54 protein-coding genes (2 of these 54 cut by a window edge) are annotated in these 57,671 nt (G+C 62.4%); 25 read left to right on the plus strand and 29 right to left on the minus strand.

Annotated elements, in window-relative coordinates; genetic code table 11:
• The 7 genes from ileS to mutL form a co-directional block, all read left to right on the plus strand.
• Positions 1-2,283, plus strand: the 3' portion of a protein-coding gene (gene ileS / locus B2M20_RS13630) for an isoleucine--tRNA ligase (protein WP_079447567.1). The gene continues 729 nt to the left of window position 1, outside the view; 2,283 of the gene's 3,012 nt are visible here — the last part of the coding sequence; its start codon lies off the left edge, out of view; the stop codon is at positions 2,281-2,283.
• Positions 2,280-2,777, plus strand: a complete 498-nt coding sequence (gene lspA, locus B2M20_RS13635) for a signal peptidase II (protein ID WP_079447568.1) — start codon at positions 2,280-2,282, stop codon at positions 2,775-2,777. Before ileS ends, lspA begins: the two co-directional genes overlap by 4 nt.
• Positions 2,778-2,854: 77 nt before the next feature.
• Positions 2,855-3,589, plus strand: coding sequence for a hypothetical protein (locus B2M20_RS13640; RefSeq protein ID WP_079447692.1), 735 nt, complete (start codon positions 2,855-2,857; stop codon positions 3,587-3,589).
• A 461-nt stretch (positions 3,590-4,050) separates the two neighbouring features.
• On the plus strand, positions 4,051-5,445 hold the full coding sequence (locus tag B2M20_RS13645; protein WP_079447569.1) for a M16 family metallopeptidase: 1,395 nt from the start codon (positions 4,051-4,053) through the stop codon (positions 5,443-5,445).
• On the plus strand, positions 5,442-6,836 hold the full coding sequence (locus B2M20_RS13650) for a M16 family metallopeptidase (RefSeq protein WP_079447570.1): 1,395 nt from the start codon (positions 5,442-5,444) through the stop codon (positions 6,834-6,836). Before B2M20_RS13645 ends, B2M20_RS13650 begins: the two co-directional genes overlap by 4 nt.
• A gap of 79 nt (positions 6,837-6,915) precedes the next feature.
• A complete protein-coding gene (gene arfB, locus B2M20_RS13655) occupies positions 6,916-7,335 on the plus strand; it encodes an alternative ribosome rescue aminoacyl-tRNA hydrolase ArfB (protein WP_079447571.1) in 420 nt (139 codons plus the stop codon).
• A 175-nt stretch (positions 7,336-7,510) separates the two neighbouring features.
• The gene (mutL, locus tag B2M20_RS13660) at positions 7,511-9,322 is read left to right on the plus strand and encodes a DNA mismatch repair endonuclease MutL (RefSeq protein ID WP_079447572.1); all 1,812 of its coding nucleotides are present in this window, start codon (positions 7,511-7,513) and stop codon (positions 9,320-9,322) included.
• Between the two features lie 60 nt (positions 9,323-9,382).
• Here mutL and rsmD read toward each other — a convergent pair whose 3' ends face one another.
• Together rsmD and B2M20_RS13670 are read right to left on the minus strand one after the other, a co-directional pair.
• Complete coding sequence (rsmD, locus tag B2M20_RS13665) at positions 9,383-9,937, minus strand: 16S rRNA (guanine(966)-N(2))-methyltransferase RsmD (protein ID WP_079447573.1); 555 nt, start codon at positions 9,935-9,937, stop codon at positions 9,383-9,385.
• A gap of 3 nt (positions 9,938-9,940) precedes the next feature.
• Entirely contained in the window at positions 9,941-12,064 is a 2,124-nt protein-coding gene (locus tag B2M20_RS13670) for a pseudouridine synthase (protein ID WP_079447574.1), read from the minus strand.
• A 76-nt stretch (positions 12,065-12,140) separates the two neighbouring features.
• Here B2M20_RS13670 and B2M20_RS13675 point away from each other — a divergent pair, with 76 nt between their 5' ends.
• Entirely contained in the window at positions 12,141-12,587 is a 447-nt protein-coding gene (locus B2M20_RS13675) for a nucleoside deaminase (RefSeq protein WP_079447575.1), read from the plus strand.
• Positions 12,588-12,600: 13 nt separating this feature from the next.
• Here B2M20_RS13675 and purD read toward each other — a convergent pair whose 3' ends face one another.
• A complete protein-coding gene (gene purD, locus B2M20_RS13680; protein WP_079447576.1) occupies positions 12,601-13,878 on the minus strand; it encodes a phosphoribosylamine--glycine ligase in 1,278 nt (425 codons plus the stop codon).
• Between the two features lie 81 nt (positions 13,879-13,959).
• Between purD and xseA the strand changes: the two genes are divergently transcribed.
• Complete coding sequence (gene xseA / locus B2M20_RS13685; protein WP_079447693.1) at positions 13,960-15,582, plus strand: exodeoxyribonuclease VII large subunit; 1,623 nt, start codon at positions 13,960-13,962, stop codon at positions 15,580-15,582.
• 141 nt (positions 15,583-15,723) lie between these two features.
• Entirely contained in the window at positions 15,724-15,951 is a 228-nt protein-coding gene (locus B2M20_RS13690) for a DUF2093 domain-containing protein (protein ID WP_079447577.1), read from the plus strand.
• A gap of 100 nt (positions 15,952-16,051) precedes the next feature.
• Here the strand turns inward: B2M20_RS13690 and lpxK are convergent, their stop codons facing one another.
• From lpxK to B2M20_RS13720, 6 genes are all read right to left on the minus strand, one after another.
• On the minus strand, positions 16,052-17,059 hold the full coding sequence (gene lpxK / locus B2M20_RS13695) for a tetraacyldisaccharide 4'-kinase (RefSeq protein WP_079447578.1): 1,008 nt from the start codon (positions 17,057-17,059) through the stop codon (positions 16,052-16,054).
• Positions 17,052-18,377: a 3-deoxy-D-manno-octulosonic acid transferase gene (locus B2M20_RS13700; RefSeq protein WP_079447579.1), complete on the minus strand. Its 1,326-nt coding sequence runs from the start codon at positions 18,375-18,377 to the stop codon at positions 17,052-17,054. The genes lpxK and B2M20_RS13700 overlap by 8 nt, the downstream gene beginning before the upstream one ends.
• Before the next feature lie 232 nt (positions 18,378-18,609).
• Positions 18,610-19,344: a lysophospholipid acyltransferase family protein gene (locus B2M20_RS13705; protein WP_079447580.1), complete on the minus strand. Its 735-nt coding sequence runs from the start codon at positions 19,342-19,344 to the stop codon at positions 18,610-18,612.
• Positions 19,341-19,592: a DUF4170 domain-containing protein gene (locus B2M20_RS13710; RefSeq protein ID WP_079447581.1), complete on the minus strand. Its 252-nt coding sequence runs from the start codon at positions 19,590-19,592 to the stop codon at positions 19,341-19,343. Before B2M20_RS13710 ends, B2M20_RS13705 begins: the two co-directional genes overlap by 4 nt.
• A 61-nt stretch (positions 19,593-19,653) precedes the next feature.
• On the minus strand, positions 19,654-20,484 hold the full coding sequence (locus B2M20_RS13715; RefSeq protein WP_244553518.1) for a 3'(2'),5'-bisphosphate nucleotidase CysQ: 831 nt from the start codon (positions 20,482-20,484) through the stop codon (positions 19,654-19,656).
• Positions 20,485-20,619: 135 nt separating this feature from the next.
• Positions 20,620-22,008, minus strand: a complete 1,389-nt coding sequence (locus B2M20_RS13720) for a TldD/PmbA family protein (protein WP_079447582.1) — start codon at positions 22,006-22,008, stop codon at positions 20,620-20,622.
• A 284-nt stretch (positions 22,009-22,292) separates the two neighbouring features.
• Here B2M20_RS13720 and B2M20_RS13725 point away from each other — a divergent pair, with 284 nt between their 5' ends.
• The gene (locus B2M20_RS13725; protein ID WP_079447583.1) at positions 22,293-22,814 is read left to right on the plus strand and encodes a DUF6101 family protein; all 522 of its coding nucleotides are present in this window, start codon (positions 22,293-22,295) and stop codon (positions 22,812-22,814) included.
• 80 nt (positions 22,815-22,894) lie between these two features.
• Here B2M20_RS13725 and ubiA read toward each other — a convergent pair whose 3' ends face one another.
• From ubiA to B2M20_RS19585, 3 genes are all read right to left on the minus strand, one after another.
• Positions 22,895-23,818 (minus strand): 4-hydroxybenzoate octaprenyltransferase, encoded by a 924-nt coding sequence (ubiA, locus tag B2M20_RS13730; protein ID WP_079447584.1) that lies wholly within the window; start codon positions 23,816-23,818, stop codon positions 22,895-22,897.
• A 10-nt stretch (positions 23,819-23,828) separates the two neighbouring features.
• The gene (locus tag B2M20_RS13735) at positions 23,829-24,542 is read right to left on the minus strand and encodes a hypothetical protein (protein WP_079447695.1); all 714 of its coding nucleotides are present in this window, start codon (positions 24,540-24,542) and stop codon (positions 23,829-23,831) included.
• 144 nt (positions 24,543-24,686) lie between these two features.
• Positions 24,687-24,842 (minus strand): hypothetical protein, encoded by a 156-nt coding sequence (locus tag B2M20_RS19585; RefSeq protein ID WP_158081542.1) that lies wholly within the window; start codon positions 24,840-24,842, stop codon positions 24,687-24,689.
• Here B2M20_RS19585 and B2M20_RS13740 point away from each other — a divergent pair.
• From B2M20_RS13740 to B2M20_RS13770, 7 genes are all read left to right on the plus strand, one after another.
• Complete coding sequence (locus B2M20_RS13740) at positions 24,841-25,590, plus strand: 16S rRNA (uracil(1498)-N(3))-methyltransferase (RefSeq protein WP_079447696.1); 750 nt, start codon at positions 24,841-24,843, stop codon at positions 25,588-25,590. The genes B2M20_RS19585 and B2M20_RS13740 overlap by 2 nt on opposite strands.
• Before the next feature lie 254 nt (positions 25,591-25,844).
• Positions 25,845-28,001 (plus strand): TonB-dependent receptor, encoded by a 2,157-nt coding sequence (locus B2M20_RS13745; RefSeq protein WP_079447585.1) that lies wholly within the window; start codon positions 25,845-25,847, stop codon positions 27,999-28,001.
• Positions 28,002-28,210: 209 nt separating this feature from the next.
• The gene (locus tag B2M20_RS13750) at positions 28,211-29,386 is read left to right on the plus strand and encodes an ATP phosphoribosyltransferase regulatory subunit (RefSeq protein WP_079447697.1); all 1,176 of its coding nucleotides are present in this window, start codon (positions 28,211-28,213) and stop codon (positions 29,384-29,386) included.
• Entirely contained in the window at positions 29,383-30,360 is a 978-nt protein-coding gene (gene hisG, locus B2M20_RS13755; protein WP_079447586.1) for an ATP phosphoribosyltransferase, read from the plus strand. Before B2M20_RS13750 ends, hisG begins: the two co-directional genes overlap by 4 nt.
• Positions 30,361-30,444: 84 nt before the next feature.
• Positions 30,445-31,491, plus strand: a complete 1,047-nt coding sequence (locus tag B2M20_RS13760) for a glycosyltransferase family 2 protein (protein WP_079447587.1) — start codon at positions 30,445-30,447, stop codon at positions 31,489-31,491.
• Positions 31,488-32,333, plus strand: coding sequence for a ChbG/HpnK family deacetylase (locus B2M20_RS13765; RefSeq protein ID WP_079447588.1), 846 nt, complete (start codon positions 31,488-31,490; stop codon positions 32,331-32,333). The genes B2M20_RS13760 and B2M20_RS13765 overlap by 4 nt, the downstream gene beginning before the upstream one ends.
• An 89-nt stretch (positions 32,334-32,422) precedes the next feature.
• Positions 32,423-33,208, plus strand: coding sequence for a DUF2076 domain-containing protein (locus B2M20_RS13770; protein WP_079447589.1), 786 nt, complete (start codon positions 32,423-32,425; stop codon positions 33,206-33,208).
• 163 nt (positions 33,209-33,371) lie between these two features.
• Here B2M20_RS13770 and B2M20_RS13775 read toward each other — a convergent pair whose 3' ends face one another.
• Entirely contained in the window at positions 33,372-34,151 is a 780-nt protein-coding gene (locus tag B2M20_RS13775; protein ID WP_079447590.1) for a L,D-transpeptidase, read from the minus strand.
• A gap of 296 nt (positions 34,152-34,447) precedes the next feature.
• Here B2M20_RS13775 and B2M20_RS13780 point away from each other — a divergent pair, with 296 nt between their 5' ends.
• Complete coding sequence (locus B2M20_RS13780) at positions 34,448-35,233, plus strand: protein phosphatase CheZ (protein ID WP_079447698.1); 786 nt, start codon at positions 34,448-34,450, stop codon at positions 35,231-35,233.
• 83 nt (positions 35,234-35,316) lie between these two features.
• Here the strand turns inward: B2M20_RS13780 and B2M20_RS13785 are convergent, their stop codons facing one another.
• A complete protein-coding gene (locus tag B2M20_RS13785; protein WP_079447591.1) occupies positions 35,317-35,868 on the minus strand; it encodes a hypothetical protein in 552 nt (183 codons plus the stop codon).
• Positions 35,869-36,174: 306 nt separating this feature from the next.
• On the opposite strand from B2M20_RS13785, the gene groES reads away from it, so the two are divergent.
• The 3 genes from groES (at position 36,175) to B2M20_RS13800 (ending at position 39,598) form a co-directional block, all read left to right on the plus strand.
• The gene (gene groES / locus B2M20_RS13790) at positions 36,175-36,471 is read left to right on the plus strand and encodes a co-chaperone GroES (protein ID WP_079447592.1); all 297 of its coding nucleotides are present in this window, start codon (positions 36,175-36,177) and stop codon (positions 36,469-36,471) included.
• Positions 36,472-36,648: 177 nt separating this feature from the next.
• Entirely contained in the window at positions 36,649-38,295 is a 1,647-nt protein-coding gene (gene groL, locus B2M20_RS13795; protein WP_079447593.1) for a chaperonin GroEL, read from the plus strand.
• A 106-nt stretch (positions 38,296-38,401) separates the two neighbouring features.
• Positions 38,402-39,598: a hypothetical protein gene (locus B2M20_RS13800; RefSeq protein ID WP_079447594.1), complete on the plus strand. Its 1,197-nt coding sequence runs from the start codon at positions 38,402-38,404 to the stop codon at positions 39,596-39,598.
• A gap of 158 nt (positions 39,599-39,756) precedes the next feature.
• On the opposite strand, the gene B2M20_RS13805 is transcribed toward B2M20_RS13800, so the two are convergent.
• From B2M20_RS13805 to B2M20_RS13825, 5 genes are all read right to left on the minus strand, one after another.
• Positions 39,757-40,164 (minus strand): META domain-containing protein, encoded by a 408-nt coding sequence (locus B2M20_RS13805; RefSeq protein WP_079447595.1) that lies wholly within the window; start codon positions 40,162-40,164, stop codon positions 39,757-39,759.
• 403 nt (positions 40,165-40,567) lie between these two features.
• Positions 40,568-41,002, minus strand: coding sequence for a hypothetical protein (locus B2M20_RS13810; protein WP_079447699.1), 435 nt, complete (start codon positions 41,000-41,002; stop codon positions 40,568-40,570).
• Positions 41,003-41,025: 23 nt separating this feature from the next.
• Entirely contained in the window at positions 41,026-42,339 is a 1,314-nt protein-coding gene (gene glcF / locus B2M20_RS13815) for a glycolate oxidase subunit GlcF (RefSeq protein ID WP_079447596.1), read from the minus strand.
• A complete protein-coding gene (locus B2M20_RS13820) occupies positions 42,339-43,577 on the minus strand; it encodes an FAD-binding protein (protein ID WP_079447597.1) in 1,239 nt (412 codons plus the stop codon). The genes glcF and B2M20_RS13820 overlap by 1 nt, the downstream gene beginning before the upstream one ends.
• A 178-nt stretch (positions 43,578-43,755) precedes the next feature.
• Positions 43,756-45,249 (minus strand): FAD-linked oxidase C-terminal domain-containing protein, encoded by a 1,494-nt coding sequence (locus B2M20_RS13825; protein ID WP_079447700.1) that lies wholly within the window; start codon positions 45,247-45,249, stop codon positions 43,756-43,758.
• 342 nt (positions 45,250-45,591) lie between these two features.
• Here B2M20_RS13825 and cycA point away from each other — a divergent pair, with 342 nt between their 5' ends.
• Positions 45,592-45,993 carry a cytochrome c-550 CycA gene (cycA, locus tag B2M20_RS13830; RefSeq protein WP_079447598.1) on the plus strand — a complete coding sequence of 134 codons (402 nt, stop codon included), beginning with the start codon at positions 45,592-45,594 and terminating at the stop codon, positions 45,991-45,993.
• Positions 45,994-46,011: 18 nt separating this feature from the next.
• Here cycA and B2M20_RS13835 read toward each other — a convergent pair whose 3' ends face one another.
• Positions 46,012-46,686 carry a TetR/AcrR family transcriptional regulator gene (locus B2M20_RS13835; protein WP_079447599.1) on the minus strand — a complete coding sequence of 225 codons (675 nt, stop codon included), beginning with the start codon at positions 46,684-46,686 and terminating at the stop codon, positions 46,012-46,014.
• Between the two features lie 343 nt (positions 46,687-47,029).
• Complete coding sequence (locus tag B2M20_RS13840) at positions 47,030-47,185, minus strand: DUF3096 domain-containing protein (protein ID WP_079447701.1); 156 nt, start codon at positions 47,183-47,185, stop codon at positions 47,030-47,032.
• Positions 47,186-47,422: 237 nt separating this feature from the next.
• On the opposite strand from B2M20_RS13840, the gene B2M20_RS13845 reads away from it, so the two are divergent.
• Positions 47,423-47,800 (plus strand): DUF1236 domain-containing protein, encoded by a 378-nt coding sequence (locus B2M20_RS13845; RefSeq protein ID WP_079447702.1) that lies wholly within the window; start codon positions 47,423-47,425, stop codon positions 47,798-47,800.
• 140 nt (positions 47,801-47,940) lie between these two features.
• Here B2M20_RS13845 and glyS read toward each other — a convergent pair whose 3' ends face one another.
• The 6 genes from glyS to B2M20_RS13875 form a co-directional block, all read right to left on the minus strand.
• Positions 47,941-50,169 (minus strand): glycine--tRNA ligase subunit beta, encoded by a 2,229-nt coding sequence (glyS, locus tag B2M20_RS13850; protein ID WP_079447600.1) that lies wholly within the window; start codon positions 50,167-50,169, stop codon positions 47,941-47,943.
• A 3-nt stretch (positions 50,170-50,172) separates the two neighbouring features.
• Positions 50,173-51,117, minus strand: a complete 945-nt coding sequence (locus B2M20_RS13855; RefSeq protein WP_079447601.1) for a glycine--tRNA ligase subunit alpha — start codon at positions 51,115-51,117, stop codon at positions 50,173-50,175.
• Positions 51,118-51,274: 157 nt separating this feature from the next.
• Positions 51,275-51,460 carry a hypothetical protein gene (locus tag B2M20_RS13860; protein ID WP_079447703.1) on the minus strand — a complete coding sequence of 62 codons (186 nt, stop codon included), beginning with the start codon at positions 51,458-51,460 and terminating at the stop codon, positions 51,275-51,277.
• Between the two features lie 121 nt (positions 51,461-51,581).
• The gene (locus B2M20_RS13865; protein ID WP_079447602.1) at positions 51,582-52,460 is read right to left on the minus strand and encodes a S49 family peptidase; all 879 of its coding nucleotides are present in this window, start codon (positions 52,458-52,460) and stop codon (positions 51,582-51,584) included.
• Positions 52,461-52,641: 181 nt separating this feature from the next.
• A complete protein-coding gene (locus B2M20_RS13870) occupies positions 52,642-53,412 on the minus strand; it encodes a tRNA1(Val) (adenine(37)-N6)-methyltransferase (protein WP_079447603.1) in 771 nt (256 codons plus the stop codon).
• Positions 53,393-53,632 carry a putative signal transducing protein gene (locus B2M20_RS13875; protein WP_079447704.1) on the minus strand — a complete coding sequence of 80 codons (240 nt, stop codon included), beginning with the start codon at positions 53,630-53,632 and terminating at the stop codon, positions 53,393-53,395. The genes B2M20_RS13870 and B2M20_RS13875 overlap by 20 nt, the downstream gene beginning before the upstream one ends.
• A 151-nt stretch (positions 53,633-53,783) precedes the next feature.
• On the opposite strand from B2M20_RS13875, the gene B2M20_RS13880 reads away from it, so the two are divergent.
• The gene (locus tag B2M20_RS13880; protein WP_079447604.1) at positions 53,784-54,794 is read left to right on the plus strand and encodes a polyprenyl synthetase family protein; all 1,011 of its coding nucleotides are present in this window, start codon (positions 53,784-53,786) and stop codon (positions 54,792-54,794) included.
• A gap of 55 nt (positions 54,795-54,849) precedes the next feature.
• On the opposite strand, the gene B2M20_RS13885 is transcribed toward B2M20_RS13880, so the two are convergent.
• Both B2M20_RS13885 and B2M20_RS13890 read right to left on the minus strand, forming a co-directional pair.
• Complete coding sequence (locus tag B2M20_RS13885; protein WP_079447705.1) at positions 54,850-55,776, minus strand: 4-(cytidine 5'-diphospho)-2-C-methyl-D-erythritol kinase; 927 nt, start codon at positions 55,774-55,776, stop codon at positions 54,850-54,852.
• Between the two features lie 130 nt (positions 55,777-55,906).
• Positions 55,907-57,671, minus strand: the 3' portion of a protein-coding gene (locus B2M20_RS13890; RefSeq protein WP_079447706.1) for a tetratricopeptide repeat protein. The gene runs 17 nt beyond the window's last position; 1,765 of the gene's 1,782 nt are visible here — the last part of the coding sequence; its start codon lies off the right edge, out of view — the gene reads right to left on this strand; it ends in the stop codon at positions 55,907-55,909.

Here is a 57,671-nt window from a genome sequence, read left to right on the forward strand (position 1 = left end):
GCGCTGGCGCAGGCGAGCGTGGTGATCTGGACCACGACGCCGTGGACGCTACCGGGCAACCGCGCCATCAGCTTCTCGAACAAGATCGCCTATGGTCTTTACAAGGTCACCGATGCACCTGCCGACAACTGGGCGAAGGCCGGTGATCTTCTAATCCTCGCGGATAAACTTGCCGAGGACGTGTTCAAACAGGCGCGCGTTACCGCCTTCGAGAAGATTCGCGACATTCCCGCCGACACGTTAGATGCGGTGGAGTGCGCGCATCCGCTGAAAAGCTTTTCCGGCGGCTACGAATTCATCGTGCCGCTGCTGGAAGGCGATCACGTCACCGACGACACCGGCACCGGCTTCGTCCACACCGCGCCTAGCCACGGTCGTGAGGATTTCGACATCTGGACTCACAACGCGCGCGAGCTTGAGGCGCGCGGAATCATTTCGACAATTCCTTATACCGTCGACGAGAACGGCGCGCTGACCGCGCAGGCCCCGGGCTTCGAAGGTAAACGCGTCATCGACGACAAGGGCAACAAGGGCGACGCCAACGAAGCGGTCATCAAGGCGCTGGTCGAACGCGGCATGCTGCTCGCCCGTGGCCGTTTGAAACATCAATATCCGCATTCGTGGCGCTCGAAGAAGCCGGTGATCTTCCGCAACACGCCGCAGTGGTTCATCGCAATGGATCGGGACATCGCTGATGACGGCAAGGCGAAGCCCGGCGACACGTTGCGCGCCCGCGCATTGCAAGCAATCAGCGTCACCCAATGGGTACCGCCAGCCGGGCAGAACCGCATCACCGGCATGATCGCCAACCGCCCAGATTGGGTGATCTCGCGCCAGCGCGCCTGGGGCGTGCCGATCGCGGTGTTCGTGCGCGAGACGGGCGATGGCTCCGCCGAAATCCTGATCGACGACGCCGTCAACCAGCGCATCACCGACGCCTTCGAAACGGAAGGCGCGGATGCCTGGTACGCCGATGGCGCGCGAGAGCGTTTTCTGGGATCGCGCTCCAACGAGGACTGGCGCAAGGTCGACGACATTCTCGACGTCTGGTTCGACTCCGGCTCGACGCACGCTTTCGTGCTGGAAGACCCCCTGCACTTCCCCGGCCTCAAAGACATCAAACGCAAGGCCGACGGCGGCCAGGATACCGTGATGTATCTGGAAGGCAGCGACCAGCATCGCGGCTGGTTTCACTCATCGCTCTTGGAAAGCTGCGGCACCCGCGGCCGCGCGCCTTACGATGTGGTGCTAACCCACGGCTTCACGCTCGACGAGAACGGCCGGAAGATGTCGAAGTCTCTCGGCAACACCGTCGATCCTCAGAAAGTCATCAAGGACTCGGGCGCCGACATCCTGCGGCTGTGGGTCTGCGCAACGGATTATGCCGACGATCAGCGCATCGGTCCGGAAATTCTCAAGAACACCATTGAGACCTATCGCAAGCTGCGCAACACCATTCGCTGGATGCTCGGCACGCTGCATCATTTCAATCGCGGCGAGGCCGTTGCGATCTCCGACATGCCCGAACTCGAGCGCTTGATGCTGCACCAACTTGCAGAACAGAGCGCGGTGGTGCGCAAGGCCTATGCGGAATTCGACTACAAGACGGTGGTCGCAAGTCTCGCGGCTTTCATGAACACCGAACTGTCGGCGTTCTATTTCGATATCCGAAAGGATACGCTTTACTGCGAACCGCCGTCGTCGACGGCGCGCAAGGCCGCGCTGACCGTGATCGACAAACTTTGCGATTCAATCCTGAAATGGCTGGCCCCGGTGCTCTCGTTCACGACCGAAGAGGCGTGGCGGCTCTATCGGCCGGATGCAGAACCGTCGGTGCATCTGACGCTGTTCCCGGAGAGCTTCGACAACTTTCGCGACGACGCCCTGGCTGTGAAATGGGAGACCATCCGCGCGGTGCGCAGCGTCGTCACCGGCGCGCTGGAGCTTGAGCGTGCCGCCAAGCGGATCGGCTCCTCGCTCGAAGCCTCGCCGATTGTCTATGTCGCCGACCGCGCGATGCTTGGCGTGTTGTTCGACGTCGATCTTGCAGAGGTCTGCATCACTTCAAATTTTGAAGTGCGCGAGGGTAACGCCCCGGCCGACGCGTTCCGTTTGCCGAGCGTCCCTGGCGTGGCCGTGGTGATCGAGAAAGCTGCCGGGGCCAAGTGCGCCCGATCGTGGAAGATCCTGCCGACCGTCGGCAGCGACAGGGAGTATCCCGACGTATCGCCACGCGACGCGCAGGCGCTGCGGGAATGGAAGGCGCTGGGAGTAACTGTGTGACGCCGGCAGTTCGCTCCGGCATCATTGCGGCCATCGCGGCGCTGATTGCGGATCAGGCGTCCAAGCTCTGGCTTCTGTTTGCGTTTGATATCGGCCGCCGTGGCGCCGTCAGCGTCACGCCGTTCTTCGACCTCGTGCTGGCCTGGAACACCGGCATCAGCTATGGCTGGTTCCAAACTGAAAGTCCGACGGCTGCCGCTATTCTGCTCGCGATCAAGGCTGTCGCAGTAGTCCTGCTGGCGGTCTGGATGGCGCGGTCGCATACCCGCACGGCGACAATTGGCCTCGGCCTTATTATCGGCGGAGCTATCGGCAACGCCATCGACCGGTTCGCCTATGGCGCGGTGGTGGATTTCGCCCTGTTTCACGTCCAGATCGCAGGTAAAACCTATAACTGGTACGTATTCAACCTTGCTGATGTGGCGATCGTTGTCGGGGTGATAGCCCTGTTGTATGATTCTTTCCTCGGGACTTCCGCCGCAAAAGCGCCCTGATCACGGACGATAGGGCTTACTCGGGGTGATAGCGGCTTTTGCTGCGATCCGCTGAAAAGCTGAACAGGATGAACGTGATGCGCAACACCGAACGAAACGGTTGGGACGTGCTCGGGGCCACGGCAACACTGCTGCGCGGCGTTCGTCTGGCCGCGGTCGCCACGGGCGTTGCCGTCGTGCTGTCGGCGGGCATGGCCCGTGCCCAGGACGATGAAAACGCCAGCTTCGAAGACAAAATCATCACGAAAATCATGCACGGCCTCGGCGCCACCAATATGGAAAACTCAAGCATCGAGTATCGTGAGCGGTCGCCGCTGGTGATTCCACCCAGCACCGAATTGCCGCAGCCCGGCTCGGGCGTGGCTGAAGCCAGGGACCCGAACTGGCCCAAGGACCCCGACGTTGAGCGTCGCAAGGAGGCGGCCGCCGCCAAGAAAGACCGCAAGCCATCGCCTTGGCAAGGCGGACAATCGGAAGGCGGACATTCGATTCTGCCGAGCAAGCTCGCGACGAATGGTTCGGCGGTCACCGCCACACAACAGGCTGAGACGCGTCACTTGGGCACGGCGGATAATGTGAATCCATCACTCAGCCCCACGCAACTTGGCTTCGCGAGCAAGTTCAGCAATCTATTCGGCGGCAACAAAACGGAGACTGCCCCGTTCACGGGCGAGCCTGATCGTGAAAAACTGACGCAACCGCCGGCGGGCTATCAGACTCCATCGCCGAACTTCGCTTACGGCACCGGACCCAAGGAAGCTCTCGGCAACACCTATATCGACGTCAACAGCGGCAAAGAACGGACTTACTAACCGACCGCGGCGGGAAGCGGATCACGCGACCAGACGGCCCACGTCTTCCTGCCGGATCGCAGAACATGATGCAGGCAGTCTTCGGCGTTAGGCAGGAGCGGACGACACTCCACCGGAATAACCACATTCGCTGCCGTAGTCCGATCCCGACATCGTCCGATCCTGACATTGCATTTCGTTTAAGCGAGCCTTGCCTTCTTACGAATGTCAGAATCGAAGGACCGCTAGTAATGCACGTCGCCCGTGGAGTTTGAATCGATATCGCGTCCAAGACGCGCGGCTCGCGGGGCGCGAATGTCAATTTCCCTCCCACCAAAGCGTCCCTTTTGATGGGATCTGAAGCGATATCCCCGTTTTCGATTTGACGTGTTTCCCCATGCCAACCATATGCACTTCGTAAAACGCTCCAGCAAAGGATTGACGATAACGTGATCTCTCAGACAAATCGCCGGAGATGCGCCATGATGGCAGCGCGACGAGCGGCCATCCCCGCTTTCGCGGCACTGGCGGTGTGCCTTGCGGTCCTTCTGGCCGTGCCAGCAGCAATGGCGCAGACCGTCACCTCCCAACCTCCCATCACGTTTACCCTGGCCAACGGGCTCGCGGTCGTCATCATTCCCGATCACCGGACGCCGGTGGTCACTCAGATGATCTGGTACAAGGTCGGGTCGGCGGACGAAACGCCCGGTAAATCCGGACTCGCACATTTCCTCGAGCATCTGATGTTCAAGGGCACCGCCAAATATCCGGCCGGCGAGTTTTCCCAGACCGTGCTGCGCGTTGGCGGCGAGGAGAATGCTTTCACCAACTTCGATTACACCGGCTACTATCAGCGCGTAACCCGCGATCAACTCGCGACCATGATGGCGTTCGAGGCCGACCGCATGACCGGCCTGGTGCTGAAGGATGAAAACGTGCTGCCTGAGCGCGACGTCGTGCTCGAGGAATACAACATGCGCGTCGCTAACAATCCGGACGCGCGGCTCACCGAACAGATCATGGCCGCGCTGTATCTCAACCATCCGTATGGCCGCCCCGTGATCGGCTGGCGTCATGAAATCGAGAAGCTCACCCGCGAGGATGCGCTTGCCTTTTACAAACGATTTTATGCCCCGAACAATGCAACGCTGGTGATCGCGGGCGACGTGGACGCGCAGAAGATTCGTCCTGAAATCGAAAAGACGTTTGGCCATGTGCCGCCGCAGCCCGCTATTCCGAGCGCTCGTATCCGCCCGCAGGAGCCGCTGCCGGTCGCGCCGCGGACGGTCACGCTTGCGGACACTCGCGTCGAGCAGCCGATGCTGCGGCGGTATTACCTCGTGCCCTCCGTGACCACCGCTGCGGCGGGAGAAAGTCCCGCGCTGGATGTGCTTGCGCAATTGATCGGCGACGGTAGCAACGCCTATCTCTACCGCGCGCTCGTTGTCGACAAACAGCTGGCCGTCGCCACCAACGCGACCTACCAGGGCACCGCGCTCGATCCGGGTCAGTTCTCGATCGCGGTGGCGCCGAAACCGGGCACCGGTTTTGCTGAGGTCGAGCAGGCCATCGATGCCGTGATCGCAAATCTCATCAAAAACCCGATCCCCGCGGAGGACCTCGAGCGCGTCAAGACTCAGTTGATCGCGCAGGCCGTCTACGCTCAGGACAGTCAAACGACACTGGCACGCTGGTACGGCACGGGCATAACCATCGGATTGAGCGTCGACGAGATCAGGAACTGGCCGGACCGCATCCGTGCGGTGACCGCCGCGCAGGTTCGGGACGTCGCGCAGAAGTGGCTGGTAAAAACGCGCTCGGTCACCGGTTACCTCATCAAGGACTCGACGCCGGCGCACGAGGAGAAACGATCGTGAGACGCCCCCGGACAAGAGCGGGGCGCAGCCTGCTCGTCACCGTATGTTTCGCATTGATCTGCTTTGCTGCTGGTCCCTCGTTCGCCGGGACGAAAATCCAGCATCTGGTGACGCCGGGAGGTATCGAGGCCTGGTTCGTTCAGGACGCCACCGTACCTCTGGTGGCAATGGAATATGCGTTCTCTGGCGGCTCGGCGCAGGACCCGCCCGACAAGCCGGGCGTCGGCCACATGGTTGCCAGCCTGCTCGACGAGGGCGCCGGGGATCTCCCCTCCAAGACCTTTCGTGAACAGCTCGATCGCCGCGCCATCGAGCTCAGCTTTACGATCCAGCGCGACGAGCTCCGCGGCTCATTGCGAATGCTCAAGGAACACAGTGGCGAAGCATTTGGCCTGCTGCGGCTCGCTTTAACCTCGCCGCGCTTTGACGCTGATGACGTCGAGCGCATCGGTGCGCAGGTTCTGTCCCACCTGCGCCACAACTCAACCAATCCGAATGCACTTGCCGGCCTCAACTTTTCCAAGCTCGCATTCGGCGGTCATCCCTACGGTCATCCCTCGCACGGTACGCTCGAAAGCATTCCAACGATCAAGACCGACGATCTCAGAAATTACGTGCGGCGGGTGCTGGCGAGAGACAAGCTGAAGATCGCGGTGGTGGGCGACATCGAGCCGGCGACTCTTGCAAAGATGCTGGATCAAACTTTCGGAGGTCTACCGGCGAAGGGCGATCTCACACCCGTTCCTGACATCCTCGCCGCAAAGCCGCCGCAAAGTGCATTCGTTCCGCTCGACGTACCGCAAACCGTGGTCATGTTCGGAGGCCCCGGCGTCAAGCGTGACGACCCCGATTTCATGGCAGCCTACATTGATAACCACATTCTCGGCGGCGGCTCGCTGTCGTCGCGGCTGTATCGCGAGGTGCGCGAAAAGCGCGGCCTCGCCTATTCCATCTCGGAATCTCTTTTGTGGATGGACCATTCAGCGCTGTTCGCGGGCACCACCGGGACCCGCGCGGACCGCGCCGGCGAGAGCATCGAGGCCGTTAATAAGGAAATCCAGCGCTTTGCCGACAACGGACCGACGCCGAAGGAGCTCGACGAAGCCAAATCCTATCTGAAAGGATCGCAGATGCTGGAGCTCGATACCTCTTCGAAGCTCGCTACGGGTCTGTTGCAATATCAGACGGATAATCTGCCGATCGACTACATTGAGAAGCGCAATTCCATCGTCGATGCCGTCACCCTCGACCAGGCGAGAGCAGTCGCGAAGAGGCTGTGGGGACAGGGGCTTCTCACCGTGATCGTGGGACGCTCACCTCAGACGGAAGCGCAACCCGCAGCGGCGCAGCCGACTGCAGCTCAGCCCGCGCCTCAACCTGCCGCGCATTGACGGCGCAGGCAGGCAACAAACGAGGTATGGTGCCGCTGCCTGATTCCTGCCGTCGGACAGGCGAATCCAGGTGAGTGCCATGCTGCGGATCACCCGCAATATCGCCATCGACGAAAACGACGTTGAGATCAGCTTCATTCGCGCTTCTGGCCCTGGCGGCCAAAACGTCAACAAGCTCTCGACTGCGGCGCAGTTGCGCTACGACACTCGCCGCTTGGCGCTCGACCCAGACATCGCCGCGCGGCTCGTCCGGCTCGCCGGGCAGCGTCTGACCAAGGATGGCGTGATCGTGATCCATGCCCAACGCTTTCGGACCCAGGAACGAAACCGCGCGGACGCCACCGACCGCCTGATCGAATTGCTGCGCGAGGCTGCGATTCGGCCGACCCCGCGCCGCGCTACCAAGCCGACTCTCGGCTCGAAGCAACGCCGGCTTGAGAGCAAGAAGCGCCGCGGCGATGTGAAGGCGAGACGTGGACGGACGTCTTCCGAGGACTAATCTCGCGCAGACGTGCCGCCGATCCCATGGGGCGAGAAGCGAAGCATCGCGCGTTGCACGCGACCGCCGCGCTCCGAACGCAGACCCTAAATCAACCCGGGACATCCGGATTTGCCCCCATGCAATCGGCGCGGCGAACGCCTAAACTCGCCCGCAGCCAGAACCGAGCCGCACCATGCCCGTCCGCCAGCTTCCCGAGACTGTCGTCAACCGCATCGCCGCAGGCGAAGTGGTCGAGCGTCCGGCTAGCGTCGTCAAGGAGCTGGTTGAGAACGCGATTGACGCCGGCGCGGCCCGCATCGACGTCTTCACCGACGGCGGCGGGAAGCGACGGATCGGCGTCACCGACGACGGCGCTGGCATGGCGAAGGGCGACCTCGCGCTGGCGGTCAATCGCCATGCCACCTCGAAACTGGAAGACGAGGATTTGCTGCGCATCCATACGCTGGGCTTTCGTGGCGAGGCGCTGCCGTCAATCGGAGCGGTAGCCAGGCTCTGCATCACCACACGCGACGCCCGCGAGCCGCATGCGTGGTCGCTCACCGTCGAAGGTGGACGAAAATCCGCGATCACGCCGGCCGCACTGACGCAAGGCACGCGCGTTGAAGTCGCCGATCTCTTTTATGCCACACCCGCGCGGCTTAAATTCCTCAAGACCGATCGGACGGAAGCCGAGGCGATCCGCGAGGTGGTGCGGCGGCTGGCAATGGCGCGGCCTGATATCGGTTTTACCCTCGCAGGCGAAGGGCGTGCGCCAGCGACCTGGACGGCGGCGCTGCCGGGAGCGGCGGGACGGTTGACGCGACTAGGCGACATTCTCGGCGGAGACTTCCGTTCCGCTGCCATCGCGGTGCGCGCCGAACGCGAGCGCGTAATCGTCGAGGGGTTCGCTGCCGCGCCGTCGCTGACCCGCGCGAATGCGCTCGGCCAGTATCTGTTCGTCAACGGCCGTCCGGTGCGTGACAAGCTGATTCTGGGCGCGGTGCGCGCGGCCTATTCCGATTACCTGCCGCGCGACCGTCATCCGGTGGTGGCGTTGTTTGTCACAACGGACCCGCAAGAGGTCGACGCCAATGTCCATCCCGCGAAGACGGAAGTGCGATTCCGAAATGCCGGACTGGTGCGCGCGCTGATCGTGCATGCGCTGAAGGAAGGTCTGGCGCGCGAAGGACGGCGCACGGCCGCGAACAGCGACGGCGCGGTACTCACGGCTTTTCGTCCCGCGACGTCCCCGCGCCCTGCCGATTGGGATTGGCGGCGATCGCCTGCCTCGCCTGCCGGAGCGCGGCCATGGATGGGCGGACCGCCTGCGACCGCCTTCGCCGAGGCTGGCCAAACCGCGTTTGATGTGGGCGCGCCCAGCGCGGACGTGCGCTTTGACGCTCATCTTCCGATGGATCTGATCGATCGGCCGCTCGGCGCGGCGCGCACCCAGATTCACGAAACTTATATCGTGTCGCAAACCCGCGACGGCCTGATCGTCGTGGACCAGCATGCCGCGCACGAACGCATCGTTTACGAGCGGCTGAAGGCAGCGCTGGAGCGGGACGGCGTGCAGCGACAGATCCTTCTCATTCCCGATATCATCGAACTGGATGAGGCGACCGTCGAAAAGCTTACCGACCGTGCAACTGAGCTGAAAAAATTCGGGCTCGCCATCGAGTCCTTCGGACCCGGCGCGGTTGCCGTGCGCGAGACGCCGTCGCTGCTCGGCAAGACCAATGCGGCCGCGTTGCTGCGCGATCTCGCCGAACACATGGCGGAATGGGATGAGACGCTTCCACTTGAACGGCGGCTGATGCATGTCGCGGCCACGATGGCCTGTCACGGTTCGGTGCGCGCTGGACGAATCCTCAAGCCGGAAGAAATGAACGCGCTGCTGCGCGAGATGGAGGCCACGCCAAATTCAGGTCAGTGCAACCACGGCCGCCCGACCTATGTGGAGCTGAAGCTCGCCGATATCGAGAAGCTTTTCGGGCGGCGATAAGAATATAGCGATGCGGCGGGCGGACTGCACACTCAACCAAGCCTGCGCTTCGGGCAACAGTCATGTGCTCCGCAGGAACACGAACTCGGTGTCGTCATAGGCGCGCCGCTCGAGTTGCTCAAATCCCTCTGGCGCGGCGAAGCCCGCGGCCTTGGCCTCCTCGACAACGAGCAGCGCCTTGTCGGTCAGCCAGCCTCCATCGCGCAACGAGACGAGCGCCTTGTCGGCAAGCTGCATCCTGTACGGGGGATCGAGAAACACCAGCGAGAACGGTGTGAGGGGATGCGCAGGCCCGAGATTGGTCGCATCGCGGCGATAGACCTTCGTCACGCCACCGAGCCCGAGCGCCTCGACGTTGTTGCGGAGCAGCGCGCGCGCCTCGGCGCCGTTATCGACGAACAGCGTGAACTTCGCTCCTCGCGACGCCGCTTCGATGCCGATCGCACCGGTGCCCGCAAACAGATCAAGCACGCGCGCATCCGCGACCGGATCGTCATAGGCATGAACGAGGATGTTGAACAGCGACTCACGCAGCCGATCGGCCGTTGGCCGGATCTGTTGTGTTGATGGCGATGCGAGATTGCGGCCTTTCAGCCGCCCGCCGACGACGCGCATCGATCAGTCCCGCGGCGTCAGATCGCGCTTGCCGTGATAGCCGCGCTTCGGCCGGCGAGGCGGACCGTAGCCATTGGCCTCAGATTCGTTGCGCGCCCGCGCCTCATCGCTGCCGGTCCGCTGCACCACGACGCTGCGGCCCTTGCGATCCGCGATCACCGCGCGCTTGGTTCTTGCCTTGTTGTCTTTCTTGCTGCGCAACGGTGTACCGTCGCGGCCGAGCTTTGGTTCGGTGTCGGCTTCGGCGGCCGCGCCTGCGAAATTCGCGTTGGCGAGCGCGGCAATCTTCTCACCAAGCTGTTCACGCAGCACGCGGGTCTTGACCTCCTCCACCTCACCTTCCGCGATCTCGGCAAGCTGGAACGGCCCGTAGGAGATGCGGATCAGCCGGTTCACTTCAAGCCCGAGATGCGCCATCACATTGCGCACTTCACGATTCTTGCCCTCGCGGATCGCAAAAGTCAGCCACACGTTGGCACCCTGATCGCGTTCCAGCGTGGCGTCGATCGAACCATACTTGACGCCATCGACCTCGACGCCGTTTTTCAACTGATCAAGCTGAGCCTGCGTCACCTCACCATGGGCGCGAACACGATAGCGCCGCAGCCAGCCAGTGTCGGGCAGTTCCAACGCGCGTGCCAGGCCGCCGTCGTTTGTCAGCAGTAGCAGTCCTTCGGTGTTGAAATCGAGCCGGCCAACACTGATCAGACGCGGCAAACCTTCGGGCAGGTTGTCGAATACGGTCGGCCGACCTTCGGGATCGGCGTGGGTCGTCATTAGTCCGCGCGGCTTGTGATACAAGAACAGCCGCGTGCGCTCGCGCTCCGGCAACGGCTGGCCATCAACCGTGATGACGTCGCGCGAGGTCACATCAAGCGCTGGCGAATTGATGACGCGGCCGTTGACGGCGACGCGACCTTGCGTGACCCATTCCTCAGCGTCGCGGCGCGAGGCGAGGCCCGCGCGCGAGATCACTTTGGCGATGCGTTCGCCGGCTTTCTTTGGCTTTGGCTCGGGCCGTGTACCGCGCCGGTCGTCGTCAGGCTTGCGTTCACGATAGGCGCCGCGTCCCCCGAACGCCGGACGTTTTGCGAAAACCTTGCTGTCGTCCTCATTGTCACGACGCGGGCGATCGTCGCGATCACTGCGACGGGGACGATCCTCGCCATCGTCGCGGCGTGGCCGCTCCTGCCAGGCATTGCGGGCACCACGAGGACGGTCGCCGTCGGGACGATCCTGTCGCGGGCGATCGAAGCGCGGACGATCATCGGAGTAGCGATCATAACGCGGACGATCGCCTTGAGGACGGTCAAACTTGCGAGGACCGCGATCGGCACCCGCAGCGCGCTCAGGGCGATCCTCGCGTGGTTTCGAAAATCGTGGACGCCCTGCGCCGCCGCGATCATCGCGCGGGCCGGCGTCGCGCTTCTGCCACGGCTTTTCGTCACCCCTGTCGCGGCCCTCACGGTCACCAAACTCTTTGCGCGGTCCACGCGAGCCGCGGTCGGGTGTCCCGCGTGAAAACTTCTTGTCGCCGAAGGGGCGATCTCCGCGCGGCGTATACGGACGTTTCTCGCCGCCACCCTCGCGCGGCGGACGCGCGCTATAAGGCCGATCACCTTGCGGCCGCGCACGCTGCGGACGGTCGCCGTCTTTCCGAAAACCCTCGCCGCGTGGGGTGTAGGGACGCTTCTCGCCAAATTTCTTATCGGCAAAACGGCCTGCAGGACGTGTGTCGCCACTGTCACGCGCGCGATCGTCACGTTTGAAGGCTGAGCGCTCGCCGCGAGGTGAATCCCCGCGCGGCGTGTAGGAACGCTTCGCGCCGCCGTCGTCGCGATTGAACCGAGGCCGCGCGGTCTCACCATCCTCACGCTTGCCCGCGCCCGCATACGGCTTCCTGGCATAGGACTTCTTGCCAGAAGGCTTCGCGCCATCGGATTTGCCGGCATAGGGCCGCTTGTCACCTTCGCCTCTGTCGGACTTGCCAGCCAAGCCGCGCTTGGCGAGCTTCTTTTCCGGACCGCGCGCCACGCCGGATCGGCTCTTGGGCTTGTCCTTGCCGCCGGAGGGCCGATCACGCCGGCCGCGCGGGCGCGCATTGTCTTTATCGTTATCGCGGGGCATGAATGATCTCGCTACGGGCACAAGGTCCGACTGAGTGAGAGCGCCTCTTAACAGGGTTCGCGGCGGGATACGAGGCATGACCGCACCATCTTTCATGGACATGGCGCTCGGAGCCGCCGAAAAGGCGGGCAAAGCAGGGGAAGTGCCGATCGGCTGCGTGATCGTGCGGGGAAATGAAGTCATTGCATCGGCAGGAAACCGCACCCTGATCGATCGCGACCCCACCGCCCATGCCGAAGTTCTGGCCCTCCGGGCCGCCGCGCGCATTCTCGGCAGCGAACGACTGACGGACTGCGATCTCTATGTGACGCTGGAACCCTGCACGATGTGCGCGGCGGCGATCTCGTTCGCGCGGATTCGGCGACTCTATTACGGCGCAGGAGACCCCAAAGGCGGCGCGGTGGAGTCCGGCGTGCGATTCTTTGCCGCGCCGACCTGCCATCATCGGCCGGAGGTGTATCCGTCCGTCGGCGAAAACCAGGCGGCGGCGCTGCTGCGGGATTTCTTCAAGGCGCGGCGGTAAAGATTCGCATCTATCAGCCCCTCTCCCGCGCCACCGCCCGAAGGCCGATGTCACGGCGGCAGAAACCCTCAGGCCATTTGATGCGATCGACCGCCTCATAAGCGTGGGCTTGCGCCTCCGCGACGGTCTTGCCTGACGCGCAGACGTTCAGGACGCGACCGCCACCCGCGAGAATCTGCCCGTCCTCTTCCCTGGTTCCTGCATGAAAAATCTCCACGCCCTCAACCTTGGCGGCATCGTCGAGTCCCTCAATGCGCGTCCCCTTCGCGTAATTGCCGGGATAACCCTTCGCCGCCATCACCACCGTCAATGCCGGATCGGGAAACCAGCGCAGATCGAAATGCTTCAACTGTCCGTCACAGACCGCGAATAGCGCCGGCACGATGTCCGACATCATCCGCAGCATCAGCACCTGGCATTCCGGATCGCCGAAACGGACGTTGTACTCGATCAGTTTCGGTCCCTGTTCCGTGATCATCAGGCCGGCAAACAGCACGCCCTTGAAAGGCGCGCCTTTTTCCCGCATGGCGCGCAATGTTGGAACGATGATCTCATCCATGGTGCGGCGGCACATCTCGGTGGTCATCACGGGCGCCGGCGAATAAGCGCCCATCCCGCCGGTGTTCGGCCCTTGGTCGCCATCGAACGCACGCTTGTGGTCCTGCGCCGTCGCCAGCGCCAGCGCGTGTTCGCCGTCGCACAGCGCGAAGAACGAAGCCTCCTCGCCACGCAGGAACTCCTCGACCACGATCTGAGCGCCGGCGGCGCCGAAGCCGCCCTCGAACATCATGTCGACCGCCGCCAGCGCCTCGTCCAGCGTCGTCGCGACCACGACACCCTTGCCGGCTGCAAGCCCGTCGGCCTTGATGACGACCGGTGCGCCCTGCGCGTGGATATAGCTCTTCGCCGCCGCGGCATCGTCGAAGCGTCCATAGGCCGCTGTCGGAATGCTGTTGGCGTTGCAGATATCCTTGGTGAAGCCCTTCGAGCTTTCGAGCTGCGCGGCGGCTTTGCAGGGGCCGAACCCCTTGATGCCCGCAGTCGCGAGATCGTCGACAATACCTGCGGCGAGTGGCGCTTCCGGACCGACCACCACCAGATCAACCTTGTTGGTCTTGCAGAACGCGATCACCGCGGCATGGTCCGCGATATCGAGCACCACGCATTCGGCCTCGCGCGCGATCCCGGCATTCCCCGGCGCGCACCAGAGTTTCGTCAGCAGCGGCGAACCGGCGATTTTCCAGGCCAGCGCATGTTCGCGGCCGCCGGAACCAAGCAGAAGAATGTTCATGAACGACCGCCGATCCAGCCTTTCGTGTGGTTTCCAAGCGGTTTAGCATGGTAATGCGGACGAGCAACAGAAGTGAGCCTGATGCCCGCAAACCCAGCACAGCTTTTGGCGAACTCGCCGGAATATACCGTCTCCGAGTTGTCCTCGGCGCTGAAACGCACCGTGGAGGACACTTACGGCCATGTGCGGGTTCGCGGTGAGATATCCGGCTTTCGCGGGCCGCACGCTTCGGGCCATTGCTATTTCGCGCTGAAGGACGAAAGCGCCAAGATCGAGGCGGTGATCTGGAAAGGTGTCCACGGCCGAATGCGGTTCAAGCCGCAGGAGGGTCTAGAAGTCATCGCCACCGGCAAGCTGACCACCTATCCGGGCTCGTCGAAATACCAGATCGTGATCGAGGCGATCGAGCCTGCCGGAATCGGCGCGCTGATGGCGCTGATGGAGGAGCGCAAGAAGAAGCTCGCGGCGGAAGGACTATTCGATGAAGCCCGCAAGCAGTTGCTTCCCTGGCTGCCTGAGGTCATTGGGGTGGTGACCTCCCCGACCGGCGCAGTGATCCGCGACATCCTGCATCGACTGGAGGATCGTTTTCCTCGCCGGGTGCTGGTATGGCCGGTGCGGGTGCAGGGCGAAGGCTCGGCGGAACAGATTGCCGCCGCCATCGACGGATTCAATGCGCTGCCGGACGGCGGACACATTCCGCGCCCCGATCTCCTGATCGTCGCGCGCGGCGGCGGCTCGCTCGAAGACCTCTGGTCGTTCAACGAGGAAATCGTGGTCCGCGCCGCAGCCGGCAGCATGATCCCGCTGATCTCGGCGGTGGGTCACGAGACCGACGTGACGCTGATCGACTTCGCCGCCGATCAGCGGGCGCCAACACCGACTGCGGCCGCCGAAATGGCAGTGCCGGTCCGGTCTGATCTGGTGGTCGAAGTCTCTAGCCTCGCGGCCCGCGCCCTCGTCGCGTGGAAACGAGGTCACGACGACCGGCGGACCGAATTGCGCTCCGCCGCCCGCGCGCTACCAGGGGCGAGCGAGCTGCTCGCCATTCCCCGCCAGAAGGTTGACAGCGCCGCGGCAGCGCTACCGCGCGCCTTGCGCGCAAGCACGAACGTGCATCATCGCCGCTTCACGCGGATTTCCGGCGGACTCACGCTGCGCGTGCTGCGCTCTCAGGTGGCCCACGCAAAACAATCCGTCGCCGCAACCAGCGCGAGGCTCTCACACTGCACGCAGGTCGGGCTGCGTCACCGCCGCGACCGCTTCGCGGGACTGGCCGTCCGGCTCAGGACGTCAAGATTCGCCAACGCCCAAGCGCAGCGCGATCGGATCACGCGCGACGACGAGCGCACCCAGCGGCTTTTCGAGCGCGCGCGACGAGCGCTCGTCACCTTGCTACAGCAGCATGAGACGCGCATGACGCATTCGGCCAAGTTGCTGGCGGCGGTCTCCTATCGGGGCGTGCTCGCGCGGGGCTTCGTGCTGGTTCGCGACGACGCCGGACGCGCCCTGCGGTCCGCAGCGGCGGTCGGTTCCGGCGCACGACTCACGCTGGAATTCGCTGACGGACAGGTGAACGCAACCTCCGACGTCAATCGAACCGCAGCGACATCATCCAGCCCAGGGTCGAGCCCCAAGAGCCAGCCCAGACCGGCATCCAGCAGGCGCGCAACCAAGCCTGCCGATCAAGGAAATCTTTTCTAAAAGGATCATTCGCCAAATTGAAGCGTGAGCGCCGGCAGCAGGCTGGTGTATGTTGCCGCATGGTCCAATATGCTACTGATGGGACCGAACTCCGAAAGGCGGCCGGATAGCAATGAAATATTGTGATCCTGGAGAGAAGCAGTGCTGAATAAATTTGGCCAATCCAGTCAGAGCGAAGCGCGTGTGCAGTATCTCGATGGCGATTTCCGGGTGATTTCGCCGGGAACCTACGTCCGTTGCGCTGTCACCGACGCTCGCATTCCACTCGACGAGCTAAAATACTGGAGTGTCGACCTGCAGGAAGCCTACGCTCTCCCGAGCGCAGTCTTGCAGCGCCATTACCCGGGCGCATTCAAGACGTCCTCATAACCATAGAACCCGCTTCTGATGGAATCAGTAGCGGACTCTATGATTTGCGTTCGACGCGTTTTCTTCACGCGAACCGGTATCCGCTTCGCTCGAAAACGCCCTATCGCCGCGCACGGTTGAGCCTGTCGGTCAGAAACGACCGCAACAACGGTTCATCGTCAAAGGCAAGCCTGACTGCGAAGGGTACGACGGTCTGCGCGAACGCGGCCAGACTTTCACTATTGCGCAGCCGCGCCAGATCTTTTTCCGTCGTCACCAACGTTAAACCATCCTGCTCGCCAGCGGCTTGTAGCTCGGCTACGTCGCGTTGCGAAAACGGATAATGATCCGCGAACGCACGCTCTGTCACCACATCGACGCCGCAGGCCCGCAGACTGCGGAAGAACCGCGAGGGATCGCCGATTCCAGCAAAGGCTAGGACACGTCTGCCGCGAAGGGCCGCAATCGAAGCGTCATCCGGAACAACCCGTGCCCGAAATACAGGTCCTCCCCGCACCTTCACACGTGCTGCAACTTCGTCCGCGGCGGCACCAATGCCGACGATCACCAGCGCATCGGTGCGGGCCAGTTGGGGCGGCAGCGGCGCCCGCAGCGGTCCGGCCGGAAAAACCTGGCCGTTACCGAGGCCGCGATCGCCATCGATCACGATCAGCGAGATATCCTTCGCGAGCGCCGGGTTCTGAAAGCCATCGTCCATCAAGATCACGCTGGCCGCCAACGCGCGGGCCGGCGCGACGCCCGCCCTCCGTTGCCGTGACACGATCACAGGGATCGTCCGTGCCATCATCAACGGCTCATCGCCGACATCGGCAGCCGCATGTCGGTGCGGATCGACGTGCACCGGGCCGTGCAGCCGTCCGCCATAGCCGCGGCTGAGCACCACCGGCGTTTCACCGAGCGAGCGGAGAATGCCAGCCAGCGCCATCACGGTCGGCGTCTTGCCCGCGCCGCCGACATGATAGTTTCCGACACAGATCACCGGCACCCCCGCGCGCAGACCCGTCCGTGTCAGCCGCCCCGCGGCGATCGCGCCGTAAAGCGCGCCAACAGGCATGAGCAACCGCGAAAGCAATGATGATTGCCTGTGCCAAAAGGCCGGCTCACGCATCGGCCGCCCGTCGTTCAAATTGCAACTGCAGAAGATATGGCTCGAGCGCGGTCAGCGTGCGATCCAGCGCCCCGCCGAGCCTTTCCACCACCTGAGTCGCGGCCGCCGCCGCGGCATCGCGGGCCGCGGAATCGTTGAGAAGGTAGCCAAACTGCTTCGTCAGCGCATCGCCGTCGTCAACCCGCCATGCGCCACCCGCGCGGTCGAGCGCGTAATAAACATCTGGGAAGTTGAAGACGTGCGGCCCATGCACAATGGATGCATTGAGCTTGACTGCCTCAATCGGATTCTGCCCGCCATGCGGCACCAGCGACCCCCCCATGAAAACGATTGGCGCCAGCCGGTAGAACAATCCCAGTTCGCCGATGGTATCGGCGATATAGATGTCCGTTCTCGCCGTCGGCAATTGTTCCAGCGAGCGCCGCGTCCCTTGCGCGCCGGACGCCACCACCATCCGGGCGATGGCCTCGCCCCGATCCGGGTGGCGTGGAACGATCACCGTCAGCAGCGATGGAAAATGATTGGCCAACGTTCGATGCGCGGTGAGCAGCATCTCTTCCTCGCCCGGATGGGTCGAGGCCGCCACCACCACCGGACGGCCGCGGGTGACGAACAGCAGTCGTTCCAGCTTGGCGTCGTCGGCCGGAGGCGCCTGTACGTCGAGCTTGAGATTGCCGGTGATGACGACGTTGCGCGCCCCGAGTGTTGTGAAACGCTCCGCGTCGATTTCGGACTGGACCAAGCAGATATCGAACCGGCTCAACAGCGCAGCGATTGTTCGGGACGCCCGCCGCCAGCGCGGGAACGAGCGGCGCGACATCCGCCCGTTGATCAGCACAATCGGTATATGGCGCCTAGCACCAGCCAGAATCAGATTGGGCCACAAGTCTGATTCGATAAAGAGCGCAAGGCCGGGTTGCCAATGATCGAGAAAACGCTCCACGAAGCGGGGCGAGTCGTAGGGGATATACTGGTGAATGATATCCGGCGGGAACCGCTTCGCGGCGACGGCCGCCGACGTGACCGTGCCCGACGTGACCAAAATGCCCATTCCGAGCGCGCGCAGCCGCTCAATCAACGCCGCTGCCGCCAGCACTTCGCCAACGCTGGCCCCGTGGATCCAGACCAGCGGGCCTCCGGGGCGGGGCTGTCGGGCGATGCCACGACGCTCATTGATGCGCGCCGGGTCTTCCTTGCCCTGTTTCAAACGCCGCTTCAGAAGAATGGGCGTCAGCGGCCCGGCAGCGGCGGACAGTCTGCGATAGAAGCGCAGCGTCGCCGGCAGGCTGGTACCCGCTTTCCGAAGTTCGTGAGACATCACAACACCCCCTTAACGAACCTCGGAAAGCAAAGGGTACCAGCAACTTTATGATTCTAGTACCGCTTTCGATTTGAAATTCCCGAAGATGACCCCGCTGCAAGGGGTGCAGGAATTTCAAATCGGCGGTACTAGATTCTGATTCAACTGTGTTGAACCAGAATCTAACCCTACCCCTTTGATTGAGCATGATCTCATCCGAAAACCGGATTCCACTTTTCGGGATCATGCTCTAGGCATGACCCGCCTCGTATTCGGGACCAGCCTCGAGTTCGGGCCGGCCGACTTTCGTGTAAGCGCGTCGCGTCGCATCGTTCAATGTCGCCTCCAGCCGCACCCTCAGCATCTCCATCATCTGCGCATCGGCGTCGGCAGGAACCGCAATCGGCTCCCCGCCAACCAAGGCGCCGCGTCCGAACGGCAGGTTAATCGTCGTGCGATCCCAGTTATTCAGGCGGATGAAGCGGCTCGTCGCCATTGCAAATGGCATGATGGTCCGCCCCGATTCACGCGCCAGCATGATAATGCCCAGACCGGCGATCCGCGAGCGCTTCGGCACATCGGCGGTCAGGGCCATGTTGTAGCCCTCCTCCAGTGCACGGACCATTTCCTTGAAGGCGCCGACGCCACCCTTGCGATTGAATGCGGAGCCGTGGTCGCCGGAGCCGCGAATGGTCTCAATCCCCAGCTTCTCCGCGGCGAGCGCGTTAAACTCGCCGTCGCGGTGACGCGAAATCAGAACTTTGCCGCGATGCTCCGCCCGCTTGATGAACGGCGTCATAAAATGCTGTCCATGCCAGAACGCGAGGATCACCGGCATCTGCGGCTCGACTATGTCGTAAACATCCTCGGGATCATAGCTGAACCTGTTGGTTCGCCAAACCAGCCATAAAAAGCCCGCGGCCAGAAGGCCTGCGAACTGCTGAAACCCGCGGGAGCGCAGCAAATTGCGAAGCAGTTTTCTCAATGGGCGGGCTTCGTATCTTGACCAGGATCGAGCAGCCGATGGAGGTGCACGATGAAATACCGCATGTGGGCGTTATCAACCGTCTGCTGCGCCTTCGCCTTCCAGACGGCATGGGCCGATGCGTAGTTCGGATAAAGGCCGACGATCTCGACCTCGTCGAGGTCCTTGAAGGTCGTATGCGCGAGATCGGTCAGTTCGCCTCCGATCACGAGATGGAGCAACTGCTGGGGCGGACTGTCTGGCTGCATTGCCCGTTGTCCTACTATGTCGCCGGCCGTCAGGCAAATACCATCAAAGTCAGCAGCCAACCTATGCCAGCGGACGATCCCGAACATGCGCGAGAATGCGCGCGTGGCGAGAATGGCCAGCCGCGACCAACACGCCGTGCGTCACCTCGGCACGATTATAGAGGATCGGCTCGCCCCCGAGCGAGGTCATTTTACCATTCGCCTCATTCACGATCAAATCGGCCGCGGCGAGATCCCAATCGTGGCTCTGGCCGCCGGCAAACGCCGCGTCGATTCTGCCGTTCGCCACGCGGCATAGTCGTAACGCCAGCGAACTGACCCTCGGACAAAGGGCGGCATCGTTCGGCCGCAGGTCCAGTTTTTCCAGAAGCGGCTTCGGCCCTGCGATTCTTGAAAAATCCAGATCGTCGCCGTGGGTCGCCCCGACCGGAAGACCGTTGCAGGTCGTGCCCTGCCCGCGCTCAGCAAGAAAAAACTCGTCCGTAGCCGGCGCGAACACAGCCGCGAGCAGCGGCGAGACATTCTCCACCAGAGCGACGCTGACGCACCATTCGTCATGGCCGGCGAGATAGCCGCGCGTGCCGTCGATCGGATCGACGATCCACACCCTCCTCTTGCCGAGCCGCAAGAGATCGTCGGCGCTTTCCTCGGACAACCAGCCGTAATCCGGAAGCGCGCGCAGCTTGCTGGCAATAAGATCATTAACGGCGATGTCCGCTTCCGAAACCGGGGACGACACTCCCTTGGTCCAGGTTCGCAGCTGGGTGCGGCGCATCGCAAGCGCCAGCAATCCCGCCTCGCGCACCGTTTCGATCAGTAAGGCGCGGTCCCGCGCTAAAATGTCGGCGCGGCCGTCGGCGCTAGTGGAGTGGATTTGACACTCGCTACTCACCTGAACCGCAATCTCCCGATACGAATGTCAAATTCAGAACCCTGCTCGAACCTTATAATTTCTAGCGGTTCTCTGACTCCAACATTCGCAAGAACGCTCACTGAAACGCGATGCGAATGTTTAGAATCGGACCCCTTAGAGCCCACCAACAGTCAACCCTTCGATGCGGACGGTCGGTGCGTTGGTGCCGTAGCGAAACGCGAGATCGTTGGCAGGTGTCAGCGATTTGAACATCTCGATCAGATGCCCGGCAATGGTGATCTCACTGACTGGATAGGTGATCTCGCCGTTCTCGATCCAGAATCCGGAAGCGCCGCGACTATAGTCGCCGGTCACGCCGTTGACGCCGGAGCCGATCAGGTCGGTAACGTAGAAACCCTGTTCGACGTCCGCGATCAATTCGCGCGGCGTCAGTTCTCCCGCCTCAAGATGCAGGTTATACGATCCCGGCGATGGCGACGATGAAACGCCACGGTGGGCGTGACCGGTCGTGGTTAGTCCAAGCTCCCGCGCGGTCGCTGAATCCAATAGCCATGACGTCAAAACGCCGTCGTCGATCACCGCGAGCTTCTTGGTCGCGACCCCTTCGGCGTCGAAGGATTGCGAGCGCAAACCACGCATCCGCAATGGATCGTCGACGATCCGGATTCCTTTCGCGAACAACTGCTGGCCAAGCCGATCTTTCAGGAAACTGGTCTTGCGCGCGATCGCCGCACCATTGGCAGCGCTCACGACATGGCCGACCAGCGAGCCCGCGACGCGAGGATCGAACACCACCGGCACCTTGCAGGTCGCAACCTTGCGCGGATTGGCGCGCGCTACCGCGCGTTCGCCCGCGCTGCGGCCGATGCTGGCCGGAGACATGAGATCAGATCCATGAAGTGCGGAACTGAAATCGTAATCGCGTTCCATGCCGGTGCCGTCGCCGACGATCGCCATCATCGAGATGCCCTGGCTCGAACGCAGATAGCTTCCGTGGAAACCGGTGCTCGTCACCAATACCATGCCGCTGATGCCGGTGGACGCCGACGCGCCGCCGGATTTGGTCACGCCCTTGACCGCAAGACCTGCCGCCTCAGCTTCGACCGCTCGGCGTTCGAGTTCCGCCGTCGACGGCATCACACGATCGAGCAGATCGAGATCGGGGAAATTTTGTGCCAGCAATGACGGGTCGGCGAGTCCGACATAGCGATCCTCGGGCGCGACGCGCGCCATCGCGACAGCGCGTTCGGCGAGCTTCGCAACATTATCGCCGCCGACATCGTTGGTCGAGACGGTGGCCTGCCGCCTGCCAACCAGCACACGCAGTCCAACGTCATCACCCTCCGACCGCTCCGATTCCTCGACGCGGCCGTCGCGAACCTCGACACCTTGTGAGACGCCCCGCACGGCAACCGCATCCGCATCATCAGCGCCTGCGCGCTTCGCCGCCTCGACCAGTCGCCCGGCGAGTTCACTGAGGGCGGATTGATCGAACAGCTCGGATACGACGGATTCCGTCGATGAATTTGGTGAAGATATCACGAATAAAATCCCGGGTCTTCGACAAGACCGGCGCGCAAGCGGGTCCGTCATGAGATGTGCTTATTCTACGCGGACTTCAAGCATTCAATGAAGCGGGTATTAAAGATTATCCGCGCCCCGGCAAGAACCCGTCAAGCATGTCGGCCAACGGTCTGTCAATCATGCGCGCGAATGGTAGGCGGGCTATTTTCGATTAACCAGCCTTTTTAAGCAAATCCGGACCGCGCTCTGGCAAGCTCTCGCCCATCGACCGGAAACATAATTCCGGCGGGGAGAGTGAAGCCGTGAGGCGTCAAACAGCAACAGGCGGGATCAATCCCGCTGGGTCGAGCCGTAGCCTGCGGCTCGACCCTCTTTCACTGCCTGTCAGTTTCGCCGCGCGCGACAGCCGAGCCGACGGCGGCATCCGGCAGATCGAACTTCATCGCGAGTGCGTGACGCTGCACCGCGCGGTGCGCGGCATGAAAATGACAATCAGCGTACGCGTCAGCGAATTCATCGGCGTCACCGTGCGCGAGACTGCCGACGGTCGAGCGCTCGTGCTGCTTCACCGCGATCCGTCGCTTGTCATTCCCCTTCTTGTGACCGAGGACGCCGATGAACGTGCCGTAGCGTGGCAAGCCTGGAGCGAGATCCTCGCGCTTCCTCAGCTTGCCGACGACAGGCGCGATCCTGCGCCACGTCGGCGACGGAGCAATACCATCAGCGGGCGACGCCCGACCTTCCTGATGCGGCGGCGCGGCGGTGATCTGCTCAACCCCGCAGCAATCTATCGGGGCGAACGCGAGATCATCGCGCGACACTAAACGTTCGAGAAAGCATCCTCGGCTGTTCGTTCTATTCGTTCACTGCAGGGCGTTAGAACCGCTTCGGGATCATGTCCCGGCTATAGCCACGCGCTGGCCAGCAACCCTGCAAACAACAACAGTCCTGCATCGCGGTTGGACTTGAAAATCCACAGGCAGAGCCGGGAGTCGCCGATCTCGATCCGGGCGATCTGCCAGGCGAGATGCGCGGCAAAGGCCGTAAGGCCGATCCATGCCGGCCACCGCGCGCCCCCGAGATGCACGGCAACGCCGATCAGGACGACGGCCAGCCCGTAGAAGATCGCCAGCGCTAAGCGCGTGCGCTCACCAAACAGCAGTGCGGTGGACTTGATACCTATGAACGCGTCGTCGTCTGCGTCCTGATGTGCATAGATCGTGTCATAGCCGATCACCCATGCGACCGTCCCCGCATACAGCGCCAGCGCGGCCGCATCGATGCGGCCCAGCACAACTGCGAATCCCATCAGTGCGCCCCAGGAGAACGCGAGGCCGAGTACGACCTGCGGCCAATAGGTAATGCGCTTCATGAAAGGATAGGCCGCAACAATGAGGAGCGAGGCAATTCCCGTTGCAATGGCAAAGTGGTTGAACTGCAGCAGCACCACCAGCCCGACCAGCGCCTGCACAACGAGAAACACGAGCGCCTGTGTCACCGTAACCTGTCCCGCCGGAATAGGGCGCGACTGCGTACGCTCCACGCGCGCATCGAGATCGCGGTCAGTAATATCGTTCCAGGTGCAGCCAGCGCCGCGCATCGCAAACGCGCCGATGAGAAACAGCGCGATCGTGAGAGGAAGCTGGCTCACATCACGGGCGAGGTGCGAAGCCAGCGCCGTCGACCATAGGCACGGTATCAACAGCAGCCACGACCCGATCGGACGGTCCAGCCGCGACAGCCTGAGATAGGGGCGCGCCCACAGCGGCGCGCGGCTATCGACCCAATTGCCGACCGAGTCCGCGACGCGCGCAGCCGCATCGCTCATCAAAATCCCGTCATCGTGTGAGAGCGTTGCCGCTCAAGGTATCGAACGTGCTGCCGCCCTTCTTCGGCGTGGTTGCCTCAGGCAATCCGCCGGATGCCGACCCCAGAGCCTCGCTGAGGCTCGGGCCGGCCGGGCCGCGCATCTGCGCCTGCTTCGCCACGTCGCAAACCTTCTGCTCCATCGTCTCGGTCGCCTTGTGGTTGTTGCGCATCTGCGTCCCGACATTATCGGGAATTCCACATCTCCGGGAATTCGTATCGATGAATTTGATCATCTTGGCTTCCGCCTGCGAATACTGCCCGATCAATTTGCAGGCTTCGTCGGGCGGCGCCTTACGGGCGCTGGCGGTCTGGATCAACTTGCCCCGTTTCTCAGCCGCCTCACGCAGCGGCATAAATTCCTTCATGCAATCTTCGCCACCGGGCGGGCCCGCCTGCTGGCGCGCAGGCGCTCCGAAACTACCCACCGGCGCTGCGCCTCCGGACGGAAATGAAGCGGGCGCGCCTGCCGTCGCAGAGGTTCCGTTGACGGGGGGAAACGGCGAGTCCTGAGGCGCAGCAGCGTTCTGCGTGGGCGCCCCGTTAACCGGCGGAAACGCCGGATCGTTGACCGTTCCGGTTGAGCTATTAGGCAATGGCGCCGGAAACGGTGTTTGACCGAGCGCGCCCGTGGTGCCGATAGCGAAAACCGCGAGCGTCAGCGGAACGATCATGCGCAGAATGATCACAGCATTCCTCCGGCAGGGTCAAACGCCCAAGCCAACCTTTACCAACAAACGACCTGCCTTGATGTCCGATTTGTACGATCGCGGCCGATTCCTAACAACCCGACGAATTGGGCGAGAGCGCGACGCTTGGTCGCGCCGCAATCAGCAACGTCCCCAATATCCCACATTTTCCATCGGAATGATGCCGCAGCCCGCATTGTTCAAGGCAAATTGTTCATCGGGTTTGATGGGAACGGAAATCGCTACGCAATTTTCCTCGCCCTGCTCTAGTAAAGTGCTCGCGCAGGATTCATTCATGCCTCATACCGACTTTCGCAGTCCCCGGCTCTATGTCGATGCACCGCTTGCGGCGGGCAACAGAATCCCGCTCAACCGCAATCAGGGTAACTATCTTGGTAACGTCCTGCGCCTTGGGACCGGGACAAACGTTCTGGTCTTCAACGGCCACGACGGCGAGTGGCGCGCAGAAATTTCAGGCCGCAAGCGTCCGGAAAATCTTGAAATCGTCGCCGTGACGAGGAAACAGGACCACCTGCCAGACGTGCGCTACGCGTTCGCGCCGCTGAAACATGCCCGGCTCGACTACATGGTTCAGAAAGCTGTGGAGATGGGGGTCTGCGCACTGCAGCCCCTCCTGACCCGCTTCACGCAGGTCGGGCGCGTCAACGGCGATCGGATGCGCGCCAATGTCATCGAAGCCGCCGAGCAATGCGGCATCCTCAGCCTGGCTGCGGTGGAGGAGCCGGTGTCCCTGGATGGTTGGCTCAGCCGGCGCGCGCCCGAACGCCTGCTGGTATTCTGCGACGAGGCCGCTCTGACGGCAAATCCGGCGCAGACACTGGAGCCGATGCGCGGCGGCGCGCAAGGCATCGACGTTCTGGTCGGTCCCGAAGGCGGCTTCGCTGAAGACGAGCGGGAAAGCCTGCTCAACCAACCCCATACCCTGCGGCTGTCGCTCGGACCGCGCATCCTGCGGGCGGATACCGCCGCGGTTGCCGTCCTCGCCCTTGTCCAGACCGTGCTGGGGGACTGGCAGCCGGAATAAAGGAAAGGGAGCACCGGGTCAGACTCGCGCGACAGATCATCTCAAAAGACAAAGTCAGATTGTTTCGGCCGCCGCCCGTAATGGTCGGCCTATTTCGGCTTTTCCGACTCGACAGTCCCGCCGATGGTCGGAGCAAGCCCCTGCCATGACGTATTCCTGCCTCTCTCGGCTTCCGACCATTTTTTCCACTTGCAAGTGAATTGCATCTGCATCTTATATGCAATTGCAAATTAATCGCAGGAAAAAGTAAAAGTATGCGTGGGGTAGTTTTGGGTGTGGTCGCGGGGATGGTGTGCCTGATCGGCTCCCCAACCATGGAGGCGCGGGCACAAGGGCAGCTGCTGCCCGGAATCACCGTCGACGCGCCGAAGCGCGCCAAACGCCGCGTCCGCGTCGCCGTTCGGCGCGTCACTCGAACGCGGACGCCAGTGCAGGCGCCGACGCCGCTCCCCGCCGTGCCGGAACAACCTCGCGCCGACGTGCCCCTCGCCTCAGCAAGCCTGCTCACGGCGAAGCAGGTGCTGGGGCGCGGCGCCGCTTCGCTCGGCGACACGCTCGGGACCACGCCCGGCGTCTCGGCAACGTCGTTCTCGCCGGTGGCGAGCCGCCCGGTGATCCGAGGCCTCGGCGGTTTCCGGGTGCGAACCCAGGAAAACGGCATCGGCTCCGGCGACATGGCCAATCTCGGGGAAGACCACGCCGTGACGATTGATCCGCTATCGGCACAGAACGTCGAGGTCATTCGCGGTCCCGGCACGTTGCGCTTTGGCTCGCAGGCGACAGGCGGCGTGGTCAGCGCCAGCAACAACCGCATCCCAACGACAATTCCGAAGAACGGCATCGCATTCGAGGCACGCGGCGGCCTCAACAGTGTCAGCACCGGCCGCGACGGCGCGGTACAACTCGATGCCGGCGGCAGCAACGTCGCGATCCATGCCGACGCATACGCCCGGCAGGCCAACGACTATCGTATCCCCGGCGGCATTCAGACCAATTCCAGCTATCGCTCCGATGGCCACGCGGTCGGCGGCTCCTACATTTTCGATCGCGGTTTTGTCGGCATGTCGTTTCAGGATACGGCGATGACCTACTTCATCCCCGGCATCGATTCCGCCAGGGTGAAAAACCACATCGACCTGCGCCAGCAGAAATGGGCGAGTCGCGGCGAGTGGCGCGTGGGAGAAAGCGGCATCGATACGGTGCGCTATTGGCTCGGCTACTCCGACTACAAGCACAACGAGATCAACGGCGTCGGCGCCGCCGCGCTGATCGGTTCGCGATTTAAGAACCAGGAGTTGGAATCCCGCGTCGAGGTCACGCAACTGCCGTTCGCCACCATGCTGGGCGAATTGCGTGGCTCCGGCGGCGTGCAATGGAGCCGGCGCAACTTATCGGTCGCCGGCGCGACCGATCCCCTGCTCGCTCCGGCGCAGAATGCCAATCTCGCCGCCTTCCTGTTCGAGGAATTGCAGGTCACGCGAAGTCTGCGAACGCAGGCAGCGTTGCGCATCGAGCAGACCGAGACCGACGGCACCGGCGCGCGGTTTCCTGCGACATTCCTGCCGCCGCCGAATCAACCCACGGTGTTTCCGGTTGATCGCCGCTTCGTGCCAATGAGCGCCAGCGCGGGGCTGCTCTATGATCTATCGCACGACATCGTCGCGCGCGCCACGTTGCAGCATGTCGAGCGCGCGCCCGATCCCATCGAGCTGTTCTACAAGGGACCGCACGATACGCCGCGCACGTTCGAGATCGGCGATCCGACCATGACGCTGGAAAAGGCGAACACCGTCGAACTCGGTTTCAAGCGCGCACGTGGCGATACCCGTTTCGAACTGTCGATCTATCACACCCGCTATCAGAACTTCATCTTCAAGAACTTCACCGGCGTCCGCTGTAGCGAGAGTTTCGCATCCTGCGGCACGCCGGGCGCGACCTACGACCAGATCATCTATTCGCAGCGCGACGCCCGCTTCACCGGCGGCGAAATCCAGATCGAGCATGACGTGGCGCGGGTGTGGAACGGCGTGTTCGGGGTCGAGGCGCAATACGACATCGTCCACGCGATATTCCTCGACGGCAGTTTCGTGCCGAAGATTCCGCCGCAGCGGCTCGGTGGCGGAGTCTATTATCGCGACGCAAGCTGGACGGCACGCGTCAACTTGCTGCACGCTTTCGCCCAAAAAAACCTCGGCGCGTTTGAAACGCCGACGCCGGGCTATAACCTTCTGAACGCCGAAATCAATCACACGACGACGTTGCCGAACGGCGACTGGCCGGTGACGCTCACCGTCGGCCTAAAGGGCGAGAACCTGCTCAACGACGATATCCGCTTCCACCAGTCCTACAAAAAGGACGAGGTGTTGCAGCCCGGCCGCAACGTACGCCTATTCGCGTCGATGAAATTCTGACGCAAGGCGCCGTCCGTCGCCGTCAACCTTCTCGGCAAATAGCCGGCGGAACGAGGTCGAAACTCACCGCCCGCCGTGCTATGGGCTGCCGCAATGATGTTGACCGGCGGCGCGGCGCCCTTCGCCATGCCATCGATATACGTCGAATTTCAATATGTTAGGCAGGAGGCGCGACACCCGTGGGCGGCGCGCAAGCTTGGACGATGCCGATGACCGACACGCACGCCTTTGGGGCGACCCGAACCGCCTCCCGGGCAGCGGCCCTGCTGTCGTCGTTCATGCAGGCCGGCTATATCAAGGCGGAACCAGCCATCCTTCAACCGGCCGAGCCGTTTTTGGACCTCTCGGGCGAGGATATCCGCAAGAGCCTTTACCTCACGTCCGACTCGGGAGGCGAGGAATTGTGCCTGCGTCCCGACCTCACCATCCCGGTCGCGCGCGACTATCTCGCGTCCAGCAAGGCCGGCAAGCCGGCCGGCTTCTGCTATCTCGGACCCGTGTTTCGCTATCGTGGCGGCCGCTCAAGCGAATTCCCGCAGGCCGGCATCGAATCATTCGGCCGCCAAGACCGCGCCGCCGCCGACGCCGAAATGCTCGCGCTCGGTCTGGAAGCCGTTGCCGCTTTCGGCATCGCCGACGTCGACATCCGTACAGGCGACGTTGCGCTGTTCACCGCGTTAATCGATTCGCTCGACCTTTATCCGGTATGGCGGCGTCGGCTGATGAAGGATTTCAACCGCAAGGTCAGCCTCGCGCTGGATATTGAACGACTGACGCTGGCGTCCGGACCGGGGCACAAGGAATACGAAGGCGTGCTGGCGGCTCTCGCAGGCTCCGATCGCAAGGCGGCCTTAGCGCTGGTGACCGACATGATGTCGATCGCAGGCGCGACCATTGTCGGCGGCCGTTCTTTGGATGAGATCGCCGACCGCTTCCTCGAACAATCCACCCTGAAGAGCGGCGCGCTGCCGCACGAGGCGTTGACGATCATCAAGCGGTTTCTTGCGATATCGGGCGATCCGGATGACGCGCTCGGCCAATTGCGCGCACTCGCCTCAGACGCCGGGCTCGATATTCACCGTGCGATCGATCAAGTCGAAAGCCGTACGGGCTTCATGGCCGCGCGAGGCGTAGAAACTGATAGTATCAGCTTCGCTACCGCCTTCGGCCGCGGCGTCGACTACTACACCGGTTTTGAATTCGAACTGCAGCGCAAGGACCAGGACGACGAGCCACTGGTTGCGGGCGGGCGCTACGACGACCTTATGACGCGACTTGGGGCAGCCGCACCGATCCCGGCGGTCGGCTTCGCGGTCTGGATCGAGGCGTTGACGCGGTCCGCAGACGTATCTTCCGCGAGCCGGATCGGCGGGAGCGCGCAATGACCACGCCACTCGTTCTAGCCGTGCCTTCGAAAGGCCGTTTGCAGGAAAATGCCGAAGCGTTTTTCGCCCGCGCCGGGCTGACGCTCTCGAAACCGCGGGGCGTACGTGACTATCGCGGCACTATCGCCGAGCTCGATAACGTCGAGATCGCCTATCTCTCTGCGAGCGAAATCGCGTCACAACTCGCGCGCGGCCTGGTGCATCTCGGCGTCACCGGCGAAGATCTGATCCGCGAAAGCATCGTCGACGCCGACAAACGCGTGGCGCTGATCAACGGCCTCGGGTTCGGCAGCGCCAACGTGGTTGTCGCCGTGCCGCAGTCCTGGATCGATGTGCGTACCATGGCCGACCTCGACGACGTGACGACCGGGTTTCGCGCCCAGCACAACCGAAGGATGCGGATCGCAACCAAATATATCAACCTGACCCGCGCCTTCTTCGCTTCGCACGGCGTGGTCGATTACCGCATCGTCGAGAGCGCGGGCGCCACCGAAGGCGCGCCCGCGGTCGGCACCGCCGAGATGATCGTCGATATCACGACGACCGGGGCAACGCTCACCGCCAACGGCCTCAGGGTGCTGGACGACGGCGTGATCCTGCGCAGCCAGGCCAATCTGGTCGCGTCACGCGACGCGGACTGGTCCAGCGGTGCACGCGAAACGACGCGGATCATTCTCGACCACATCGCCGCCCGCGCCCGCGCGAGCCAATACCGCGAGGTGCGAACCCGCTTCACCGGCTGCGATACTGCACTCTTCACAGAGGCACATGATCGCTTCGGCGTAGTCTCCCCGTTCGGAGGACCAACATCCTCCGGGATGGTTACGCTGCATTGCCCGCCGGACCGGCTTTACGCGCTCGCCGGTTTTCTAAGGCAACATGGTGCTGAAACGGTGTCGATCGCCTCGCTTGACTATGTGTTCGATCGCGAGAACCCGCTTTTCGCGAAGCTGGAAGCGTTCCTGCGGACGTAGAATCGTGCATTCCGCCCGTTGAAGCGCACGCTGTCACTTACTACCCTACAAACTGGAATGAATTGACCCCGTCGGAACCGACCGATGACTCCAGCTACCAGCCTTCCAGGTCTGCCTGCAGATAAGGCCACCGCATCTGCGCAAGGTCTGTCGATCGTCGTCCCCGTTTACAACGAAGCCGCCGGGCTCCAGCAATTGCACGAACGTCTCAGCGCGCTTGCGGTAAAGCTAAGGCGGCGCTTCGGCCTCGCCTGCGAAGTCGTTTATGTCGATGACGGCAGCGCCGATGACACGCTCGACCTCGCCCGCGCGCTTCCTGCCACCGCGCTGGACGTGCAGGTGGTTTCGCTGTCGCGCAATTTCGGCAAGGAAGCCGCCTTGATGGCGGGCCTGGATCACGCGCAGCGCGGCGCGCTGCTGTTCATGGACGGCGACGGCCAGCATTCGCCCGATCTCGTGGAACGGCTGGTGGATCACTGGATCAACGACGGCTACGACGTCATCTACACCGCGAAGGCGCACCGGACGAACGAGTCGTTGCTGCGGCGGATCGGCGTGCACAGCTTTTATGCGATCATCAACTGGGGCGCGCGCCAGCGGATTCCCGAAGACGCCGGCGATTTTCGCCTGTTGTCGCCTCGTGCCGCTTCGGCGCTGCGCCGGATGCCGGAGCGAAACCGCTTCTTCAAGGGCCTCGCGAGCTGGATCGGTTTCCGTCAGTTCCGCGTCGACTACGAGCCCGACATTCGGACTCACGGCATGACCACCTTCAATGCCGCGCGGCTGCTCGGTCTGTCGATCGAGGGGCTAACATCATTTTCGGTGGCGCCGCTGCGGCTGGCCAGCCTGCTCGGCCTGCTGCTGGCGCTCGCAGCCTTCCTGTTCGGTTTGTCTATCCTCTGGGAAACCTGGGTCGACGGCGAGTCGGTTCCCGGCTATCCGTCATTGTTTGTCGGCATGATGACGATCGGCGGCGTGCAGCTCCTGATGATCGGCATCGTCGGCGAATACATCGGCAAGATTCTCTCGGAACTGAAGGCACGGCCGATCTACGTCGTCGCCGAGCAAAGCATGAAGCAGGCCGAACCCGAGCCGGCCGACGGCGGCCCGCACCGGACCGTCGCCGAATGAGCGGCGATGAACCGCAACGCCGGATTCGGCTGTGCGCAGACGATTACGGAATCAGTCCGGGCGTCAACCGCGCGATCCGCGATCTCATCGAACGGGAGCGTATCAACGCGACGTCGGTGATGGTGGTCGGCACCGCCGCGGGACGCGATGAGGTGGAGGCGCTGAAGGTGGCGTGCGCGCGCCATCCGCATTGCGCGATCGGCCTGCACCTCACTTTAACCGCGCCGTTTCATCCGCTCACCCTGCATTACCGGCCTCTGGATGGCGGGTTGTTTCTCCCGCTCTCGAAGATGCTGCGCGCCAGCCTGTCGCGCCGGCTCGAGCCCGAGATGATTTTCGACGAGGTGACAGCGCAGATCGCGGCGTTTGTGGAACGATTCGGCCGCGCGCCCGAGTATGTCGACGGCCATCAGCATGTGCAGATTTTTCCTCAGGTGCGGGGCGCCTTCCTGACCGCCGTCAAGACCGCCGCACCCGACGCATGGGTGCGGCAGTGTGGCCGCAGCCGACACCCGCTGACGCAACAATTCGCCACGCCGAAGGCGTTGCTCCTGGATCTTTTAAGCGCCGGATTTCGTCGCCATGCCGCGCGTGCCGGCATCCGCTTCAATCCGGCCTTCGCCGGCGCCTATGACTTCGCGCAGTCTGACTTCGCCGCGCTGATGCAGGGATTTCTGAACGGTTTGCCGGATGGTGGTCTGATCATGTGCCACCCCGGCTTCGTCGATGAAATCTTGCTCGCGCTCGATCCCCTCACCGACCAGCGCGAGCGGGAATACGAATTCCTGGCCGGAGATAGCTTCGGGGACATGCTGGTTGCCAACCGGGTGACATTGGGCTGATCTGTCCGCCACGAAAATATTCTCCGGCGGCACTACTTGCGACACAGAATACCACTACATCCCAACAGCCATCTTTTTGGGAGAGCGCCATGACGCCGGAAGAACGACAGTTGGTTGACGACCTCTTCACCCGCCTCGCCAGCGTCGAAAACACGCCGCGCGATCCCGCCGCCGCGGCAGCTATCGCCGAGGGCCTGCGGCGCGCGCCTAACGCGCTTTACACGCTGGTGCAAACGGTTTTGGTGCAGGACGAAGCCCTGAAGCGCGCCGACGAGCGCATTCAGCAGCTTGAGGCCAGCGGAGCCGGCAATCAGGCTGTCTCGGGGGGCGGATTTCTCGACCAGATGCGCGAGACTTTATTCGGCGGCCCCGCGCCGCGCGGCTCGGTCCCGAATGTCCCCCCAGCGCCTTCTGGCCGCCCGGCCTGGAATACCGGTGAGGCGTTGCAGCAAACCGGACAAGCCGGACGCTTTGATCAGGGAGCCGGCCATTCGCCCTATGGCACGCCGCCTCCGCAAGCGGGCGGCGGCTCGTTTCTCGGAACGGCGGCGGCCGCCGCCGCGGGAGCCGTGGGCGGCGGTCTGCTTCTCAATAGCATCCGCTCCATGATGGGCGGCGGCGAAGCCCGTGCCAGCAGCTTCGGCGATTCCGGCAGCCTCGGCAGGTCGTCCAACCCGTCGGGCGGCGCCGGCGATCAATCAGGAAGCAATCTGGCACGCGATGCCGGTGTGAACGACCTCGGATCGCAACGGCACGGCAACCCATCGCAGACTGGCTCACTCGACCAAGACCATGACCATGATCATGATCAGGACGATATCGATGCCGAAGACTTCGACGATTTCGATGACTTCGACGAAGGAGAGGACACCTGACGTCTCCGGTCCTCAACAGCACAACGGCTGGAGCGTTTTCGAGCGAAGTGGATACCGGTTCGTGTGAAGAAAACGCGTCAGATCAAATCTGAGAGCCCCGCTTCTGATTCCGTCAGAAACGGGGCTCTAGGCGGCCGTTGTCATCTGGGAAGATGATCGGGCGTCAGATCACAACCACTCTGACGCCAATGCGAACCCGATCATAGAGATCGATGACGTCCTGGTTGCGCATCCGGATGCAGCCGGACGATACGTTGGTGCCGATTGTCCACGGCTCGTTGGAACCGTGGATGCGGTAGAGCGATGAGCCGAGATACATCGCGCGAGCGCCAAGCGGGTTCTGGGGGCCGCCCTCCATGTGGCGAGGAAGATCGGGGCGGCGCTTCAGCATCTCTGCAGGCGGGGTCCAGGCGGGCCATTCCTTCTTCGCTGATACCGTCTTGACGCCCGCCCACAGAAAACCGGGCTTGCCGACGCCAACTCCGTAGCGAAGCGCCGTGCCGCCGCCTTGCACGAGGTAAAGGAACTTGCTCGACGTATCGATGATGATGGTGCCGGCGGCTTCCTTGCCGTGATATTCGACGAGCTGCCTCTCGAATTTCGGATCGAATGCGGGATGAGCGGCCTCGCTCGCGTCCTGCTGCAGCATGATCTGCTGCGGTTGCGGCGCATAGAGCGGGCGCGAATCATAGCGCTGTTGCGGATAATGCGATCCCTGTTGCTGGACATCTCCAAACAGCGACTCGATGAAGCCGCCGCCCATGTTGGGCCGCTCGGCATATGCAAGGCGCTGCTCGGACGGCTGCGGCGTGGATTGATCGGCGTAGACGGCGGTCGGCTGGGTGAAGAACCTGGCCTGTGGGTCTCTTGCAAAAGCCTGCTGGATCCCGAGGCCGGCAAGCGACACGCCCGCAAGGAGCGCGAAGGATATGTGTCTGAACATCGACGTACTCTGCACTGTTTTGCCGTGGATGGTCGCTGGGAGTCACGTCAATGGCGCATCCCTCCCGCACAGCGATTAAGAATTAAAACCGCGTCGGTTTGGTAAACGGAACGGCGGCTTGATTCACCACGCCGTCGATATGACGGGGTTCTTTCCCGTAGCGTTTATTTTCCATGAACGAAAACGCTCTGCGCGCTGCGGATTCGTGCGGATTCGTCGCGAACAGTTCCCGCATGAACCGGGCGTTAAAACACGCCGGTGTAAAAGGCAATCGAGTCCAAAAGCCGGGGAATATGATGGCTGTTCAACGCAAGCGCTTCCGCGTCGAGGAAATCCTGAACGGCGGCACGCCGGTTATTACAGCCGTCGTCGACGATGCGCCAATGCCGGTGCATCGTGAAATCATGGCGGAGTTGCGGGCGATCCGCCAACAGATGGGAGCTCCGAGCCTCGACGGCCCGGACGAAGCGGCCGGAGCGGCCAATGACGGGACCACCAGCCGCGAGGTCGCCGAAGCACAAATGCTGCTGCAAACCTATCGCGCACAAATCGAGCAATGCGAAAAGCTCAAGACCGAACTTGATCTGATCTACGACGCCATCAGCCGCACCAAGCAGGAAATCGCGGTTCTACATGGCAAGAGTTTCAGCGGCGACGAGATGGCGAAGGTGACCGACGAGCTTGGCGCCGTGGTAGGAGGTACCGAGCAAGCGACCCAACACATCCTGGAGGCGGCTGAAGCGATCGATCAGTCGGCCAGCGCGCTGTCGAAGGCGGCGTCGCCGGAGCAGGCTCGGTTGCTGAGCGAGGAAATCCAGGAGCGCGTGATCTCGATTTTCGAGGCATGCAATTTCCAGGATCTCACCGGCCAGCGCATTGCCAAGGTGATGAGCACGATGAAGTTCATCGAGCATCATATCAATGTCATGATGGATATCTGGGGCGGTGTGGACGCCATCCGTGCCCATGCTCCACCGATCGTCGACGATCGCGTCGGCGATGCGAAGCTGCTGAACGGTCCGAAGCTCGAAGGCGACGAGGGACACGCTTCCCAGGACGACATCGACGCGCTGTTCGGTTAGCCTCAGGAAGCGTCACATCCCTCATTGAGAATGCCCGGCCGTCGCGCCGGGCATTTGGTTTGAATCGATCGCGCGTAGCCCGGCTAATGGGCCTGTGGCTTTGCCGCCGTGTGGCGGGGGGCCGACGCGGCCGCAGGCGTACAGCGGATATAAACCATGTTGCCGTAGCGGGTCGCCGCATCCGGGTCGATGAAGCGCGTGATGAGCACGTGGCCGTCGAAGGAGACGATCTCGCGATCTTTTGGACCGCCGGGGGGGCCTTCCGGCCCGATGTAGTTCTTGCCACTCTGGCTACCCTTAAGCCGCAACTCCTGCGGCGTCGCCTCGTCGGCAAGATGCATGATGACGCCGCCATTGCCGCCTGCGCTGATCACGTAAGGATTTTTGCACTGCGCCCTGGCCGCGGCCTCGGTCCGAGACCGGTCGTTCGGATTTTGATAGGACGCAAGACCCCACCGTCCGACCAGTTCCTCGGCACGGACCGTGGCCGGGATCTCGGGCTCGACGGGCGGCGGGGGCGCCGGCTGCGGCGACAGTCCGATCGAGCCGAACGACCCGCATCCGCCGAGAAACACCGCCAGGGCCGCGGCCGCCCCAAGGTTCAAAGCCGCGCGTCCGCCGTCTGATTTGACCATTGTAAATACCCCGACCGAATTTCCGACCGCTGTGCCCCCAGCAGCCGGACCTAAAAAATGAGATCGCAGCACCCGCACTCGCCAAGGCGGAGAAGCTACGACATGCTTGCGTCTATCCTACACGCCCTCACCAACGGCTTAAGAGGCTTGCTTGACAGCATGGCTGCCAAGCCATATCCCCGCCCACGAATAGCACTCTCGGAATATGATTGCCAAAAAGATACGAATCGCTCGGCCGTCGTGAATCAGAGCGCATGCATCCATCGATGGCAATTCAGAGTCCTGCGAACCCCCCGGAGGAGCGTTATGGCTAAGACCAAATTTCGTCCGCTGCATGACCGTGTTGTGGTCAAACGGATTGATGCCGAGGAAAAGACTAAAGGCGGCATCATCATTCCCGACACGGCAAAGGAAAAGCCCTCCCAGGGCGAGGTCGTGGCCGTTGGTCCCGGCGGACGCGACGAAACCGGAAAGCTCACGCCGATCGATGTCAAGGTCGGCGACAAGGTGCTGTTCGGCAAGTGGTCGGGCACCGAGATCAAGCTCGACGGCCAGGACCTCCTCGTCATGAAGGAATCCGACCTCATGGGCATCGTCGGCTAGCGTCCCTCCGCAATCAACCGCTTCGATTGAAGCGTCATGTCCGGACATGATCCGGGCATCCATCTTTCAAAACGATGGATGCCGGCATAGGTGCGAAGCGACGCCGTTCTTCGAACGGCTATGCTCGGCAAAGACGCCCAAGGGAAGCGGCACACAACAAACCAGGAGTAACATTCAATGGCCGCCAAAGACGTCAAGTTTTCCGGCGACGCGCGCCAACGCATGCTGCGCGGCGTCGATATCCTCGCCGACGCTGTGAAGGTGACCCTCGGCCCGAAAGGCCGCAATGTCGTGATCGAAAAGAGCTTCGGCGCGCCCCGCATTACCAAAGACGGCGTCACCGTTGCCAAGGAGATCGAACTCGAGGACAAGTTCGAGAACATGGGCGCCCAGATGGTGCGCGAGGTCGCCTCCAAGACCAACGATCTCGCCGGCGACGGCACCACGACCGCCACGGTGCTGGCACAGGCCATCGTCCGCGAGGGCGCGAAGGCAGTTGCCGCCGGCATGAATCCCATGGATCTCAAGCGCGGCATCGACATCGCCGTCGCCGCCGTGGTGAAGGACATCGGGAAGCGCGCGAAGGCGGTGGCGTCCTCGGCCGAAGTCGCTCAGGTCGGCACCATCTCGTCCAATGGCGACGCCTCGATCGGCAAGATGATCGCGCAGGCGATGCAGAAGGTCGGCAATGATGGCGTCATCACCGTCGAGGAGAACAAGTCGCTCGAAACCGACGTCGATATCGTGGAGGGCATGAAGTTCGACCGCGGCTATCTTAGCCCTTACTTCATCACCAATGCGGAGAAAATGGCGGCCGAGCTCAACGACGCCTACATCCTGCTACACGAGAAAAAGCTGACCGGCCTCCAAACTTTGCTGCCGGTGCTCGAGGCGGTTGTGAAATCCGGCAAGCCGCTGCTGATCGTCGCGGAAGATGTCGAAGGCGAAGCGCTGGCCGCGCTGGTGGTCAATCGGCTTCGTGGCGGCCTGAAAGTGGCCGCAGTGAAGGCACCCGGCTTCGGTGATCGCCGCAAGGCCATGCTGGAGGACATCGCCATCCTGACCAACAGCCAGCTCATTTCCGACGAGCTCGGCATGAAACTCGAGAACGTCACCGTTAATATGCTGGGCCGCGCCAAGAAAGTGCTGATCGACAAAGAGAACACCACCATCGTCAACGGCGCCGGCAAGAAAAAGGACATCGAGGCACGGGTCGGACAAATCAAGGCGCAGATAGAGGAGACCACCTCCGACTATGACCGCGAGAAGCTGCAAGAACGTCTGGCCAAGCTCGCCGGCGGCGTTGCGGTAATCCGTGTCGGAGGCGCGACCGAGGTCGAGGTCAAGGAAAAGAAGGATCGCGTCGAGGATGCGCTCAACGCCACGCGCGCCGCTGTGGAGGAAGGCATCGTGCCCGGCGGGGGCACGGCGCTGCTGCGGGCCAAGAAGGCGGTCGGCCGCATCAACAACGACAACCCGGACGTGCAGGCCGGCATCAACATCGTACTGAAGGCGCTGGAAGCGCCGATCCGTCAGATCGCGGAAAATGCCGGCGTCGAGGGCTCCATCGTGGTGGGCAAGGTTCTCGAAAACAAGACCGAGACCTTCGGCTTCGACGCCCAAAAGGAAGAATATGTCGACATGATCGCCAAGGGCATCGTCGATCCCGCCAAGGTCGTGCGCACCGCCTTGCAGGATGCCTCGTCGATCGCAGGGCTGCTCGTGACCACCGAAGCCATGGTCGCCGAACTGCCCAAGGAAGAGCCTCCGGCTATGCCGCCGGGCGGCGGCGGAATGGGTGGTATGGGCGGCATGGGCTTTTGAACTCCTTCAACGGCACGACTTCGTCAGAAGGCCGCCTCCGGGCGGCCTTCTTTTTTCGCGAAGTGGGTTTTAGGGTAAGGGCCGATTCGACAAGCGGGGATTCTCCATGCGCGCGCTGCGGCTGTGCCTGATCAGTCTAACGATGGCTTTACCGGGACCTCTGCGGGCGCAAGACCGGCCGCTTCCCAAAGCTACGCCCGGCGCGGAGGTGAGATACTTCACCTCCATCGACGGACTGATGGAGGGCAATGCGGACGTTATCCTTAAAGAGACCCGCCAGGGCAAGACGGTCACGGGCGCCGTTCTCGATGTGTGTTACCCTGCGGAGAAAGGCTCGAGCCGCAAGGACCGCTTCGTCGCCAACCTCGCGGTGAACGGTTCGACCCTGACCGGCAGCACACAAAGCATCGCCGACAAGCTGCCGGTCACGGTGAAGCTCACACGCAAGCCCACAGGCGATACCTTCGAGTTCGGGGGCAGGATCAGCGTCGGCCAAAAAGTTACCGACGTGACCTCGACAGACAATTCCGACCTCAGCGAGGCTGAGTTCAACGATGCCCGGATGACCGATGACGGCATCAGCGCATCGCCGAAGGATTTCACCGAGGTATCTCCCGAAGCAATCGCCGTGAAAGTGAAGATCGACGCAGCGATCGACCTGCTCAAAAGTTTGAGAGAACAAAATGTCGAGGTGCTGCTGAACAGCCTCGAGGTGACTTGCGAGGCGCTGCGGGCGGGAGCGCAGGTCATCGACATCAACGTCGATCCTGAGCGCTCCCCCTCCCTTCTCGCTCGGTTGAAAGCAACGCCCGGCGTGGTCGCCGCGGGCTGGAGCGCCGGGATGTTCGATATGGAGCGCACCATCCGGTTTCCGGCCGCAGAATGGCGTGACAAGGGCAAACTCAATCGCGACAAGCTTGCGACCGCTATCTCCGGTGTGCTGGAAAAAGCTTTGAATGCAAAGCCGGCGTCAGCAAAATGGAGTGACAACACCGGCAAACTGACGTTGACGTTCAAACGCCCCAGCGTGCTGGTTCCGGCGCTCGGGTTGACCGACACCATCAAAGTGACAGCATTGCCAGGCCCTGACAGGCCCGATGAATCCGATCACATCATGCTTTGGTTCGGCGCTCCCTCGACTAGCACTGCGGACGAAACCGATGGGCCGAGGCTCGGTCTTACCGACGATCTGTCAGCGGACGACGGCGAGAGTAACGAGACCAATGACAGCGGCACGCTGGATGCGCTGGCGAAACAGTTCAAAGCCCAGCGCTGGGACGTCGACAAATCGGCCTGGAAATAGCGGGTATCCGGTCTTCGCGGCAAAGGAATCGCGATCCGTACACGCACGGCATAACTCACAATCTAGAGTGCTCCACCGCTTCACGGAAACGGTGCAAGGACTCTACCTTTGTGACGCGTTTTCTTCACGCGAACCGGATCCGCTTCGCTTGAAACGCTCTAATTTGTATTAAGATGAAAGCGCAGCGTGGTCGGTCCGACAAACGAGATCTCATCGTCCTGTCGCTCCCAGGTCACGGCAGCGGAAAGCGCCGCAGCCAGATCGTCATCGGCCTGAGCTTTCTCCGGCGGACAGGAGCGATCCTCCAACGGACCGGCCGCGAAGATGACGGTGTTGCCGGCAACCGAAAACTGGCCTCTTCCGCCTTTGCACCACAATTCGAGTTTGACCCCGCCACTGTCGTCAATGTCCAGCGATGGCACCCGCTTCGAACCGGGCTGCGGCGATGCATCCAGCGTCATCTCGAAACCGAACGGAAATCCATCCTGCGCCGACGCCGGCCACGCGCCGGCGGCTCCCAGCGCGACCAGGACCACACCCAACACGAACCCAAACCTTGCAGCCATCTGCCCTCATTGAACGAGCTGAGACTGAAAGAACCAGTCGCCGTTCTACAAGTTGAACGGACTGGAATCAGCCTCTCGTCATCTTTGGGATCGAGCGCGATCTTCTCGAAACCGATTTCCACTTTGCTCGGCTCTTCGGGTTGGGATCATGCTAAGAGCTTTTTGACGCGTTTTCTTCACACGAGCCGGCATCCACTTCGCTCGAAAATGCTATAGTGCGTTGATCAACGTCATTGCGAGCCGGCCGATGGCGACGTGTGGCGGCATCCCAACGCCAACGAAGCAACCCAGCTTTTTCTTCAACCTCTGGATTGTCTCGTTTCACGCGCAAACCGGCGCAAACCAATTAATCGGTCCCCGGCTCGCAATGACGAGGCGGTCGGTTCAACCAACCTCATCTGCTTTAAGTGCCGTCCTCTCCCGACCCGGGGGTTTGATCCGTATGGCCATAGGACGGAGCCGCAGGCTCAGCCATCGCCCAACTCGTGTCCGGCACAGGGGTGGGCTTTGGCGCGGCGCGCTTGGCCACTGCCTTTTTCGTCGAGGCCCTGCGCTTCGCCGCCGGCTTCCTTGCGGATTTACCGGTGGATCTCTTGGCTGACTTCTTGGCGGATTTTTTGGTGGATTTCCCTGGAGATTTTCTGGCGGATTTTTTCGCTGATTTCTTTGCCGACTTCTTCTTCACGGCCTTCTTTTTTGAAGCCGTCTTCGCCGCCTTCTTGCCAGACTTCTTTGCGGACTTCTTCGTGGATTTCTTGTTCGCCGCTACGGCCTTCTTCTTGCTCTTCTTGGCCTTAACGCCCTTCGCCTTGCTGGATTTCTTAGCTTTCTTAGCCATCGTGATCCTCCTGTTGCCGCCGATCAATTCAGTCCTGGCCGAGGGCCGCCCGTCGCCCAATCGAGAAGTTCAATCGTGTGAACAACAGGGACCGACGTTCCGCCGGCAATCTGAATCATGCACCCGATGTTTCCGGCGGCAATCATGTCCGGCTTGACGCTTGCGATGTTGGCGACCTTTCGGTCGCGCAGTCGGCCCGCAATGTCAGGCTGGAGAATGTTGTATGTCCCCGCCGAACCGCAACACAAATGACCCTCGGGTATATCTTTCACTACGAATCCATTCTTGAAAAGCAAATCTTTCGGAAGCTGCGTGATTTTCTGGCCATGCTGAAGCGAACAGGCGGAGTGATAGGCGATGACAAGCTCGCTGCGGCTCGGCGGCGGCGGCAGGTCGAGGCTGGCGACATACTCCGTGATATCCTTGGCCAAGCCTGAGACCTTCGCGGCAGGTCCGGCGAAGTCGCGGTCCTCCCGCAGCAGGTAACCGTAATCCTTGATGACGGTGCCGCAGCCAGAGGTCGTGACCAGGATGGCATCGAGACCATCCCGTTCCGCTTCGCGGGTCCAGGCTCTGATGTTGGCCCGCGCACGCGCCAGGGCGTCCCGATCGTCGCCCATGTGATGTGTCAGCGCGCCACAACACTGCTCGTCCGCCACCAGCACCACTTCGACGCCGTGACGGGTTAACAGGCGGATCGCGGCCTCGTTGATACGCGGCGCCAGCACCTGCTGGGCGCAGCCTTGCAGCAGAGCGACGCGGCCACGCCTCATACCCGTCGCTGGAAACACACTTCCCGCAGCCGCTCCGGGAGAGGGCAGCGACGCGGGCGCGAGCGCCAACATCGCCTTGATCCTGTGCAGCAACGTCGGCGTCACGCCCCCCTTCGAGCCCGGCAGCAGGGCTGCGAATGGCCGCCCGAAGCGCGCAAGGGTCATGCTGACCCGAAAGATTCTCGGCCGCGGCAGCACGAAAGCGAGAACGGCTCGAAGCAGCCGTTCGGAAACCGGGCGCGCATACTCCTTCTCGATTTTGACACGCGCCTGATCCACCAGGTGCATGTAATTGACCCCGGAGGGGCAGGTCGTCATGCAGGCAAGACACGACAGACAGCGATCGATGTGTTTGACGACCTCAGCCGTTGGTGGCTCGTTCTTTTCGAGCATCTGCTTGATCAGGTAAATCCGGCCGCGCGGGCTATCGAGTTCGTCGCCGAGCAACACATAGGTCGGGCACGTCGCCGTGCAGAATCCGCAATGGACGCACTTACGGAGGATCTTGTCCGCCTCGGCAATGTCAGAATCGCTCAGTTGAGCGGGCGTGAATTCGGTTTTCATCAGATCGGCATCCGGGTCAGCCTGCCGCGATTAAAAATGCTTTTGGGGTCGAAGCTCTGCCGCACCCGCTCGGCCAGCGCTGCGACGCCTTTTGCCTGCGGATGAAACACATCGACAGTTCGGCGCAATCCCTCGTCGGCCCGCAGCAGGGTCGCGTGCCCGCCGAGCGGAGCGAGCCGACGACGCAGCGATGCGGCATGTGCATCGACCGACGGCGGCAGCGCCGCCCAGAGCAATCCGCCAGCCCAGTCGTAGATCACCTCGCCGCCGGTCTCACGCGTCAGCGTCTGTCCGAAGACTCCCCCGGATGCCGGAGGACAGACGATCCTCCACACCGGCCAAGCGCCCAGTGGGCCATCAGCCGCGAAGGGCGCAACGTCCCGAATCTCGCGCCACAGCGCCGCCGATTCAGCGTTCTCAACAAATTCGGCCGCGCCGAAAGACGCAAGGTCAGCTGCAAGCGCCGCTCCGCGATGAACGACGGAGGCGGCGATACCCTCCAGCCGCAACAGCGTCGCAGTCTGTCCCATGGATGCGAGACCAGCCAGCGCGCCTCGCGCCGCCTTGAGAGCTGAGTGCGGCGTGTGCGCCGCCCCCGAAACGTCGTAGGGAGAACCCAGCGCGGCCGTCATTGCTCGGTTGGCGGCGAGGTCATCGAGCCCGCGCAACACCAACGTGCGCTCGGCCTCCGCCTTCGGCATCACCTTGAGCGTCACCTCGGTCATGATCGCCAGCGTGCCCCACGATCCGGCCAGCAACTTGCAGAGATCATAGCCGGTGACGTTCTTCACCACCCTACCCCCGGCCTTGAAACTGTCGCCGAAGCCGGAAACCGCGTGAGCGCCGAGCAGATGGTCCCGCACGCCACCGGCCTTGATACGGCGCGGTCCGGCTAACCCGGCGCCAATCATGCCGCCGATGGTCCCTCGTCCAGACCGGGAGTCTAACAACACGGCAGGATTCATCGGCTCAAACGAAAACTCCTGATTCTTGGAATCGAGCAGCGACAGCACCTCATCCAACGGTGCGCCGGCCTGCACCGTGATGATGAGTTCGCTCGGCTCGTAGCAGGTCACCGCGTTCAGCGCCGACACATCGAGCACCGCGTTGGTCATCATCACATGGCCGATCGACCGCTTCGATCCGTGCCCGATGATCTCAAGCGGCTGTTCGCCCGCAATGGCGGTGCGCACCGCGGCCTCAACGTCGGCGGCATCGCGTATGTGCAGGATGTTCACGGCTGCCTCAATGCGGCGGAGCTGTCATGGCCGGCATGCCCGGGCTCCTCCCGGCCATCCCCGTCTTGGTCCGCAGTAAAACGTGGATGCCCGGCGCAATGGGCCTGTACTCGGGCCGGCGAAGCAAAACCCGAGTACCGGGCATGACGGAGCATGCGGATAGGACGTCGCCTTATCATCAAAATCTCGGCAGATCCGGAAACGGCAGCTTGCCGCCGTGCACATGAACGCGGCCGAGTTCGGCGCAGCGGTGCAGCGTCGGAAACACCTTGCCTGGATTGAGAAGACCCCGGGCGTCGAACGCGCATTTCAGCCGCTGCTGCTGGTTGAGATCGACTTCGCTGAACATGTGCGGCATCAGGTCTCGCTTCTCGATGCCGACGCCATGCTCGCCGGTCAGAACGCCGCCGAGTTCGACGCAGCAGCGCAGAATGTCTGCGCCGAACGCCTCCGCCTTGTCCATCTCACCGGGTTTGTTGGCATCGTACAGGATGAGCGGATGAAGATTGCCGTCGCCAGCATGGAAAACGTTGGCGACGCCGAGGCCGTACTTCTCGCCGAGATCGCGAATGAGCGCCAGCGCCCGCGGCAGCGCGCCGCGCGGAATGGTGCCGTCCATGCAGAGATAGTCGGGCGAGATGCGGCCTACTGCCGGAAACGCCGCCTTGCGGCCGGCCCAGAACAGGTCGCGCTCCGCTTCCGAACCGGAAATCCGGCAGGTCGTCGATCCGCAGCCGAGCGCGATGGCCTCAACGCGCCTGATGAGTTCGTCAACCTCGATTGAAGAACCGTCAAGCTCGATGATCAGCAGCGCCTCGACGTCGAGCGGATAGCCGGCGTTGACGAAGGCTTCGGCGGCGTGGATCGCCGGCCTGTCCATCATCTCCATGCCGCCGGGAATGATGCCGGCGCCGATGATCCGCGCCACGCATTCACCCGCCGCTTCCACCTGCGAGAATCCGACCATCAGCGCCCGCGCGGTTTCCGGCTTCCGCAGAATGCGGACGGTGACCTCGGTGACGACGCCGAGCAAACCTTCGGACCCCGTGATGATGCCCATCAGGTCATAACCCGCCTGCTCGGGCGTCTTGCCGCCGATGCGCAGGACTTCGCCGGACATCAGCACAAGCTCGCAGCCGAGCACGTTGTTGGTTGTCATGCCGTACTTCAGACAGTGAACACCGCCGGAATTTTCCGCGATGTTGCCACCGATCGAGCAGGCGATCTGCGACGAAGGATCCGGCGCGTAGTAGAACCCGGCATGGGCTACAGCTTGGCTGATCGCGAGGTTGGTGACGCCGGGCTCGGTGACGACAACGCGGTTGTCGAAATCGATCTCACGGATGCGCTTAAACTTGCTGAGGCCGAGGAGCACCGCGTCGGCCAACGGCAACGCTCCACCCGACAGCGAGGTGCCGGAGCCGCGCGGCACCACCTTGATGCCGTGATCGAAGCAGTATTTCAGAACGCGCGACACCTGCGCGGTGGTTTCCGGCAATACCACCACCATCGGCGGCTGACGATAAGCGGTCAAAGCATCCGATTCATACGGCAACATTTCCGCTGCGCTGGAAATGACCCCCTCGCCCGGCACGATTTCACGGAAATCCCGGACAATGGCGTCGCGGCGATCGAGCACCATCTGATCCGGGGCGGGCATCATGATGGTCATCGGCAGGCGCTCCGCTATCGCGCGACCGGGCTGCGCCGATCGCCACAAGACCTTCTAAATCAACCATATTTTGCCCGTGTTGTGTAGGCTAACTCAAACCCGGACCTGAAGCAGATGGTACCATCGTATTGTAGGCAGGCTGTAGCATGCGAAGCCCGTTTGGAACCAAATCATACTCGAATCGTTCTAAGATCGGTGTTATCGTCCGATTCTGCGGCTCGTAATCATAGATTTAATGATCTGCGAGGCCACGGAGCCACAAGCACCCCTTCCCTTTCGGGGAGGCGGCCAATCCCCATCAGCTTCAGCCTGAAGCCCCCCACAAGGACTCAAGAGGTCTCCATGAAAACCTTCGCCATCTCCGCACTGACTGTTCTCGGCATTACGCTTGCAAGCGTGGGCACCTCGTCCGCTGGAGACGTGGAAGCCGGAAAGGCAGCCTTCAACAAGTGCATGGCATGTCATGCCATTGGCGAAGGTGCAAAGAACAAGGTCGGTCCGGAACTCAACGGCCTGGACGGGCGCCATTCCGGCTCCGTTGAAGGCTATGCCTATTCGGATGCCAACAAGAATTCTGGCATCACTTGGAATGAGGCGCAGTTCAAGGAGTACATCAAGGACCCGAAGGCCAAGGTTCCGGGCACCAAGATGACGTTTGCCGGCATCAAGAAGGAAAGCGAACTCGACAACCTCTGGGCCTACGTGTCGCAGTTCGACAAGGATGGCAAGGTCAAGGCGAAGTAACGCAGACTTCAGTCCGCCTTACTCCCCTGCCGGCATTCTTGCCGGCAGGGCCGCCTGCACCACAAGACCCCGCGCGCGCGCATCCGTCACGCCAACCGCACGCAACGCCAGCAAAGTCGCGGTCTGCACCACATCACGCAGCGTCGCCTGATCATCGAAGTTATCCGGCGCGAGCGGCCCCACCAGGGCTTCATGCAGCGCGCCAAGCAGCGCGGTCGCCGCGAGCGACGTGTCCTGCTGCGGCAGATGTCCGGCACTCACCGCAGCTATGATGCGCGCTTCAATCTCGCCAGCGATTTCGCGGCGGCTAACCAACTGGGTCGCGGATACATCTACATCGACCGGTTCAGCCAGAATGCCCCAGGCGAGCTTCCTGTGTGAGACCATATGCACGGCGACGGTGGCGATGGCAGCCGCAAGCGCCGAGGATGGCCCCGGCGCGGCATCAGCGGCACCGCGTATTGCCGTCAGCTCATCCTGCGCTATCTCCACGATCAGTTCGGAAATCAGATCGGCCTTCGACGGAAAGTAACGATAGACCGTCCCGGCGGCGACATCGGCACGCAGCGCGACCGGCGCGATCTGCACCGCCGCCATTCCCCCAGTGCTGGCTATATCCCGCGCGGCCGTCAGAATAGCGCGGCGGCGCGCCGCGAGACGCTTCATGACCTGCTGAGTCCGCCGATACACCATGCGGGTTCCAAGTCCCCTCGCCCCGCAATCAAGAGCGGCGCGAGATCAGCATCTTCAAACCGCTACGAAGTCCGCGAACATGCTCGCTGAAAAACTGAACACCCATTCAGAAGGCAAGGCAAGCGGCTTTGTACGATAAGCCCTTCGGGAGCGCCGTGATCGCTTTGGGCTCTGTTCGGCGATACAGAGAGCGTGCTGGCTCTGCGGCGCGCCGCATCAATTGGCATCCGTACAGCCTCCCCTCAAAGCCTTTCACCTTCGCAGCCGGCCGACCTCAACGTCGCTGACGTGGCGACGATTGCACCGCAGCGAAGAGCATCAATCGGGTGGGTGTTCGAAGAAGTTAGAAATGCAGCATCTTGAACACGCCGAGGCCGGAAAGGCCGACGAAGATGAGATAGATGGCAACGAGCAGATTGAGAAAACGCGGCATCAGCAGGATCAAGACGCCCGCGACCAACGCCACGATAGGCTGGATATGCGCTGCCGTGATGACCATTAAGAAACCTCCACCGATGCTGTTTGCGAATCGCAGAAACTCTATCCGCCGCTGGCGCTTCTTGACAGCATGGTCTGAGATTCGGGCGAGTTTCACCTCACTTTCATCTTTTGCCGCGCCACAAGCCCGCCCCCGAAATGCCAAACTTGCGCGCGGAACGATCGCTGGCGAACTGAATTGGCATGACGTCGAACGGACGGCGTAAAAAAAGCGCGTCCGACCTCAATGGAGGCTACCATGCGGAATACCGCTCTGGCTTTTGCCACGCTGATAACTGCGCTCGGCGCGGGATACAGCGCTCATGCGCAAAGCACCACGATCGGCGCGGCACCCTCGACTGATGTGGTCGTCACCCAGCCGGTCGAAGTGAGCGCCGACGGGGGAATTACAATCGAGCAACGCCCGGCGTTTCGCGAATACGTCGTAACCGAGCGCGTGCCATCTTATACCGTTTCCCAACGCATCGCAGTCGGCACGGTCCTGGCCGAAGAAGGCGTGACCCTTTACGACGTACCGCAGCGTTTCGGCGCAACGCCTTATCGCTACACCGTGGTGAATGGCGAAACCGTGCTGATCGAGCCGCGCACGCGGCGCATCATGCAGGTGATCGATTAATCCGCTAAGCAGATAACGAAAAGTGCGTCGCGCGGGTATCGGTCCGCGCGACAACGACGATGTCGAGGTCACGCGGTCGAAGGCCCGTCCGGTACCCTGGGACGGGCCTTCGGTTTATCGTGACGGCCGAATGCTGCGCGTCAATCCTGTATCTTCGAGAAATCCGCGACCGTGCGCGTGGCCGCGCGAATCTCGTTGAGCAGCTTGAGGCGGTTCTCACGGATCTTCGCGTCGTCGTCGTTGACCTTCACCTTCTCGAAGAAGGCATCGACCGCGGGCCGCAGTTTCGCCATCGCGGACATGGCGGCGGCAAAGTCTTCGTTCGCAACAGCAGCGCTCGCCTCACGTTTCACATCGTTGATGGCCGCGGCAAGCGCCTTCTCTTCGTCCAACTTGTAGAGCGAGGCATCCGGCGCGCCGTCGAAGCTGCGCTTGTCCTTCTTTTCCTCGATGGAAAGAATGTTCGACGCGCGTTTGGTGCCAGCGAGCAGGTTCTTGCCGTCGTCGGTGTCGAGAAACTTTCCGAGCGCCTCGACGCGGCGGACGACCATCAGAAGATCATCCTGTCCTTCCAGAGCAAACACCGCGTCAACCAGATCGTGCCGCGCACCCTGTTCGCGGAGTTGTACTTTCAGGCGGTCTGCAAAGAAGGAGAGGAGGTTTGGAATATCAGCTGCTGCTTTTGCTCGCAGACGCTCTTTCGCTCCTTCTTCATAGCCAGCCTCGTATGCCTCAGCAATCGGCTTTACGATGGAAATACGCTTCCCGGCCTCTTCTAACGCGGCAGCAAAATTCTGACGCTCCCTTAAAATTAGTCCATAAGACAGGAAGCCGTGGGCGCCGACAAATATCAGTTCGAGACCTAGCCGCAGATTGTTTTCCAACACTAATCTGATCACCCCCAGCGCCGCACGTCGCAACGCATAAGGATCCTTGCTTCCCGTTGGCTTCTCATCAATCGCCCAGAAACCGACCAGCGTGTCGATCTTGTCGGCCAGCGCCACAGCAACACTCACGGGATCGCTCGGCACGCGATCGTTCGGACCCTGCGGCTTGTAGTGCTCCTCACACGCGGCGGCGACCGAAGCATCCTCGCCAGCGGCCTGCGCGTAGTATTTCCCCATCAGGCCCTGCAGCTCGGGAAATTCGCCGACGACCTCGGTGAGCAAATCGGCCTTGCACAATCGCGCGGCGCGCTTCGCCTTCGCAACATCCGCACCGACCAGCGGCGCGATTTTAGAGGCAAGCCACTCGATGCGCGCGATGCGCTCCGCCTGCGTGCCGAGCTTTTCGTGAAACACAATCTGATCGAACTTCGGCAGCCGGTCTTCGAGTTTGGTTTTCAGATCGGTCTCGTAGAAGAACTTTGCATCCGCCAGCCGCGCACGGATCACGCGCTCGTTGCCGGCGACGATGGCCTTGCCGCCGTCCGATGCCTCGATGTTGGCGACGAGAATGAACTTGTTGGCGAGCTTTCCCGTTTTGGGATCGTTGACGACAAAGCACTTCTGGTTGTTGCGGATAGTGGCGCGGATCACTTCGCCCGGTATCGACAGAAATTCCTTATCGAACGAGCCCATCAGCACCACAGGCCATTCGACAAGGCCGGACACCTCATCGAGCAACACCTGATCCTCGACCAGCTCATAGCCTTGCGCGAACGCCAGTTCTTTCGCGTCGGCGAGGATAATGTCCTTGCGGCGCTGCGGATCGAGCACGACCTTCGCATCGTGCAGCTTCGCTTCGTAATCCTCGAAGCGGCGCACGCTGAATTCGTCCGGCGCCATGAATCTGTGACCGCGCGTGGTCTGTCCAGCTTCGATGCCGGCCACGTCGAACCGCACGATGTCGGGCTCTTCGGTCTCCATGCCGAAGGTCGCGATGATGGAATGCAGCGGCCGCACCCAGGTCAGCGCGCCGGGTTTCGCCGAACGCTCGCCCCAGCGCATCTGCTTCGGCCACGGGAAGGTGCGCACGATCACGGGCAGGAATTCCGCCAGCACATCGATCGCAGGCCGTCCCGGCTTTTCGATCAGCGCGACGTAGAAATCGCCCTTCTTCGGATCGCGCTGGATTTTGGCTTCCTCGAGCGATTTCAGCCCAGCGGCTTTCAGAAATCCCTGCACGGCGGCGTCGGGCGCACCGACCTTCGGCCCCTTGCGCTCGTCCTTAAGATCGGGCTGGCGCGCCGGAATGCCGTGCACGGTGAGTGCGAGGCGACGCGGCGTGACGAAGGCTTTCGCGCCCTCATAGACGAGGCCCTCGGCCACGAGCTTGTCGGTGACCATCCTGCGCAGATCGTCCGCCGCCTTCGCCTGCATGCGCGCGGGAATTTCCTCGGAGAAAAGTTCGAGCAGAAGATCAGGCATTGTTCAGACGCCGCCAGCTTCGGTATGCAGCCACGCCTCGCCGCAGGCTTTCGCCAGTTCGCGCACACGCAGGATATAGCTTTGCCGCTCGGTCACCGAGATCACGCCGCGCGCGTCGAGCAGGTTGAAGACGTGGCTCGCCTTGATGCACTGGTCATAGGCGGGCAGCGCCATCAGATGCGCCTCGCGCTTGCCGGGCTGCTTTGGATCATCCCGCCAGCCCGCGTCGAGATATTTCTTGCAAGCCTCTTCCGCCATCGAGAATTGCTTGAACAACATCTCGGCATCGGAATGCTCGAAATTGTGCCGCGAATATTCCTGCTCGGCCTGAAGGAACACATCGCCGTAAGTGACTTTCTCCGCGCCCTCGCGGCCATTGAAATTGAGATCGTAGACGCGGTCGACGCCTTGCACGTACATCGCCAGCCGTTCAAGCCCGTAGGTGAGTTCGCCTGCCACCGGCGCGCATTCGACGCCGGCCACCTGCTGGAAATAGGTGAACTGACTGACTTCCATGCCGTCGCACCAGCACTCCCAACCGAGCCCCCACGCCCCCAGCGTCGGGCTTTCCCAGTCGTCCTCGACAAAGCGGATGTCGTGCAGCGCGCTGTCGACACCGATCGCGGCGAGCGATTTCAGGTAGAGGTCCTGGATGTCAGACGGCGACGGCTTGAGGATGACCTGAAACTGATAATAGTGCTGCAGGCGGTTGGGATTCTCGCCGTAGCGGCCGTCCTTGGGGCGGCGCGATGGCTGCACATAGGCCGCGTTCCAGCGCTTCGGACCCAGCGCGCGAAGCGTGGTCGCCGGATGAAAGGTGCCCGCCCCCACTTCCATGTCGTAGGGCTGCAGGATGACGCAACCGTGGTCCGCCCAATAGCGTTGCAAGGTCAGGATCAGGCCCTGGAACGAGCGTTCCGGGCGCATATGCGGAGGCAAGGAGTCCATCGTCTTTTTGGGAATTCGCGAAATGGGTCGACGCGACGCGACCGTATCGGCGCGCGTTCCTCAAATCAAGGCGACGACGAGCACTTACCGCTGAGGGTTAACGGGATCCACCCGCGACCGGCACGAGTCCGGCGACCTCCAGGCGGGTCGCACAATCCTAATCAGGCCGATAGGCGCCAGTGTGATCGCGCCGCAGCGTCGGGATATCGCGGCGCACGGGCTCGGCCACGCGAGTCATCCGTGCTTCCTCGAGCTCCTGATTGATCCGCTTGGCGGTGTTGTAGAACCAGCGGACCACAACTAGTCCACCCAGAGTAGCTGCAAGTGCAATCAGCGGCGGCATCGGTCGATCCTCTTCCTTCGTTGTCGGCCCCCAATTGCCCATATTCTTGCGCAACCTGATCGTTCCCGCAATCGATGTTTTCAAATTGATGACACCGGAATTCGGCATGCCCTCCGGCGGCCTAAAATCCGAACCTGGCCCAGATTGCCCGGGTCTCGAGGGCGGAAATCAACCCGTCCGGCAGCCCCGCGATGCCATCAAACGAGGTCATCGTTCCAGCTCCCGCCTTGCGGCCAAACAGCCCCGATAGCAGACCGGTCGAAGGCGCTATCAGCGGCGTGCTGACCTTATCGCCGAACCGATCCCGCAGCGTCGAGCGGAGATCGCCGACCGCATCCGCAAGGCCGAGCGCGACCGATCGCTCGCCGGCCCAGTATTCTCCGGTGAACAAAAGGTCGTCCGTTCCCTTCAGCCGCTCCCCGCGGCTTGCCTTCACCAGTTCGATGAAGGTCGCGTGGATCTCGCGCTGGATCGCCTTCAGCCGCCCCACGTCGTCGGGGTTTTCCGGAAGAAAGGGATCGAGCGTCGCCTTGTGTTCGCCTGCCGTATACAGCCTTCGCTCGACCCCGATTTTCCTGATCAGTTCGGTGAAGCCGAAGCTGCTGCCGACCACACCGATCGAACCCAGGATCGAAGAGGGATCGCAAAAAATCTCGTCCCCCGCACAGGCGATCATGTAACCGCCCGAGGCGGCGACGTCCTCGACGAAGACCAGCACCGGAAGCTCTTTCTCCTGCGCGAGCTGCCGGATACGCAGGTAAATCTGGCGCGACTGAACCGGCGAACCGCCCGGCGAATTGACCACCAGCGCCACCGCTTTGGCGTTGTCCACCGCAAACGCCCGCTCCAGCGTTTTGGCGACGCCGGCGAGCGTCATGCCAGGCTTGAGCGGCGTGACCGCGCCGATCACGCCGGACAACCGCACCACCGGCACCACCGCCCCGCGCTGCCATCGCTTGGGAACCAGTTTTATCAGCGCTGCTTTTATCCGTCCGCTCATGGCGTTTCCCTCGGCAATTCGTCATCATCCAATCGCCTGATTAAGATGAAGATAGCATCTATCTACCCGAGGCACTCACCGGTAGCCTTCTTGCGACAATTCGCGTCAAGTCCGCGCGAGGCAGCCAGCGCTCCTCTGCAATGGACGGGCGGAGGGACACCGCGCCTTCGGCACCGCCGTTTCACCGGAGCCCCGTGGGCGCAAGAGCCTGACCGCCTACGAGAACAACCTGAGCCTCTCTGGTGGGACGGCCCATCTCATCGCTGAGCATCAAATCCGGGCAAAGTCTGAGCGGCGCCCGGCTCCCCTTGACCGCGCGAACCAGAACGCGGATCGCGGGCTTGCGGGGGTCCGGATGCACGGGCCGGATCGCGATATCGCCGAAGCCGCGATCAAGCGCGCTAAGCACCTCGGCCAGACCGTCGCTGCGCCAGATCAGGCTGAGCACGCCCCCGGATTTCAGCATACGCCGCGCGGCGTGAGTCCAGATGCCCAGACCCGACGGTTCCGCGACATGTGCCGCGCGACGACCCTGGTCCGGCGACGGCCGGTGCCGTACGGCATCGTTGAAGGGAGGATTCATCAATACCACATCGGCGGTGTCGGGACCAAGACCGACACGTGCGAACGTCTCCGCCTCTGCTGCGATATCGAGGATGCAGACCCGCGCCGCGAGACTGTTGAGAACCGCGTTTCGGCGCGCCAGAACGGCAAGGGTTTCGTCGCGCTCAACCAGCACCAGATCGACGTTGTCGATCCGCGTTGCCACCGCGAGCCCGGCAGCACCCACGCCCGCTCCGAAATCGACGATACGATCGCCGGGCCTGCCCGGCGTGGCGGCGGCGAGCAGCATGGCGTCGTGGCCGGCGCGATGGCCGGACGAAGGCTGATACAACCGCAGCCGTCCGCCGAGAAACGCATCCTCTCCGACGTCAGGTCGATTGTCGGTCATCGGGGCGTAACTCGTGAGCAAGCCCGGCCTCGGTGAGAAGCTGTCGCGCCGCGCGATTGTCATCCTCATTCACCAGAATGCGGCGGGGCAGCACCCCGAGCGACCCCTCGATCACGCTCATGTTCTGATCCAGCACCAGGTGAAAAATCCCGGCACCGTCCAGCAACGCGCCGATCGCCGACACCAACACCAGATCGTTGGTTCGAACCAATTCCCGCAACGTCACGTTCTCCGGCGTAACCAGCTTCACGCCCCTGTGGCCCATGTCAACACCTCCATGTCAACCACTACCTGCGCTTGCCGGGTCGACCGGCACTTTCTATGGTGCAGCGGTTGGAATGAGACGAATTTCGCAAACCGGAGATCCATGCTTGGCGGTCATCGTCCCCTTCGAAAGTCACTCGACAGGCTCCATTGACCAACTCGTCGAACTCGTCGCCGCCGACATGGAGCGCGTCAACGCCACCATCCTGTCGCGGACCGGGTCCGAAGTCACGATGATCCCCGATGTCGCCACCCACCTGATCTCGTCTGGCGGCAAGCGGCTGCGCCCGATGCTGACGCTGGCGATGGCCAATCTCGCCGGTTATTCCGGTGAAGGTCACGTCAAGCTCGCGGCTTCGGTGGAATTCATGCACACCGCGACACTGCTGCACGACGACGTGGTCGACGAAAGCGAGCTGCGCCGCGGCAAGCTCTCGGCCCGCATGGTGTGGGGCAACGAGGCCAGCGTTCTCGTCGGCGATTTCCTGCTTGGGCAGGCGTTCCGAATGATGGTCGAGGTCGGCTCGCTACGCGCGCTCGACATCCTGTCTTCGGCGGCGGCCACCATCGCCGAGGGAGAAGTCATGCAGCTTGCGGCGGCGAAGAATACCGCCACAACGGAGGACGAATACCTCGCGGTCATCCGCGGCAAGACAGCCGAGCTATTCGCCGCCGCCTGCGAGGTCGGTCCGGTGCTCGGCGGCCGTCCAAAGGCTGAGGAAACGGCGGCTGCAAGCTTCGGCATGAACCTCGGGATCGCCTTCCAGCTTGTCGATGACGTGCTTGATTACGGAGGGAAGTCGGCGAAGCTCGGCAAGAATGTCGGCGATGATTTCCGCGAAGGCAAGATCACCTTGCCGGTCGTGCTGGCGTTCCGGCGCGGCAACGATGTCGAGCGCGAATTCTGGGTGCGGGCGCTCGAGGAAGGCAAGATCGGCGACTCCGACCTCAATTACGCCATCGGGCTGATGACCAAGCATCGCGCGCTGGAGGATACCCTCAATCGCGCTCAGCACTACGGCGCGATGGCGGTCGATGCGCTAGCGCTGTTTCCGCCATCGCCGATGAAGAGCGCGCTGGAACAAGTCGTCGCGTTCTGCCTGGCACGGTCGCACTGACGATCCGGAGCGATGATGTCCGCCCGTGCCGCGGAATGAGAACCGTCAAGCTCCGTCACGAGCCGCCGCCCAGCATCCCCACATGAACCCACCATTGCGGGCGATCGAGCCGGATCGTCTGCGCGGCGTGATGTGCATCCGCCTCGTCGCTGAAGATCGCAAAGCACGTCGCGCCCGAGCCCGACATCCGTGACAGCCGCGCGCCGGTTGCCCGCAACCTCGCCAGCACCTCACCGATCACCGGCTGAATGCGGATCGCCGGTGCTTCGAGATCATTGGTACCGTCCGACAGCATAGTGAGCCAATCGTCCATCGGAGCACCGGCCTTTGGCCACACGATAGCCTCGATCACATCGTTGACGCCGACATTCAGTTCACCTTTGCGAAGGCCGAGTGCGGCGAAGATCTCCTTTGTGGCGACGGGAACGCGGGGGTTGACCAGGACAGCGGGCATCGCCGGCAGATCCAGCGGCAACAACGATTCGCCAACGCCCGTCATGACGCAGCTTGCCGAGCGGACACAAACCGGCACGTCGGCGCCGGTCAGTCGCGCCGTCTCCAGCAATCGCGGATCGCCCATCGCAATGCCGTTGACCCTCGCCAGAAGCCGCAACGCCGCAGCCGCATCAGCTGATCCGCCGCCGATGCCGGCTGCGACCGGCAAATGCTTGTCCAGCGCGAAGGCGCCTACCTTCAGATTCGCGACCCGTTCGCTGAATAGCCGCGCCGCCTTAAGAATGAGATTATCGGCTGTCTGGCCGCACTCCTGCGCCCGCGGGCCGCCAGCAACCAGCGATAGATCCGCGCCCTGTGTCAGCGTGAGACGATCGACGCAGTCGGCAAATGCCACCACGCTTTCGAGATCGTGAAAACCGTCGGCGCGCCGGCCTACGACCCGCAGCGTCAGATTGACCTTGGCGCGCGCCGTCTCGCTCAGCGCCGGTGTGGCCGTTTCCAGATCCGTAGCGCCGGTGACGATCATAGCGGATGTCAAATCCAAAAACGGCACATGAATCAAATGATTTTTGCGATTGCGGCGGGCGTAGTTCGCGACGGAGGTGTAACTTTCGCAAGCGACGCCGCCACGACGGCCGGGGTGGCCACCGCCCTCCTTAGCCGCCCTTGCCGTCATCCTTCTTTTTGTCCGCCGAGGCGGCTGACGGAGTTTCGTCCGCCGGCAAGCCTTTTTCGATCTTCGCCTCGATTTTCGGTAACTCTTCGGCTTCCGGCTTCAGGTCGCGCGCGTGCGCCCACTGAAATCTTGCTTCCAGCGTCCGGCCGACGCGCCAGTAAGCGTCGCCAAGGTGATCGTTCACCGTCGGATCCTCGGGCTTGAGGTTGATGGCGCGCTCCAGCGTCTTGACCGCCTCGTCGTAATTGCCGATGCGGTAATAGGCCCAGCCGAGGCTGTCGACGATATAGCCGTCGTCCGGCCGCTGATCGACGGCGTGCTTGATCATCTTCATGGCTTCATCGAGATTGAGGCCGCGGTCGATCCAGGAGTAACCGAGATAATTCAGCACATGTGGCTGCTCGGGCTGAATTTCGAGCGCCTTCTTCATGTCGGCTTCCGCCTTGCCCCAGTTCTTTGACCGTTCTTCGCAGATACCGCGGAAATAGTAGTAGACCCAATTCGGCTTGCCCTTAGTCTCGGCGATGACGTCGATGCCTTTGCCGTAGGTCTTTGCGCAATCGGCAAACTTCTTGCGGCCCCGCTCGACGTTGCCGAGCGCCATGATGGCTTCCAGGTCGCTCGAATCCTGCTCCGTGACACCCCTGAGAATTTTGATCGCCTCGTCGCTGCGATCAACGGCATCGAGATTGGTAGCAAGTTGAATCTGGGCATTGCGCTTCAGCGGGGAATCGACCGGTACACGCTGATAGACGCCGATCGCCATCTCCGGCTTCTTCACTGATTCATAGAGATCGGCGAGTGACAACAGCGCCATTGAATGATCGGGCGAGAGATAAAGTGCGAGCTGCAAATAGACCAGAGCCAGGTCCTCGCCGCCGCGCCGGGTCAAGGATGCGCCGATGCCGTAAAGGGCTTCGGCGGCGCCGGTTTGCGGCGAGCTGACGAGTTGCGGCAGCTTCTTGCCAGCCTTGATCTCTTTGATGCCTTCCTGAATCAACGGATGCCGCGCCAGCTTTTTGTCGAACGCCTCATACACGGCCAACGCCGCAGCGCCGTCCTTGTTGCGCGACAGCCACCGCGCATAGGCATCGGCCACGCGGAGCGCCGAATCGTCGAGTTTGTAAGCGCGCTCGAGACGAGCGCCGGCTTCTTTGTTCCGGCCCGCAAGATCGAGCAACATCCCCGAATGCAGATCCTTGAAGATCGGGTACCATTCCGGACCGGTCAGCGCGTCAATGTTGGCGACGGCCTGTTTAGTGTCGTCCGCGCCATAGTCGGCCCAGCCCGCCAGCAGAGTCGCCACGAGATCGGTGATCGGTCCTCGGATGGACTGTTTGATATTTTTTTGGGCGACCGCGTACTTCTTCAACTTCAGATTATGGACGCCGACAACCAGCCGCGCGACCCGGTTGGATTTATCGATAGCGAGAATGCGGTCGGCCAGCTTCACGGCGATGGCGATATCGCCTTCGGCCAGCGACGAAATGAACGCGCGATCCAGAAGCTCGTTGTTTTTTGGATCGGTACGCAACGCCGAACGATAGAACGTCGCCGCAGACATGGCGTCGCGCTCAACGCTGGCATGGCGCGCAGCGAGATAGCTGCCCGACGTCGTCATGGTGCGCAGATCCTTGGCACTCGGAAATTGCGCGGTTTCGGTCGGATGGTCCGGCGTCTGAGCCGCTACCGGACCGGACGGAGCCAACAATGTCGCAGCAGCGACAATCATCGCCAGGCGATTG

Source organism: Nitrobacter vulgaris (assembly GCF_002028545.1).
GTDB classification, from domain to species: domain Bacteria; phylum Pseudomonadota; class Alphaproteobacteria; order Rhizobiales; family Xanthobacteraceae; genus Nitrobacter; species Nitrobacter vulgaris.

Excerpts from the sequence above, each read along its gene's own strand:
- B2M20_RS13640 (WP_079447692.1), top strand. The coding sequence starts at position 2,855 with ATGCGCAACACCGAACGAAACGGTTGGGACGTGCTCGGGGCCACGGCA.
- B2M20_RS13645 (WP_079447569.1), top strand. The coding sequence starts at position 4,051 with ATGATGGCAGCGCGACGAGCGGCCATCCCCGCTTTCGCGGCACTGGCG.
- arfB (WP_079447571.1), top strand. The coding sequence starts at position 6,916 with ATGCTGCGGATCACCCGCAATATCGCCATCGACGAAAACGACGTTGAG.
- mutL (WP_079447572.1), top strand. The coding sequence starts at position 7,511 with ATGCCCGTCCGCCAGCTTCCCGAGACTGTCGTCAACCGCATCGCCGCA.
- rsmD (WP_079447573.1), bottom strand. The coding sequence starts at position 9,937 with ATGCGCGTCGTCGGCGGGCGGCTGAAAGGCCGCAATCTCGCATCGCCA.
- B2M20_RS13670 (WP_079447574.1), bottom strand. The coding sequence starts at position 12,064 with ATGCCCCGCGATAACGATAAAGACAATGCGCGCCCGCGCGGCCGGCGT.
- B2M20_RS13675 (WP_079447575.1), top strand. The coding sequence starts at position 12,141 with ATGACCGCACCATCTTTCATGGACATGGCGCTCGGAGCCGCCGAAAAG.
- purD (WP_079447576.1), bottom strand. The coding sequence starts at position 13,878 with ATGAACATTCTTCTGCTTGGTTCCGGCGGCCGCGAACATGCGCTGGCC.
- xseA (WP_079447693.1), top strand. The coding sequence starts at position 13,960 with ATGCCCGCAAACCCAGCACAGCTTTTGGCGAACTCGCCGGAATATACC.
- lpxK (WP_079447578.1), bottom strand. The coding sequence starts at position 17,059 with ATGCGTGAGCCGGCCTTTTGGCACAGGCAATCATCATTGCTTTCGCGG.
- B2M20_RS13700 (WP_079447579.1), bottom strand. The coding sequence starts at position 18,377 with ATGTCTCACGAACTTCGGAAAGCGGGTACCAGCCTGCCGGCGACGCTG.
- B2M20_RS13710 (WP_079447581.1), bottom strand. The coding sequence starts at position 19,592 with ATGCAGCCAGACAGTCCGCCCCAGCAGTTGCTCCATCTCGTGATCGGA.
- ubiA (WP_079447584.1), bottom strand. The coding sequence starts at position 23,818 with ATGAGCGATGCGGCTGCGCGCGTCGCGGACTCGGTCGGCAATTGGGTC.
- B2M20_RS13740 (WP_079447696.1), top strand. The coding sequence starts at position 24,841 with ATGCCTCATACCGACTTTCGCAGTCCCCGGCTCTATGTCGATGCACCG.
- B2M20_RS19585 (WP_158081542.1), bottom strand. The coding sequence starts at position 24,842 with ATGAATGAATCCTGCGCGAGCACTTTACTAGAGCAGGGCGAGGAAAAT.
- B2M20_RS13745 (WP_079447585.1), top strand. The coding sequence starts at position 25,845 with ATGCGTGGGGTAGTTTTGGGTGTGGTCGCGGGGATGGTGTGCCTGATC.
- B2M20_RS13750 (WP_079447697.1), top strand. The coding sequence starts at position 28,211 with ATGACCGACACGCACGCCTTTGGGGCGACCCGAACCGCCTCCCGGGCA.
- hisG (WP_079447586.1), top strand. The coding sequence starts at position 29,383 with ATGACCACGCCACTCGTTCTAGCCGTGCCTTCGAAAGGCCGTTTGCAG.
- B2M20_RS13760 (WP_079447587.1), top strand. The coding sequence starts at position 30,445 with ATGACTCCAGCTACCAGCCTTCCAGGTCTGCCTGCAGATAAGGCCACC.
- B2M20_RS13765 (WP_079447588.1), top strand. The coding sequence starts at position 31,488 with ATGAGCGGCGATGAACCGCAACGCCGGATTCGGCTGTGCGCAGACGAT.
- B2M20_RS13770 (WP_079447589.1), top strand. The coding sequence starts at position 32,423 with ATGACGCCGGAAGAACGACAGTTGGTTGACGACCTCTTCACCCGCCTC.
- B2M20_RS13775 (WP_079447590.1), bottom strand. The coding sequence starts at position 34,151 with ATGTTCAGACACATATCCTTCGCGCTCCTTGCGGGCGTGTCGCTTGCC.
- B2M20_RS13780 (WP_079447698.1), top strand. The coding sequence starts at position 34,448 with ATGGCTGTTCAACGCAAGCGCTTCCGCGTCGAGGAAATCCTGAACGGC.
- B2M20_RS13785 (WP_079447591.1), bottom strand. The coding sequence starts at position 35,868 with ATGGTCAAATCAGACGGCGGACGCGCGGCTTTGAACCTTGGGGCGGCC.
- groES (WP_079447592.1), top strand. The coding sequence starts at position 36,175 with ATGGCTAAGACCAAATTTCGTCCGCTGCATGACCGTGTTGTGGTCAAA.
- groL (WP_079447593.1), top strand. The coding sequence starts at position 36,649 with ATGGCCGCCAAAGACGTCAAGTTTTCCGGCGACGCGCGCCAACGCATG.
- B2M20_RS13800 (WP_079447594.1), top strand. The coding sequence starts at position 38,402 with ATGCGCGCGCTGCGGCTGTGCCTGATCAGTCTAACGATGGCTTTACCG.
- B2M20_RS13805 (WP_079447595.1), bottom strand. The coding sequence starts at position 40,164 with ATGGCTGCAAGGTTTGGGTTCGTGTTGGGTGTGGTCCTGGTCGCGCTG.
- B2M20_RS13810 (WP_079447699.1), bottom strand. The coding sequence starts at position 41,002 with ATGGCTAAGAAAGCTAAGAAATCCAGCAAGGCGAAGGGCGTTAAGGCC.
- glcF (WP_079447596.1), bottom strand. The coding sequence starts at position 42,339 with ATGAAAACCGAATTCACGCCCGCTCAACTGAGCGATTCTGACATTGCC.
- B2M20_RS13825 (WP_079447700.1), bottom strand. The coding sequence starts at position 45,249 with ATGACCATCATGATGCCCGCCCCGGATCAGATGGTGCTCGATCGCCGC.
- cycA (WP_079447598.1), top strand. The coding sequence starts at position 45,592 with ATGAAAACCTTCGCCATCTCCGCACTGACTGTTCTCGGCATTACGCTT.
- B2M20_RS13835 (WP_079447599.1), bottom strand. The coding sequence starts at position 46,686 with ATGGTGTATCGGCGGACTCAGCAGGTCATGAAGCGTCTCGCGGCGCGC.
- B2M20_RS13840 (WP_079447701.1), bottom strand. The coding sequence starts at position 47,185 with ATGGTCATCACGGCAGCGCATATCCAGCCTATCGTGGCGTTGGTCGCG.
- B2M20_RS13845 (WP_079447702.1), top strand. The coding sequence starts at position 47,423 with ATGCGGAATACCGCTCTGGCTTTTGCCACGCTGATAACTGCGCTCGGC.
- glyS (WP_079447600.1), bottom strand. The coding sequence starts at position 50,169 with ATGCCTGATCTTCTGCTCGAACTTTTCTCCGAGGAAATTCCCGCGCGC.
- B2M20_RS13855 (WP_079447601.1), bottom strand. The coding sequence starts at position 51,117 with ATGGACTCCTTGCCTCCGCATATGCGCCCGGAACGCTCGTTCCAGGGC.
- B2M20_RS13860 (WP_079447703.1), bottom strand. The coding sequence starts at position 51,460 with ATGCCGCCGCTGATTGCACTTGCAGCTACTCTGGGTGGACTAGTTGTG.
- B2M20_RS13865 (WP_079447602.1), bottom strand. The coding sequence starts at position 52,460 with ATGAGCGGACGGATAAAAGCAGCGCTGATAAAACTGGTTCCCAAGCGA.
- B2M20_RS13870 (WP_079447603.1), bottom strand. The coding sequence starts at position 53,412 with ATGACCGACAATCGACCTGACGTCGGAGAGGATGCGTTTCTCGGCGGA.
- B2M20_RS13885 (WP_079447705.1), bottom strand. The coding sequence starts at position 55,776 with ATGATCGTCACCGGCGCTACGGATCTGGAAACGGCCACACCGGCGCTG.